This is a genomic window from Janthinobacterium rivuli, from assembly GCF_009208735.1.
Taxonomy (GTDB): domain Bacteria; phylum Pseudomonadota; class Gammaproteobacteria; order Burkholderiales; family Burkholderiaceae_D; genus Janthinobacterium.
This window is the reverse complement of record NZ_WFLJ01000019.1, coordinates 113,748-162,548: the sequence shown is the minus strand read 5'-3', so window position 1 is coordinate 162,548 and position 48,801 is coordinate 113,748. Positions and strand designations below refer to the sequence as shown.

The window sequence follows — 48,801 nt, the reverse complement described above, 5'->3', positions numbered from 1 at the left end:
CGAACAGGACCGTGAAACAACTTTGCGCCGATGATAGTGCTGCAACCAGTGTGAAAGTAGGTTATCGTCAGGCTTGTTATTCGAAAAAACCCCTTCCGGTGATCCGGTTGGGGTTTTTTTACGTCTGATGCTTTTTCCAATAACCGCGTGCGGACATAAAAAAAGCAGCGCTGTGCGCTGCTTTTGTCATGTAACGTCGTTTAACTTCCGCGATAAGTCGAATACGACCACGGTGACACCACCAATGGCACATGGTAGTTTTCATCCGTATGTGCGATGCCGAAGGCCAGGGTCACCAGGTCGATGAAGCGGGGTGTTGGCAATTCCACGCCCTGGGCGGCGAAATAGTCGCCTGCGTTGAACACCAGCTCATATTGGCCCGCCTTCATGCTGTCGCCCTCCAGCAAGGGCGTGCTGCAGCGGCCATCGCTATTGGTCATATCCATCTTTAATAATACTTTGCCTTCCGGCGCGACTGAAAACAGGGCCACCTTGACGCCGGCTCCCGGCCTGCCGTGGGCGATATCGAGTACATGCGTGCTGAGTTTTCCCATTTGCTATCCTGTATATAGGGTGAGTGAATGTGCTTATCGTGCAAATCATATACCGGTGACTGCGCCCGGCTATATGATTGGGCATATAGCCAACATTGTCCTCCTATAGGCGCGCCTCCGCATGAACAATTACGAACATTATCCACGCGACTTGATCGGCTACGGCCGCACGCCACCCCATCCGCAATGGCCGGGCAAGGCCCGCATCGCCCTGCAATTCGTCCTCAATTACGAGGAGGGCGCGGAAAACAGCGTGCTGCATGGCGATCCCGCTTCGGAAACGTTTTTATCGGAAATGATCGGCGCGGCCGCTTTTCCCGCGCGCCACCTGAGCATGGAGTCGATTTATGAATACGGCTCGCGTGCCGGGCTGTGGCGCTTGCTGCGCATGTTTGAGGAGCGGCGCCTGCCGCTGACCGTATTCGGCGTATCGATGGCCTTGAAGCGCAATCCGGATGCGGTAGCCGCATTCCAGGAACTGGGGCATGAAATCGCCTGCCATGGCTTGCGCTGGATTTCCTATCAAAACATGGATGAGGCGACGGAACGCGAACACATGCGTGAAGCCGTGCAGATCATTCGTGAATTGACGGGCTCCGCCCCGCAAGGCTGGTACACGGGGCGCGATTCACCGAATACGCGCAAACTGGTGGTCGAGCATGGCGGTTTCCGCTACGACGCCGATTATTATGGCGACGATCTTCCCTTCTGGGAGAAAGTGGCGTACACGGATGCCGCCGGCATGCCCACCGTGCAGCCGCAGCTGATCGTGCCTTACACCCTGGACACGAACGATATGCGCTTTGCCGCCATGCAAGGCTTTAATTCGGGCACGCAGTTTTTCGATTATCTGAAGGATGCCTTCGACGTGCTGTACGCGGAAGGCGATCCGAACGGCTTGAACCAGCCGAAGATGTTGTCGGTGGGCTTGCATTGCCGCCTGGTGGGACGCCCGGGACGGGCCGCGGCGCTGGCGCGCTTCCTCGACTATGTGCAGGGCCATGAACAGGTATGGATCACGCGCCGCATCGATATCGCCGAACACTGGCATGCGACGCACCCGTTCCAGGGCTAGGTTTATTGATATGGAGTGATAAGTAAAATCAGTCTTTGCATATAGTTGTCTCATATGCCGGTGTTAATCTCCTATACTGGGACTATACCGAGGCCAGCATGTCAGAACCGATCCGCTTTTATTACCGTGGTGCCGTACAGGAAGTACGCAACGCCGCCCCTACGCAGACTGTGTTGCAGCACCTGCGCGAGGATTTGCATTGCACGGGCACCAAGGAGGGCTGCGCCGAGGGGGACTGTGGCGCCTGTACTGTCGTCATCGGCAGCCTGGTCGATGGCCAGGTCGAGATGCAGGCCGTCAACGCCTGCATCCAGCTCACGCCCACCCTCGATGGCAAGGCCCTGTTTTCCGTGGAAGACTTGCAGCAGCCCGACGGTGCCCTGCACCCGGTGCAGCAGGCGATGGTCGAATGCCACGGTTCCCAGTGCGGTTTTTGCACGCCCGGTTTTGTCATGTCCTTGTGGGGCATGTATCTGCAGAAAAACGGCGATGCGCCCACGCGCGGCGAAATCGACGATACCCTGTCGGGCAATCTGTGCCGCTGCACCGGTTACCGGCCCATCATCGATGCGGCCAAACGCATGGGCGAATTGCCGCATGTGACGTTTGACCGCGATGCCCTGGCGCAGCAACTGCAGGCGCTGCAGCGCGCCAGCGCGAGCACCTATGAACATGGCGGCCAGCACTTCCACGCGCCGCGCAGCATCGAAGAACTGGTGGCGCTGCGCGCGGCAAAGCCGCAAGCGTGCCTGCTGGCCGGCTCCACCGACGTGGGTTTGTGGGTGACCAAGCAATTGCGCGATCTGGGCGACATCATTTATCTGGGTAACCTGGCCGCCCTGAAAACGATAGCCATCGTTGACGGCAAGCTGCAGATTGGCGCCGGCGCCAGTCTGAACGATGCCTATGCGGCGCTGTGCCAGCATTATCCCGAAGAATTGTCGGAACTGTGGCAGCGTTTTGCCTCCTTGCCGATTCGTAACGCGGGCACCCTGGGTGGCAATGTGGCCAATGGTTCTCCCATCGGCGACTCGATGCCGTGGCTGATCGCGCTGGGTAGCGACATCGTGCTGCGCGGCCCCGGCGGCCAGCGCGTGATGCCGCTGGAAAATTTCTATCTCGGTTACCAAAAGAAAGATCTGCAGCCGGGAGAATTCGTCGAAGCCGTGCGCGTGCCCTTGCCGCGCGCCGACGTGCAATTCCGCACGTATAAACTGGCGAAGCGCTTCGACCAGGATATCTCCGCCGTCTGCGCCGCATTCACCTTCCAGCTCGATGGCGAGCGCATTGTCGATGCGCGCATCGCCTTCGGCGGCATGGCAGCCACGCCGCAGCGCGCCACGCAAACGGAAGCATTTTTGCGGGGGCAAGCCTGGAATGAAGAAAATCTGACCATCGCCATGCGTTTGCTGGCCGACGACTACGCACCGCTGTCCGACATGCGCGCCTCGAACACCTACCGCATGACGACGGCGCAAAACCTGTTGCGCCGCTTCTGGCTGGAAACACGCCCCGGTGCGCCGCTGCCGCGCACTGCCGTCAACGCCTACGCTTGCCGCGCCTGAAAGGACCAGCATGAACCATCCTGCCACGCCCGAATTGCAAGCGGCCGCCTGGGCCGCCGTGGGCAAGCCCAGCCCCCATGAATCGGCGCAATTGCATGTGCTGGGGCAAGCCACGTACACGGACGATATCGCCGAATTGCAGGGGACCTTGCACGCGGCGTTGGGCCTGTCGCAAAAGCCCCACGCGCGCATCACGGCCATGGATATCTCCGCCGTGCGCAGTGCGAAGGGTGTCGTCGCCGTCTATACGGCGCAGGACATTCCCGGCACCAATGATTGCGGTCCCATCATCCATGACGATCCCATCCTGGCTGCGGAGCTGGTGCAATACGTGGGCCAGCCCATCTTCATCGTGGTGGCCGATACGCATGATCACGCGCGCCGCGCCGCGCGCCTGGCGCAGGTGTCGTACGAGGAATTGCCTGCGATCATGACGCCGCAGGCGGCCAAGGCGGCGCAATCCTACGTGCTGCCGCCGATGCAGCTGACGCGCGGCGATTATCAGGCGGCGTTCGAGCGCGCGCCGCACGTGGTCAAGGGCCAGCTGTATGTGGGCGGCCAGGAACAGTTCTATCTGGAAGGACAGATTTCCTACGCCATTCCGAAGGAAGCGCAGGGCATGCTGGTGCTGTGCTCGACCCAGCACCCGAGCGAGATGCAGCACGTGGTGGCGCATGCGCTGGGCGTGCATTCGCACAACATCACCGTCGAATGCCGGCGCATGGGCGGCGGCTTCGGCGGCAAGGAATCGCAGTCGGCCCTGTGGGCGGCGGCGGCATCGATTGCGGCGGCGAAACTGAAGCGTCCCGTGAAACTGCGGGCCGACCGCGACGACGACATGCTGGTGACGGGCAAGCGCCACTGTTTTTACTACGAATATGAGGTGGGCTACGACGACGAGGGCAAGATCCTTGCCGCCAAGGTCGACATGACCACGCGCGCCGGCTATTCGGCCGACTTGTCCGGCCCCGTCGCCACGCGCGCCGTCTGTCATTTTGACAACACATATTACCTGTCCGACGTGGATATCCGCGCCGCCTGCGGCAAGACGAATACCCAGTCGAACACGGCATTCCGCGGCTTTGGCGGGCCGCAGGGCGCCATTGCCATCGAGTATGTCATTGATGAAATCGCCCGCCATTTGCAACGGGATGCGCTCGACATCCGCCTGCTCAATTTCTATGGCCGCAATGATGTCGAAGGGCGCAACGTCACGCCCTACGGGCAGAAGATCGTCGACAACGTCATCCATGAACTCGTCGCCGAGCTTGAGGAGAGCAGCGATTACCGCGCGCGCCGCCGTGCCATCGATGTGTTCAACGAGGCCAGCCCGATCCTGAAGAAGGGCCTGGCGTTCACGCCCTTGAAATTCGGCATCGCCTTCAACGTCACGCATCTGAACCAGGCCGGCGCGCTCGTGCACGTGTACGTCGATGGCTCCGTGCTGGTCAACCATGGCGGCACGGAAATGGGGCAGGGCATCAATACCAAGGTCATGCAGGTGGTGGCGCACGAACTGGGACTGGACCTGGAGCGCGTGCGGGCCACGGCCACGGACACCAGCAAGGTGGCGAACACGTCGGCTACGGCGGCTTCCACCGGCGCCGACCTGAACGGCAAGGCGGCGCAGGATGCGGCGCGCCAGATCCGTGAACGCCTGGCCGATTACGCGGTCAAACTGTATGGCGGCGACGTCGCTGCTGTGCGCTTCTTCGATAACCACGTTCACGTGAACGGTCATGTCATCGCGTTTGCCGAGCTGGTGCAGAAGGCGTATCTGGCGCGCGTACAACTGTGGTCGGATGGTTTCTATGCCACGCCGGGCTTGTCGTGGGATGCGAAGACGATGACGGGTCATCCGTTTTCGTATTACGCGTATGGCGCGGCCGTGGCCGAAGTGGTGGTCGATACCCTGACGGGCGAATGGAAATTGCTGCGTGCGGACGCCTTGTACGACGCGGGCCAGTCATTGAATCCCGCGATTGATCTGGGTCAAGTGGAAGGCGCGTTTATCCAGGGCATGGGCTGGCTGACGACGGAGCAGCTATGGTGGAATGCGGCGGGCAAACTGATGACGCATGCGCCATCGACGTACAAGATTCCCGGTATTTCGGATTGTCCGGAAGATTTTCGCGTCAAACTGTTCCAGAACCGCAATGTGGAAGACAGCATCCACCGCTCGAAAGCCGTGGGCGAGCCACCGCTGCTGTTGCCGTTTTCCGTCTTCTTTGCCATCCGCGACGCCATTTCCAGCGTGGGCCATCACGCCGTGCAGCCACCGCTCAATGCCCCGGCCACCAGCGAGGAAATCCTCAAGGCGGTCATGGCCGTGCAAGCGGCGCATACCGGCGCCTAGGAGCAGAAGATGAGCGACTGGCTGACAGCAATCGAGAATGACACGCAGGCATCCGTGCTGGTGACGGTGGCCCTGGTGGAAGGCTCGGGACCACGCGAGGCGGGCGCGAAGATGCGCGTTACCCTCGATGGCCAGGTGGACACCATCGGTGGCGGCCACCTGGAATTACGCGCCGTGGAAATCGCCAAGACCATGCTGGCCACGGGCGACACGCAGGCGCGGCTCGAGCGTTTCGCGCTGGGCCCCAGCTTGGGTCAGTGCTGCGGCGGCGTCGTCCACCTGGCGTTTGAGTATGTCGATGCGAGCCTGAATGCGGTGTTGTCCGCCTTGCGCGAACGCCGCCAGCAGGACAGCTGGCGTTTGACGGCGCTCGACGGTGAAGCCGCGACGGCGCTTTTCGATGCTGCCGGTCGCCTGATCGCCGGCGCTGGCGCACTGGCACCCGATACGTTTTCGCGCGAACGCGGTACCCATGTCGCGCAAGATGGCAACGGCCGGCGTTGGCTGGTCGATCCCTGCCTGGCGCCGCGCGCCCATTTGACCTTGTTTGGCGCCGGCCACGTGGGCGCCGCCATCGTGCGCGCGCTGGGCCACTTGCCTTGCAATATCACCTGGGTCGATGAACGCGAAGACATGTTTCCCGCGCAACTGCCAGGTAACGTCTGCATCGCCGCCACCGACACGCCCGAGGAATTTGTCGCCATGGCGCCGCCGGGCGGCAGTTTTCTCGTCATGACGCATAGCCATGCGCTCGATCAGCGCTTGACGCAAGCCATCATGGAGCGCGAGGATGGGGGCTGGTTCGGCTTGATCGGTTCGCACACGAAGCGCAAGCAGTTCGAGCACCGGCTGCGCGCGCGCGGCGTGCCGGACGAGCGCATCGCCGCCATGGTCTGTCCTATCGGCATGCCCGGCATCCGCAACAAGGCGCCGGCCGTGATCGCCGCGTCCGTTGCCTGTCAACTACTCATGGTGTGGGAGGAAACGGCCGCTGCCGCCCTGGCCGCACCGCTGCGGCTGGCCTCTGCCAGCGCGCCACCGCGCCGCGAACCACGCGCCGCCATTCACCCGTTATAGAAAGAAGTCATGCCGATTGTTCCTGCCACATTGCAAGCTTACCGTGCCAGCTTGCTGCACTTCCACGCCGATCCCGCTTTCACCGAGGAGGCGCATGCCTGGCATGCGGACGGCTTGCTGATCGTGGCCGACGGCAAGGTCGTGGCGGCCGGCGATTACGCGCAGTTGCAAGCGACTCTGCCGCCCGACACGCAGATCGTCGATTACCGCGGCAAGCTGATCGTGCCCGGTTTCATCGATACGCATCTGCATTTTCCGCAGACGGAAATGATCGCCTCGCCCGCCCCCGGTTTGCTGCCGTGGCTGGAAACGTATACCTTTCCCACCGAGCGCGCGTTTGAAAATCCAGAGCATGCGCGCGATGTCGCCGAGTTTTTCCTCGATGAACTGCTGCGTTGCGGCACCACGACGGCCATGGTGTATGGCAGCGTGCATCCGCAATCGGTCGATGCCTTCTTCGGCGCCAGCGAGGCGCGCGGCTTGCGCATGGTGGCGGGCAAGGTCATGATGGACCGCAACTGTCCCGAATTCCTGCGCGATACGGCCGAGTCGGGCGCGCGCGAAAGTGAAGAGCTGATCCGGCGCTGGCACAAGCATGGCCGCTCGCTGTACGCGATCACGCCCCGTTTCGTGCCGACCTCCACCAATGAACAGATGCACCTGGCGGGCGAGCTGGCGCGCGCCTATCCGGATACGTATTTGCAGACGCACGTGTCGGAAAACGCGGATGAATGCCGCTGGGTGCGCGAACTGCACCCGCAGGCGCGCAGCTATCTCGATGTGTACGACCAGTACGGCATGCTGCGTCCGCGCGCCATGTTCGGGCATTGCATCTGGCTCGACGAGCGCGACCGCGCGCGCATGGCGGAGACGTCGTCGGCGGCCGCCATTTGTCCCACCTCTAACTTGTTCCTCGGTAGCGGCCTGTTCGATTTCGAGCGGGCCGATGCGGCGAATGTGCTGCTGTCGCTGGCCACTGACGTGGGCGGCGGCACCTCGTTCTCGATGTTGCAAACCATGAACGAAGCCTATAAAGTAGCACGCTTGAAAGGCAGCTATCTGCCCGCCTTGCGCATGTTTTACCTGGCGACCCTGGGCGCCGCGCGCGCCATGCAGCTGGAAGGCACCTTGGGCAATTTCACGGCGGGCGCGGAAGCGGACTTCATCGTGCTGGACAAGCAATCGACGCCGCTGCTCGAGCGTCGGACGGCCGGCTGTCAAAGCCTGGAGGAATTGCTGTTTGCCTTTGCGCTGCTGGGCGACGACCGCGCCGTGGCCGCCACCTATTCTGGCGGACAGTGCGTGCATGTGCGGGGGCAGGGCTGACCTACCCGTTGTTCAACACGAATTATCCTGAGCGAGAACGCGAATGCACAAGAAACTCACTGGCCTGGCGCTTGGCGCCGCGCTGGCATTGACCGGGCCGGCGCAGGCCGCACCGTCTTCCAACGAAGCGGCCACCGCGCGCCATTTTGCCGCCCTGCTTGCGGGTGCGCAACCGAAGACAGCCGAGTTGAGCCTGTTCTTTTCCATGATGCCCAAGGGCGGCGATCTGCATCACCATTACTCGGGCGCCATTTACGCCGAGCAATTCCTCGAATGGGTCGACAAGGAAAACTATTGCGTCAACAGGACAACCTACCGCATCGAAAGCAACAAGGACGTCGTGGCGGCCGAGCGCGCCAAGCCGGCCGCGCAGCGCGCCTGCCTGTCGTCCACGGAAGTGTTTGCCGACCCGGGCCTGTATGCGGAATTGCTGCAGCGCTGGTCGACCAAGGATTTCTATAACCACGGCGCCGTCCAGACGCCGCCGGACCGCACTTTTTTTGACACCTTCGGCTATTTCGGCCCCGTGGCATCCACGAACACGGCCGATGGCCTGAAAACCCTGAAGCAGCGCGCCATCGCGGAAAACCTCAGCTACATCGAGACGATTTTCGAACTGTCGCCATTCGTGCAAAACACGCAGTTCGACCAGCAGGTGCTGACGCCGGGCTTGCCGCCGGCAGCGTTGCAAGCCGTGCTGGCCAACTGGACGCAGAGCCTCGAGCAGGATGCCAGCTTTCAGAAAAGCATCACCGCCTACAACGACAACGTCAACGCCAGCAGCGCCGGCATCGACGATGCGAACTTCACCATGCGCTACCAGGCGTACGTGCTGCGATTCCTGTCGCCATCGCAAGTGTTCTCGTCCATGGTGGCCGCGTTCAAGGCGGCCAGCCTGAATCCGCTGCTGGTGGGCGTGAACATCGTGGGCCAGGAAAGCGTGAATGTGTCGATGCGCGATTACAGCCTGCACATGGAAATGTTCAAGTTCCTCAAGGCAAAATACCCGAACGTCAAGATCGCCCTGCACGCCGGCGAGCTGGCGCTGGGCATGGTGCCGCCGGAAGGCATGGCGTTCCATATCGCCGAAGCCGTCGATGTGGCGGGCGCCGACCGTATCGGCCACGGCATGGACATTGCGTACGAGCACAATGCGCTGGCGACCATGCAAAAGATGCGCGAGCGGGGCATACCCGTGGAAGTGAACCTGACCAGCAATGATTACATTCTCGGCATCAAGGGCCAGGCCCATCCGATTACCCTGTACCGCAAGTATGGCGTGCCGTTCGTGATTTCCACCGATGACGCGGGCGTCTCGCGCAATACGCTGTCGAATGAATACGTGCTGTTTGCCAGCCAGTACAAGACCGATTATGCGGAAATCAAAAAACTGTCGTACAACAGCCTGCGGTATTCTTTCCTGGCGGAAGCGGACAAGCAACGTCTGCTGAAGGCGCTCGATGCCCGTTTCACCCGTTTTGAAGCGCAAATTGCCGCCGCCGACAAGGCAGGCAAGCGTATGAAACCGTAAGTTGCACGACGTTAGCAACTGATACTCGTGGAACGGCCGGATCTTCCGGCCGTTTTTCATTTGGCCCTTCAACTCCCATTCATGTTCTTTTGTTAATTTTGTGGCGGCCATGCGACACAAATGACGGCAGATGCACGACTTTATCTAATTTCCTAGATGAATCAATTTCAACTACATATTGCTCATTTATAATCTCGCGCCATAAGCCCGGACGCTGTCAGCACGATATCAATCCAGCTAGTTACCCCATGCTATTTATACTTAAAATATATAAATATGTAAAAAAAAACGTATTTGTCATCCATTTTTTGATGATGCATAGTGGGATGAATGTGATATTAAAAAGTCACAATTCGTATGGTTGATAGCGTATGAAGATGGGTATTTGCGGTAAATACAGGTGAGATGCAGAGTGAAACAAACAGTCGCGCAATTAAATGACGACATTCCTCTGCATTTTGCCGCCGTGTCACAGTCTTGAAATATTTAACAATTACACTCGCGGCTTGCCATGTTAGCCGGGTAAGCATGTCGGGTGAATGACACAGGTGCTAGCGCCCTGGGTCGTACGGATCGGTCGCCGTTTTTTCCGCCGTTATTGTCTGAATATGAATGGTTGTGATGTGTGGAGCGGCGTTTTGTGACGGTCTTGTCAGGACCGCAGCCAGTCCCGCCGGCGTAACAGTTGCAGCATCGTAAAGAGGAGATCTTGTGTTTGTGTTGCTGTGCGGCGCAGCCGGACGGTGGGGCAAACCAGGATTTTCAAAAATAATAGTCTTTTCTGGGGTTAAAGATGATCAATCACAAACGACTTCGGCTAACGCAAATCGCGTTCAGCCTGTCTATTGCACTGGCGACGATACCATCGATCGCACAGAACACTACCTCCTCCATTGGCGGACGCATTTCCTCTACCGACGGCCAGCCGGCAGCCGGCGCCACCGTCACCATCGTGCATACCGAATCGGGTTCCGTCAGCAATGTGACGACCGATGCGGAAGGCCGCTACGTTGCACGCGGCTTGCGCGCAGGCGGTCCCTACACCATCACCGTAACCAAGAACGGTCAAGTTGAAAAACGCGAGGGCGTGTATGTGCAACTGGCTGAAACGGCCAGCGTGGACGCCACTTTGGGCGCGCCTATGCAAACCGTGAGCGTGACCGGCAGCGCCGGCCGTTCGGATAAATTCAGTAAATCCAACATGGGCGCCGGCACCAGCATCGGGCCAACGGAACTGGCTATGCAAGCGTCGATCCAGCGCAATCTGCAAGATTACGCCCGTTCCGATCCGCGTGTTTCGCAAACGGATAAAGAGCGCGGCGAATTGTCCGTTGCTGGTCAGAACTCCCGCTATAACTCGATGACCATCGATGGTGTGGCAGTGAACGACACCTTCGGTCTGGAATCGAACGGCAGCCCGACAGCCAAACAACCGATTTCGATCGAGGCAATCCAGTCCGTGCAAGTGAACGTCGCCAACTACGACGTGACCCAAAAAGGCTACACCGGCGCTAATATCAATGCCGTAACCAAGTCCGGTACCAACGAGTTCAAAGGCAGCGCCTATTTCGTCTTCCGTAATGACAAGATGGCTGGTGACCGCTATGACAATACCAAGGACACCTACAGCTCGCCAGAGCCGTTCAGGGAAACGACCAAGGGCGTGACCGTTGGCGGGCCGCTGATCAAGGACAAGCTGTTCTTCTTCGCCAACAAAGAGCGCCTGGAAAGCACGCGTACTGCGCCATCGTTTGGCCCACTGGGTAGCAACAAGACCAACGTCGGTATTTCCGATGCCGCGATTGCTGCTGCGCAAGCGATCGCCAAGAATAATTACAATGGCCTCGATATCGGCACCAACGCAATACCAGCGGGTACCCAACTGCTGGTAAATGATACCCTGTTGAAACTGGACTGGAATATCAACGATAACCATCGTGCCATGGTTCGCTATTCGAAAACCGACCAGTCCGAACCGATGTTCCCAGGCGTGTCGGCTACCGGTTTGTCGCTCAATTCTTACTGGTACACCCAGAACAAGAAGATCGAAACCGTTGTTGGCCAATGGTTTGCTGACTGGACGCCGACTTTCTCGACCGAATTCAAGGTGTCGTCGCGCGATTATGAAAGCACGCCAACGAACAACTCGCGCTTGCCTGCGATTGGCTTGCAGTTTAGCGGCGCCAATCCTGCCGGCTCGCCAGCGGGCGTTCCTACCGATAACCGTTTCCTGAACTTCGGTACGGAAATGAGCCGTCAGCTGAATGTGCTGACCACCAAGACCAAGGACGCCTACCTGGGTGCGAACTGGGCTTTGGGTGACCACGAAGTCAAATTCGGCGGTGATTACAGCAAGAACGACGTGTATAACCTGTTTGCGCAAAACATCAACGGCAACTACACGTTCAATTGCACGAATAGCTCGGCAACCTATAAGTATTCGTTCGGTAGCGTGACCTGTGGCGGTGCGACTGCTTCGTCGCCTGAGACTATCCAGCAAGCGATCCTGGAGAATTTCCGCATTGGCCGTCCTAGCTCGTACCAAGTGCAAATTCCCGTCGCAGGTGGCACGCTTGACGGTGCCGCTGCCGATTTCAGCCTGAAAAATTATGGCTTGTTCCTGCAAGATGTGTGGTCTGTCAACAAACGCCTGACCGTTCAGTACGGTGTGCGTGTGGATAAAGCCGCCATTGGCGAGCGTCCTACGCGCAATGTGGCCGCGTCGGCGCCGATGGTGGCCGGTGTTGCCACGGGCGGCCGCACGGGGCTGGGCGGTACGGCGCAGACCGGCGGTTTCGGTCTGGACAATACCCAGACCATCGATGGTCAGACCCTGGTGCAGCCGCGCGTCGGCTTCAACTATACGTTTGACAGTGCCCGTCCGACGCAAATTCGTGGCGGTGCCGGCCTGTTCCAAGGTGCGGCAGCGACCGTCTGGATGTCGAACCCATTTGCAAACTCCGGCATGGCAACTCGCGTCGTCGGTTGCGGTGGCAGCTTCAAGCCGTGCCCGATCGTCGGAGGTCTGTTTAGCACCGACCCTGACAAGCAGCCAACCAATCTGGGCGATGCCGCCGCCAACGTCGACTTCCTGTCGCCGAACCTGCGCCAGCCATCGATCTGGAAAGCCAACCTGGCATTTGAGCATGAATTGCCATGGATGGGTCTGGTTTTTGGCGCAGAATACCTGCGCACCAAGAACAAGGATGCGATTTACTATGAGCACCTGAACTTGGGTACGCCGACGGCAACTGGTTCGGATGGACGTAATTTGTACTATTCGGCCAATGCCTACAATACGGCTTGCTGGACCGCCACGGGTTCGCTGAGCTCATCGGCCAATCCTGTTTGCTCGGGTGCTGTATCGCGGGCCCTCAAAAATACGTCCTATAACAACGTACTCGTTGCCAAGAAAACGGACAAGGGCGAGGGCAATCTGGTGACGCTGTCGCTGAGCCAGCCAATGACCAAAGGCTTCGGCTGGTCGGTTGCCTACACCTACACGGATGCAACGGAAGTGTCGCCACTGACGTCGTCGGTGTCGAACTCGAACTTCAACGCCCGCAGTATCTTCAATCCGAATGAAGAAGTGGCTGCGAACTCGGGCTACCTGGTAAAAGACCGTTTCAATGCCATGATCAACTGGCAAAAACGTTTCTTCGGTACCTATAAAACAAGCTTCGGCCTGTTCTATGAAGGCCGCAAGGGCAAGCCTTACAGCTGGACTGTCAACAATGACTTGAACGGCGACGGCGTGCAGGGTAACGACCTGATGTACATTCCATCGAAACCAGGTTCGGGTGAAGTGGTGTTCCGTAACGACACCGCGACCAACCATGCCAACGAAGACCGTTTCTGGGCTTTCGTCAACAGCAATCCGGATCTGAAAAAATCCGCCGGTGGTGTTGCTTCCCGTAATGGCAGCTTCGCACCATGGACCAACAGCTTCGACATGCGTATCAGCCAGGAAGTACCAGGCTTCTTCAAAGGCAATAAAGGCGTGTTCACGATGGACTTCTTCAACGTGGGCAACATGATCAACCGCAAGTGGGGCCGTATCAATGAAATCGGCTTCCAATCCGGTGGCGGTCAGGCACGCAGCTTTGTTGACTTCGCAGGTCTCGATGCTCAAGGCCGTTACATCTATCAAGTCCGCGACAAAGTGGAAAACTATGATGTGCGTCAAAACAAGGGTGAGTCCCAATGGGCGATCCAGGCTACGGTCAAGTACGAGTTCTAATCTCGGCGCTTGATTGAAGTTGCAAACGGCTGGTGGCGACACCGGCCGTTTTTTCGTTTATGTTCTGCTTTCTTGTAATGCTCGGATGGGCTTGCGGCGCGAGGCGTCCCCCCGGATGAGATAGCTTTTTTGAATACTGATAACCATGTGGGGACCATGAAACATTATCTGACACCACTGGCCGCAGCGGCGGCCCTGACATTGCTGCTGGCCGCCTGCGCCACGCCTCCCACGCCTTCCGCGGCGCCCGTCGATATCAACCTGGTCGCCCTGAACGATTTTCACGGCAACCTCGACCGCAGTAAATTCACTTACACGAGCGCCGCCGATGCCGAGCGCAGGACGGTGCAGGCTGGCGGCATCGATACCTTGTCCGGCGCATTGAAGGCGTGGCGCCGCGAAGATGCGCAACTGATCTTTGTCGGCAATGGCGACCTGGTCGGTGCCAGCCCCGCCATGTCGGCGCTGTGGGCGGACGAGCCGAGCATCGTCGCCATGAACATGCTGGGGATGAAAGCCAGCTCCGTCGGCAACCATGAATTTGACCAGGGCAAGGCGGAGTTGCTGCGCCAGCAGCGCGGCGGCTGCGACTCCTCGCGCGCCGACAAGGCGTGCAAGTTCACGCCCGACTTCAAGGGCGCCAGCTACACCTATATGGCGGCCAATGTCATCGATACGCAGACGGGCAAGTCCCTGCTGCCCGCCTACCGCATCGAAGAGGCGCATGGCGTCAAGGTGGGCTTGATCGGCGCCGTGCTGAAAGATACGCCGTCCGTGGTGACGGCCGCCGGCATTGCCGGCCTGCAGTTCGGCGATGAAGCGGACGCCATCAACGCCACCTTGCCGCAGTTGCGCGCGCAAGGCGTGGGCGTGTTTGTCGTACTGCTGCACCAGGGCGGCGAGACGAAGGAAGCCGTCGATCAGCCCGATTGCAGTCACCTGAAGGGCGAAGTGGTCGACGTGGTGAAACGCCTCGATCCGGCGATCCAGCTGGTCGTCAGCGGCCATTCGCACCAGGGTTATCTGTGCCGTGTCGATGGCCGCCTGGTGACGCAGGCACAGATGGGCGGACACATGTTGACGCGCATCAAGCTCAAGGTCGATCCCGTCAAGAATGCGCTGATCGATGCCAGCGCGCAAAACGTCGTCATGCTGCCAGGCATGTATGAGCCGGACCCGGCCGTGGCAGCCTACCTGGAATCGGTCAAGCAGCGCAGTGCGCAAGAATTGTCGCGTCCCGTGGCCGCCATTGCCGTGCCGAACGTGGGCCGCAGCACCAAGGGCGGCGGCTCTTCCCCGCTGGGCGACCTGGTGGCCGAGAGCACCTTGTTCGGCGCGCGCGCTGCTGGCGCGCAAATCGGCCTGATGAACAATGGCGGCATCCGCAAGGACCTGGAAGCGGGCGCCGATCTGATGACGGACGTGGGGCAGAACCAGGCAGTTGTACCGTTCGGCAATACCCTGATCGTCGTGAGTCTTTCCGGCGCGCAAATCCGCACCTTGCTCGAGCAGCAGTGGCCGGGCGAAGAGGCAGGCGAGAGCAACTTGCTGCAAGTGTCCGAAGGTTTCAGCTATCGCTGGGACAGCACGCAGCCGCAGGGCCGGCGCGTGGTGGCGGGCAGCATCATGCTCAATGGCCGTCCTCTTGAAGACAATCAACAATACCGTGTCGCCGCCAACAGTTTCCTGGCCGGCGGCGGCGACCGCTTCACCGTGCTGGCGGCCGGCACGCGCCGCCTGGACACGGGCGTGCGTGACATCGACGCCTTCAGCAATTACCTGATCGCCCGCGCGCGCGCCGGCAAGCCGGCTGGCAGCGCCACGGCGGCCGGCCGCATCGTGCGCGTCAAATAACTTTACAAGGATTAACCATGCGTCGTTTATTTGTTTCTGTCGTTCTCTCCAGTCTGTTCGCGGGCACGGCCCACGCCGACTTCACCATTCCCGGCTTTGAGCTGGTGCACACGTCGCCCGTGGAAACGAGCTTGACGAATCCCGATCTGCGCGAACCCGTCGCCGTGTGGCGCGAGTTGTTCGATTCGGCAAAAAAAGAGATCGTCATCGCCCAGTTCTATGCCGTCAGCAAGCCGGGCACGGCTTTTGAAAAAGTGCTGGCCAGTTTGACGGCCGCCGGCCAGCGCGGCGTGAAGATCCGCTTCCTGCTGGACCAGAAGGGCGTGGGCCTGTCGGAAGCGGCCACCATCGCCCAGCTCAAAGCGATTCCGAACCTGGACTTGCGCCTCATTGATTTCAATAAAATCACGGGCAATGGCATCGTGCATGCGAAATACCTGGCCGTCGATGGTCAGGTGGCATATATCGGCAGCCAGAATTTCGACTGGCGCTCGTTCGAGCACATCCATGAAACGGGCTTGAGAATCACGGAGCCGGCCATGGTGAGTCAGGTGCAAGCCATCTTCGAACAGGATTGGCAGGCCCAGGCATTGACGTCGCAAGGCAGCCGCGCCACGGTGCTCAACAGCAAGATCGTGCCTGCCAACTACACGCAAAACGCTTTCCTGCTGGCCAGCCCGAACGCCTACAACCCGGCTGGCGTGGGCGACTCGGAAACGGGCTTGCCCGCCTTGCTGGCGGAAGCGAAAAGCGAAGTGCGCATCCAGCTGCTCGACTATGCGCCCCTGTCCTACGGCCCGAACCGCACACGGCCGTATTACGCCGTGATCGACAACGCCGTGCGCGCAGCTGCCCAGCGCGGCGTGAAAATCAAGCTGATGGTGTCCGCCTGGAACACGGAAGCACCTGCCATCGCCTACCTGAAAAGCCTGGCCCTGGTGCCGAACGTGGAAATCCGCATCGTGACGATACCCACGGCGTCGACTGGTTTCATTCCGTTTGCACGCGTGATCCACAGCAAGACCATGAGCATCGACGGCAAGCTGGCCTGGGTCGGCACGAGCAACTGGGCGGGCGGCTATTTTGATTTGTCGCGCAACCTGGAAGTGGTGCTGCGCAACGATATCATGGCGCAGCGTATTGCCGCGCTGCATGAGCAGACGTGGAGTTCGGCGTATGCGCAGCCCATCGACATCAACAGGCAATATCCAAAGCCGGCCAAGGCCACGCCGCAAGGCAAGGAGTAATGGTGAACATGAAAAAACTGCTGACCGTGCTGGCGCTGGGCGCCGCTTTCGCTTCCGGTAATGTGCTGGCGTGGGGCAACGACGGCCACCGCGCCGTGGGCGCCATCGCCGATCAATTGCTCAAGGGCAGCGCGGCGCAGGCGCAGATAGCCAAGTTGCTGTTGCCCGGCGAAAGCCTGGAAAAGATCGCCAACTGGCCCGATTGCGTGAAGGGCACGTATTGCGGCCCGCAATCGCCGGAAATGCTGACCTATGTGGCCGCCAACCCCAGGCATGGCGAATACCATTACACGAATGTGCCGTTCCAGAACGCGCACTACCATGACCATGGCGTGGGCACGGCCGATGTCGATATCGTGCAGACGCTCAAGCAGGCGATCCTCGTGTTGCAAGGCAAGGCAGATGCGGCCAGCAATCCGCATGGCTTCAGCCAGCGCGAAGCCTTGATTTTGATCACGCATCTGGTGGGCGATATCCACCAGCCGCTGCATGTGGGCAATGCGTTTCTCGGCAAGGATGGCCAGTTTTTCGTGCCCGCCACGCAGGCCCAGATCGATGACGTCGCCATTTTCAATGCGCGCGGCGGCAACGACTTGCTGCTCGACGATGCGAAGATGACGGCGCTGTCGGATGCCGTGATTCCTGCGCCGCTGCCGACCGAGGATGGCGTAGCCAAGCCCGCCAGCGCGTATCCGAAGTCGCCCACCAAGCCCCTGCATGCGTATTGGGACACGACCGTCGTCGATTACGCCATGCGCCGCCTGAGCACGCGCACGCCGCAACAGTTCGCGCGTACCGTGATCGCCGGCGCACCTGTGGTGAGCGGCAATAGCGGCGAGCCCGCCACCTGGCCGTATCAGTGGGCCGATGCCTCGCTGGCCGCGTCCAAGATTGCCTTCACGGACGTGGTGGCCGGCCCCGCCACGCAGCAGACCAGCCGCAAGGGCGAGGTCTACAACGTGTGGAACTTGAACGTGCCGGACAATTATCCGGTACCCAGCTCGGCGCTGGCGAAGCAGCAGCTGATCGAGGCGGGCTATCACCTGGCCGCCGTGTTGCAGGCGATCTGGCCGCAGTAAAGTGTCATGCGAAAGCGGCCTGCGGGCCGCTTTTTTCATGCCAGGGTGATGCTGATCCCCATCTCGCGGTAGGGCGCGACCATGGCGTCTTCCACGTCGCGATGCACGATGATGTCGTTGACCTGGCTCAACGGCGCGATCTGGAACGGCGAGGCCGTGTTGAACTTCTCCGGCGAGGCCAGCACGATGGTGCGGCTTGACGCCTCGCTCAGGGCGCGTTTCACGCACGCTTCTTCATGGTCTCCGGTGGTGATGCCCGCTTGCGGATGCAGGCTGGACACGCCCATGAAATACAGGTCGGCGCGGATGCGGCCGATCGCTTCCACGGTCGCCGCACCGACACCCACGATCGAGTGCTTGTACAGGCGCCCGCCCAGCATCAGCACTTCGATCGATGGGTGATTCACCAGTTCGACGGCAATCGAGGGGCTGTGCGTGACGACGGTGGCGCGCAATTCGCGCGGCAGCTGGCGCGCCAGTTGCACGGCCGTCGTGCCGCCATCGATGAACACCACTTGTCCCGTCTGTATCATGGCCGCCGCCGCGCGGCCGATGGCGGGCTTGGCTTCCGGCGCAATCTGTTCGCGCCCGGCAAACGGCGCCAGCGCGGGCGAACGCGGCAGCAAGGGCAGGGCGCCGCCATGCACGCGCTCCAATAAACCCTCTTTCGCCAGCTCGCGCAGGTCGCGCCGTATCGTGTCTTCCGACAGGCCCAGGCTATCGCTGACGGCCCTGGCGACGATCTGGCCTTCGCGCTGGAGCAGGTCCAGCAGGTATTGTTTGCGTTGATGTGTGAGCATAGTTTTTTCTTGAGGCTTCTTGTATTTTCTTGATATTGCACGAGTTTGCATGATAAAGTCGATCCACGCAAGCACAAGGAGACACGATGCGCGAAGAAAATATCAAACAGGAACGTGTGCGCATCCAGCACGTGCAGACCCTGTCGCACGACTGGTATTTGCTGCAAAAGACCACGTTCGATTACCTGCGCCGCGATGGCCAGTGGCAGACGCAGACGCGGGAAACCTATGACCGCGGCGATGGCGCCACCATCCTGCTCTACAACAAACTCAAGCGCACGGTGATCCTGATCCGCCAGTTCCGCTTTCCCACCTACCGCGAAGGCCACGATGGTTTCCTGATCGAAGCGGCGGCCGGTTTGCTGGAAGAGGCCAGCGCGGAACAGCGCATCCGCGCCGAAGTGGAAGAGGAAACCGGTTACCGGGTGGGACAGGTACAAAAGATATTCCAGGCTTTCATGAGCCCCGGTTCCGTGACGGAACGCCTGCATTTCTTTGTCGCCGAATACGATCCGGCCAGCCGCGTCGGAGACGGTGGCGGCCTGGCGCACGAGGGCGAGGATATCGACGTGCTGGAACTACCCCTGGCGCAAGCGCTGCAGATGGTGGCCGATGGCCGCATCTGCGACGGCAAGACCATCATGCTGCTGCAGCATGCGCAACTGCACTTGATGCCGCGCAAAAGAGGACTGCAGATTTTAGTAGCTGGCCCGTATCGTTCCGGCACGGGCGACGATCCCGCAAAGATGGCGGCGAATGTGGCGGCCATGCAAGCCGTCTGCCCGCCGCTGTACGCCAAGGGCCACATGCCCGTGCTCGGTGAATGGCTGGCTCTGCCCATGCTGGCGCTGGCCGGTTCCACGCAGGTGGGCGACGCCGTGTATGAGCAACTGTTCCACGCGCATGCAGTGCGCTTACTCAGCCATTGCGATGCCGTGCTGCGGATCGGCGGCGCGTCGCAGGGCGCCGACCAGATGGTGGCCGTGGCGCAAGAGCTTGGTTTGCCCGTGTATTGTTCGCTGGACGAGATTGCTCAGGCGTAAAAAAAGCGAAGCCCGCGGGCTTCGCTTTTTGTCATTTTAGGGAGCGCCTGAAAAATGCCCAGGGCTAGGCGTCTTGCCGAAGGCAGTACGAATGTACGACGAGGCAAGGCAACGACGCCATGGGTATTTTCTCAGGTGCTCTTAACGGGACTTGACGAACGGGATACCAATAGCTTTCGGCGCGATGGATTTCGCCATCAAGCCCGCCAGCACGATCACGGTGACGACGTACGGCACCATCTGGATCAGCGAGCCGGGGATGCGGCCCACGACCGGCAAGTCCACGCCTTCAATCTGAATCTGGATGGCGGCGAAGAAGCCAAACATCAGGCAGCCGAGGAAGGTGTAGACGGGGCGCCAGTTGCCGAACACCATGGCCGTCAGCGCCAGGTAGCCGGCGCCGGCCGACATGTCGCGCAGGAAGAAGCCGCTTTGCACGATGGCCAGATAGGCGCCCGAGAACGAGCACAGGATGCCGGCCACCAGCATGGCCAGGTAGCGCGTCGCTTCCACGCTCACGCCAGCCGAGTCGGCCGCGTGCGGGTTTTCGCCGCAGGCGCGCAGGCGCAGGCCGAAGCGCGTGTGGTACAGCAGCCAGTGCACGAGCGGGATCAGCAGGAAGGCCACATACACGAGGATGGAATGGCCGCCGATCAGGTGGGCATATACCCAGCCGATGAAGGGGATGTGTTCCACGTACTGCGTGCCCGGCAAGACCACGTCGAACAGCCGCGCCGAACCGAGGTCGGGCGTGCGGCCGCCTTGCTGGAAGAAAAATTGCGCCAGCACGAACGTCAGTCCGCTCATGGCGATGTTGATCGCCATGCCGGCCACCAGCTGGTTGCCCTTTTGCGTGATGCTGACGTACGCCTGCAGCAGGGCCAGGGCGACGCAGACGAGCATGCCGGCCGCCATGCCGTAATACGGGTTTTGCGTCGTGTAGGCCACGGCGGCGGAAGCGAAGGCGCTGGCCAGGATCTTGCCTTCCAGGCCGATGTCGATCATGCCGCTGCGTTCGGCAAACAGGCCGGCCATGGCGGCAAAGATCAGGACGGGCGCATTGCGCACGGTCGATACCAGGATGCTGGCGAATTGAAAGTCGTCGAGTGTCATGGTGTTAGCCTTTGGTGCGCTTGAGCAGGGCGGAAATGGCCGGTGCGTAGAAGTTTTCCATGGCGCCGCAGAACAGGATGATCAAGCCCTGGATGAAAATGAACGTTTCGGTCGGGATATTCGGTTTTTCCAGCGACAAATCAAAACCGCCCTGTATCAGCGCGCCGAACAGCACGGCTGACAAAAAGATGCCGACCGGATGCTGGCGGCCCATCAGCGCGATGGCGATGCCGATGAAGCCGGCGCCGCCGACGAAGTTGAGCGACAGGTAGTGCGTCGAGCCCATGATGGAATTGACGGAACCCAAGCCCGCCAGCGCGCCCGAGATCAGCATGACGACGATGATCATCTTGCTGATCGACACGCCCGCATAGTGGGCCGCATGCTTGTTGAGGCCCGTGGCGCGCAGCTTGAAGCCCCACGACGAGCGCCACACCATCACGCCATAGATGACCAGCGCGGCAATCGCCAGGATAAAGCTGATGTTCAGCGGCGTGTCGCCCAGCGACGGGAACCAGGTGGACAGGCGCGGCATTTCGCCGCTTTCCGCGAACACGCGGCTGGCCGTGTTCTGCTCGCCCGGCGGGATCAGGTACTTCACGATGATGAAGTTCATCAGGCTGGCGGCGATGAAGTTGAACATGATGGTGGTGACGACGATGTGGCTGCCGCGCTTGGCTTGCAGATAGCCGGGCAGGAAACCCCACAGGGCGCCGAACAGGGCCGCGCCGATCATGGCGGCGGGAATCAAGAGCCAGGCGGGCAGGGTCTGGTCGAAGGCCAGCATGGCCACCGTCAAGCCCAGGCCGCCGATATACATCTGGCCTTCGGAACCGATATTGAACAGGCCGGCCTGCATCGCTACGGAGACCGACAGGCCCGTGAAGATGAAGGTGCTGGCGTAGAACAAGGTATAGCTCAAGCCTTCCGGATTGAGGATGGCGCTGTGGACGAGGATCGACAGCGATTCGGCCGGGTCTTCGCCCAGCATATAAATCACCAGGGCCGCGACCAGCAAGGCCGACAGCAGATTTAACATGGGCATGACAAAGGCTGTCGCCCAGCGTGGCAAGTCGTTATTCATGATTTATGCATTCCCCCCATCAACAGACCGATGCGGGTGGTATCGAATTCTTCAATTTTCAGTTCGCCGGTGATGCGCCCGCCGCACATGACGAGAATGCGGTCGGCCAGCGCCCGCACTTCTTCCAGTTCGACGGACACCAGCAGGATCGCCACGCCCGCGTCGCGCAGGGCCAGCAATTGCGTATGGATGCTTTCGATGGTGCCGATGTCGACGCCACGCGTGGGTTGTCCCACCAGCATCAGTTTCGGCTTGGCCAGCACTTCGCGCGCGATCACCACCTTTTGCTGGTTACCGCCGGACAACAGGCCGATGCGCAAGTCCGGATTGGCCGGGCGCACGTCGAAGGCTTTCAGCAGTTCCGCGCAGCGGGCGCCGATGGCCTTGAAGTTGAACAAGCCCCAGCGGTTCTTCAGGTGATCCTGGTAACCGAGGATGGTGTTTTGCATGACGGAGAAATTTTTCACCACGCCGTCGCGCAAGCGGTCTTCCGGAATGTGGGCGATGCCCAGGTCGCGGAAGGCCAGCGGCAAGCCGTCCGCATCGTGGCGCTTGGCAAACGGCAAGTCCTTGCCCTGGAAGCGCAAGGTGCCCGAAGTGGGCAAGCGCATGCCCGACAGGATTTCCAGCAGCTCGCTCTGGCCATTGCCCGAGACACCCGCGATGGCGACGATTTCGCCGGCGCGCAAGTTGAAACCGATGTCGGCCAGCAGCTTGACTTGCTGCTCGTCGGCCAGTTGCAAACCGTCCACTTCGAGTACCGTGGCGCCCGGATTGTAGGGCGCGCGCGGCAGATGGCTCTGGATGGGGCGGCCGACCATCATGTTGGCCAGTTCCTCTTTCGAGGTGGTCGCCGTGGCGACGGCGCCCACCACCGTGCCGCCGCGCATGACGGTGACGTTGTCGGTGATTTCCAGGATCTCTTGCAGCTTGTGCGTGATCAGGATGATGGTCTTGCCTTGCTCCTTGAACAGGCGCAGGATTTCAAACAGCGACGCCGTTTCCTGGGCCGTCAGCACGGCCGTCGGCTCGTCGAGGATCAGGATATTGGCGCTGCGGTAAATCTGCTTGAGGATTTCCACGCGCTGCTGCGCGCCCACGGAGAGGTCTTCGATCTTCGCCAGCGGGTCGACGTCGAGGCGGTAGCGCGCGCAAATCTCGCGCAATTTGGCCTCCGCTTCCGTGCGGTGACTGGCCAGGCGAAAACCGCCTTCCGTGCCCAGCATGATATTGTCGAGGACGGTGAAGTTCTCGACCAGCATGAAATGCTGGTGCACCATGCCGATGCCGAGATTGATCGCTTCCTGGCTGTTGCGGATAGGCTGTACTTTTCCGTCGAGCAAGATTTCTCCGCCGTCGGCACGGTAATACCCGTACAGGATGCTCATCAAGGTCGATTTGCCGGCGCCATTCTCTCCCACCAGGCCATGGATACTGCCCTTGGCGATGGAGAAACTGACGTCGGCGTTCGCCTTCACATGTCCAAACTGCTTGGAAATGCTGCGAAATTCTACTGCTGGCTGCATAGGTTCATAACTGGATAGTTTCATGGAAACGCGCCGCGCGGAGACAGGCCCCGGCGGCGCGCTAAAAGATACGGAGAAAAATTAAACCGGGCAGCTGCTGCCGACGCGGTAATCGATCACTTTGATCTTGCCATCGATAATGTCCTTACGCGCACCCAACACGCGTTTTTCGATTTCCGGCGTGATCAGCTTGCGGTTGTTCGCATCGAGCGCCCAATCCACGCCGCCTTCTTTCAAGCCTTTATAGCTGACGCCGCCCTTCCAGGTGCCGTTCTTGACTTGCATGAAGCTGTCATAGACGGTGTTGTCGACGCGCTTGACCATCGAGGTCAGGATGCTGCCTGGATACAGATGATTCTGGTTCGAATCGACGCCGATGGCCAGCTTGCCTTTTTCCTTGGCCATTTGCAGCGTACCCATGCCGCTGCCGCCGGCAACGGCGAAGACGACATCGACGCCGCGCTCGAATTGCGAGCGGGCCAGTTCGCCACCCTTGGCCGGGTCATTCCAGGCGCCGGACGTGGTGCCGACCATGTTTTGCGTGATTTCCGTCTTCGGATTGACGGCCTTGACGCCTTGCGCGTAGCCGCAGGCGAAGTTGCGGATCAGGGGAATATCGATGCCGCCGATGAAGCCGACCTTCTTGCTCTTGCTGGCCATGGCCGCAGCCACGCCCACCAGGTAGGAGCCTTCTTCTTCCTTGAAGACGACGGAATTGACGTTGCTGCCGGCGGCCTGGCCGTCGATCAGCACGAATTTGACGTTTGGAAATTCCTTGGCGACCTTTTGCACGGCTTGCGTTTGCGCAAAGCCGATGGCGGCGATCATGTCGAGTTTCTTGCGGGCCAGGCCACGCATGACTTGTTCAGCCTGCGTATCGCTCGAGGCTTGCACTTCGATGAAGGAAATGCCCGTGTCTTTTTTGAAGCGCGAGGCGCCTTCGAAAGCGGATTGGTTGAACGACTTGTCGAACTTGCCGCCCGCGTCATACACGACACCCAGTTTTGGGGTAGCCGCGGACGCTTGAGCAGTCAGAAATACGGCTGCGATCGTCAAACTAAATTGTGTAAGTTTCATGAATTGGCTCCTGGAAGATCGATATTGTATATTTTTTATAGGTGAAACATATAATTTGGGGCCGATTTAGCCTGTTTTTGATGCACGAGGTGATAATTCCTTATCAACATTGCACTGTATTGCACAAGATCATTGCTGGCCTTGTATGTATTTCTGTCTACAGTGTGAGGCTCATGCAACAGTCGCGCCCCGTCTCTTTTATAAGTACAACATCGAAGGGGCTGCCGGAGCGGGCTGGGATGCGCCGTCAATGGACGGGCAGGGCAAGCACGGGACCGGCGCCGCGATGGGCGTCCGAATCACTATGCATCATGCCAGATATGTATGACAAATACGTTTTTGTTTATGTATTTATATGCAGTGCATATAAATAGGCGGTGCCGCAGCTCAGCTAGCCGGGGGATTGATGATATTCAGGAAGGCCCGCACGACGGGAGCGTCGTCGAGCGTGGTGTAGCTGATGTACAGGTTGGCCGACGGCGGATTGGTCTTGATCGGCAGAAACACCACGCCGGGCCAGCCGATGCGGCTGGTCGTTTCCGGCACCAGGGTCACGCCCAGGCCCGCACCCACCATGGCCAGCAGGGTTTGCGGCTCGCTCGCTTCCTGGAAAATCACGGGTTCGAAGCCGGCGTTGATGCAGCACTGCACCAGGTAGCGGGGAAACGCGGATTTGTCGAGGTTCAGGGTCAGCATCGGCTCGTGGGCGATGTCGATCAGTTCGATCGCCGTGTTCTTGGCCAATGGATGGTGTTCGTTGACGGCCACGCACACGTTTTCGCGAAAGCACAGTTCCTGGCGTAGATTATCGTGGCGCAAGTCGTCATCGTTGAGCTTGGGTTCGCGCCAGAAACCGACATCGATCTGCTTGGCGCGCAAGGCTTCGTATTGCACCGTGGGACCGAATTCATGGATGGTCCAGGTGACTCTGGGAAATTTGGTCTGGAATTCTTCCAGCAGGCTGGGGATGGGGCCCCACATGGCCGAGCCGACGATGCCCACGCGCAAGCGGCCCACTTCGCCGCGGTCGATCTGGCGGATGGTGTCGATGGTCATGCGCATCTTGGCCAGCAACTCGGCCGCCTCGTTCATCAGCGCCTTGCCCGCCACGGTCAGCTCGAACGTGCGCGTGGTGCGGGCAAACAGGCGCACGCCCAGTTCGCTTTCCAGTTTCATGATCTGCTGGCTCAACGGCGGCTGCGAGATATGCAGGCGCTCGGCGGCGCGGCTGAAGCTTTTCTCCTCGGCGACGGCAAGAAAATACTTTAACTGTTTCAGATCGATGGACATGCTTTCCTTGCATTACCTGATGCTAAGCGGGAACCTCAGCGCGGGAACGGCGCGCAAGCCATGACAGGCCGCGCGCTTCTTTACAGCAGTCGTATTATCGTGCCACGACCGCCTGCATGGCAATGGCCAGCGCGGTGCCGACTTGCGCATTGTGCTTGACCAGGGCGATATTCGTCGCCAGGCTGCGGCCATCCGTCAGCTGCTTGATGCGCGACAAGAGGAATGGTGTGACTTGCTTGCCCTTCACACCGCCCGCATCGGCTTCCTGCAGCGCCTGCGTAGTGATGGCATCGATCTCTTCCTTGGGCATCGCTTGCGCGGCCGGCACGGGGTTGCTGACGATCACGCCGCCTTTCAAGCCCAGCTGCCACTTGGTGCCGATGAAGGCGGCCTGTTCCTCGGCCGTGTCGAGGCGGAAATCGGCCTTGAAGCCGCTTTCGCGCGTGAAGAAGGCGGGAAAACCTTCCTGGCCCACGCTGATGACGGGCACGCCGTGGGTTTCCAGGTATTCCAGGGTGAGGCCGATGTCGAGGATGGATTTGACGCCCGCGCAGACGACGGCCACGGACGTTTGCGCCAGTTCCTGTAAGTCGGCGGAAATGTCGAAGCTCGTTTCCGCACCACGGTGCACGCCGCCGATGCCGCCCGTGACGAACACGGAAATACCGGCCAGTTCCGCGCAGATCATGGTGGCGGCCACGGTGGTGGCGCCCAATTTGCCCTGCGACAGCACGAACGGCAGGTCGCGGCGGCTGACCTTCATGGCGTCGGGCGAGGTGCCCAGCAGTTCCAGCTGCTCGGGCGATAGGCCCACGCAGATCTTGCCGCCGATGATGGCGATGGTGGCCGGCACGGCGCCGCCGTCACGGATGATCTGTTCCACTTCGCGCGCCATTTCCACGTTTTGCGGATACGGCATGCCGTGCGAAATGATGGTCGATTCCAGCGCCACGATGGCCTTGCCGGCCGCGCGCGCGGCTAGCACTTCTTGCGAGAACAAGAGGAAATTCTGTAATTGGGTCATGTCAGTCCTGTTGAAAGAGGGTAGGGGGTGGGGGCGCCAGATCGGCGTCGTCGATGTTGTCGAGCGCGCCGGCGGAAATCAGGGGGGAGACGGTGGCAGCCGATTCCAGGGTCATGGCGGCCAGCTTCAGGCCGCGCCGGCATGCCAGTTTCAGATCGCTGCTGTCGTGGTACAGCGACCAGCAGACGGCGGCGGAAAACGCGTCGCCGGCGCCCGTCACGTCAACGGCGTCCACTTCGCGCGCGGCCAGGTGGACGACAGGCGCGTCCGGACTGTCGCCATCCGTGAAGTACACGCCCTCGCCGCCACAGGTGACGATCACCTGGCGCGCGCCCTGGCGCTGCACTTCGCGGCAGGCGGCGCGCACCTCGAATGCCGTGGGCAAGGCGCGCGCCACGCGCGTTTCCAGCTCGCCCCGGTTCAGGATCAGCAGATGCAAACCCGTCAAGTCTTGTGGCAGGTGCGCCATCTTCGGCTGCGAGACGGCGACGATGACCAGCGGCGTCGCGTGGGCGGCGTCCTGGCGCGCGTCGGCCAGCAGCGCCTGCACGCTGTCGTGGCCCAGGTTCAGGTCGCAGACGGTGAGGGCTGCGGCGGCGCGCTGCGGCTGGCGGCTGTGCAGAAAGGCCGGGGTCAGCTGTTCGTAGAGTTGCATGTTGGCCATCGCCAGCAGCATTTCGCCATGTTCGTCGAGCACGGCCGTGTAAGTGCCGCTGCTGGTGTTGCTCAGATGCAGGCTGCCGCGCATGTCGATGCCCGCGTCTTCCGCGTGCGTCTGCAAGGCGTGGCCGGCCGCGTCGTCGCCCAGCGCCGTCAGCAGGGCGACGGGAATCGACAATCGGGCCAGGTTTTCCGCGATGTTGCGGCCCACGCCGCCAAACACTTCCTCCGAGCGCACGGGATTCGAGGTGCCCATCTGCAGGGTGGCCAGGGTGCGCATCTTGCGGTCGAGGTTGGCGGCGCCGATGCACAGCACGGGGCGGCTGTCGGGCAGCACGTAGGCGCGCCCCAGCAGGCGGCGCTCGCGGATCAATCCGGCGATGTGGCCGGCGACGGCCGAGCGCGACAAGCCCAGTTCGCTCGCCAGGTCTTGCTGCGAGATGAAAGGGTTGTTGCGGATCAGCGTGTACAGCTGGTCTTTTTTATTGGTATCGGTCACAGGGTTTCGCTGAAGGATTAAACATTTGTTCGGAACTGTAAACATTTGTCTTATCGGTGTCAAGCCTGTGTCAAGCTCGTACGGAGCGTGTGCAAAACGTGTTCGTATGGAGCTTGTATGCATGCATTTCCCGGGCATCGCCGGGGCGTGGCCTCCGCTGGCGGGCGAGTGCTTGCCTGGACTATAATATCGGCCATTTATATTTGAATTGTATAAATGGGCAAGAAAAATGGTATTTGCCATACATATTCCGTTTGATGCATAGTGGCGGCAAATAGTGGCAATACGCATTTCGATATACCTGTAACACCATACTTACCCGATACCTGGGCCGCAGCATCTTGCCTTGTACTGCCGCGCAGGCAGCAAACCATCATCATTAGTCAATCAGAGGATAACCATGTCGAACAACACCCCTTTCCACGCCGCCGAAATCATCCGTGCCCGCGCTCCTGAAAATTTCAAGCCGCGCGTGGCGATGATCCTCGGCTCCGGCCTGGGTGTGTTGGCCGAGCAGATGACGGACGCCGTCAGCATCAGCTTTGACGAATTGCCCGGCTTCCCGATCAGCACCGTGCATGGCCATGCCGGCGAACTGGTGGTCGGTACCCTGTCGGGCGTCGCCGTCGTCTGCATGAAGGGCCGTGGCCACTTCTACGAAGGCTATGGCATGGGCGTGATGACGAGCGCCATCCGCACCTTGAAACTGCTGGGCTGCGAAATGCTGTTCGTCACCAACGCCGCCGGTTCCCTGCGCCCTGAAGTGGACGCCGGCAGCCTGGTGGCCATCAGCGACCATATCAACCTGCTGCCAGGCACGCCGATGGTCGGCCCGAACGACGACCGCTTCGGCCCGCGCTTCTTCAGCATGGCCAACGCCTACGATGCGGACCTGCGCAAACTGGTCAAGGACACGGCTGCCTCGAACGGCATCACCCTGCACGAAGGCGTGTTCGTCGCCTACCCGGGCCCGAACTTCGAGACGGCCGCGGAAATCCGCATGATGGCCCGCCTGGGCGCCGACACGGTCGGCATGTCGGTGGTGCCGGAAGTGGTCTCGGCCCGTCATTGCGACCTGAAAGTGGTGGGCGTGTCCGTCATCACCAACCTGGCTGAAGGCATGTCGCCATTCGCCCTGTCGCACGAACAAACCCTGAAATACGCGGCCATCGGCGCGAAAGACCTGGTCAAGCTGATCCTCGCTTTCCTGGCCAAAGTCGCTGAACAACCGCAAGCCTAAGCACTTTTTTACGCAGTAGCGGCGCGCCGGCCACCGGCGCTGCCGCGCGGCAGGCCGGCAAAATCCGGCCTACACTGTCCGCATCACCCCGCATCATTCCCTAAAGCGAGCCTTATCATGTCACGCGCATTTATCCTCCTGCTTGATTCCTTCGGCCTTGGCGCGACGCCAGACGCCGCCAAGTATGGCGACGCAGGTGCCAATACCTTTGGCCACATTGCCAGCACTGTCGCCAAAAGCGGCAAGACCTTGAAACTCCCGAACATGGAACGCCTGGGCCTGGGCGCCGCCGCGCACCTGGCCAGCGGCGAATGGGCCACGGGCTTCGACCAGCGCGACGGTTTTACCGGCGCCTACGGCGCGGCGCGCGAGCGCTCCACCGGCAAGGACACGCAGAGCGGCCACTGGGAAATCGCCGGCGTGCCCGTCGAATTCGACTGGGGATATTTTCCCCGCACCACGCCATCGTTCCCCGCCGACCTGACCGACAAACTGAAAGCCATGGCCGGCGTGCCGGGCTTTCTCGGCGACTGCCATGCCTCGGGCACGGACATCATCAACAAGCATGGCGATGAACACGTCGCCACCGGCAAGCTGATTATCTATACCTCGGGCGACTCGGTGATGCAGATCGCCGCGCACGAAGAATCGTTCGGCCTCGAACGCCTGTATGAAGTGTGCGAAATGGCCTTCAAGCTGGTCGAACCGTACAACATCGGCCGCGTCATCGCCCGCCCGTTCACCGGCAGCAACGGCAACTACACGCGCACGTCCAATCGCCACGACTACGCCGTCGCGCCGCCAAGCAAGACCCTGCTCGACCACGTCAAGGATGCGGGCGGCGAAGTCGTCGGCCTGGGCAAGATCAGCGACATTTTCGCCACCCAGGGTATCTCGCGCGTCGTCAAAGGCGTCGACAACATGGCGCTGTTCGAAGCGCTGTTGAAGACGGCAGATGAAGTGCAGGACAAGTCGCTCACGTTCGTGAACTTCGTCGATTTCGACCAGGCGTTTGGCCACCGCCGCAACGTCGAAGGCTATGCCGACGCGCTGCGCGAAATGGATGCGCGCCTGCCGGAATTCATGGACAAGCTCAAGGAAGGCGACCTGGTCGTGATCACCGCCGACCATGGCTGCGACCCGACCTGGCACGGCTCCGACCACACCCGCGAACACATTCCGATGATCTTCTTCGGCCCCGGCGTCGCCCCGCGCGCACTGGGTATTTCCGAGACGTTCTCCGATATTGGCCAAACCCTCGCCAAGCACCTTGGCGTACCACCACTTGCTAATGGAACCAGCTTGTTATGACACTCATGCACCCCGAATTCAAGCGTAACGAGGCCGTTGGCCTCGACCTGGGCTGGATCAACCAGATCCGCGTCAACCGCGCCGCGACGGACCGCCGCGCGGCCAGCCTGGCGAACCGCCGTACGGTGAAAAAGGAATACCAGGCCGCCTGGCTGGTCAAAGCCATCCAGATGATCGACCTGACCACCCTGGGCGGCGACGATACGCCGGGCCGCGTGGAACGCCTGTGCATGAAGGCCATGCGCCCGCTGCGCGCCGACCTGATGGACGCGCTGGGCTTGACGCAGTTGAGCACCGGCGCCGTGTGCGTGTACCACGAGATGATCGCCCCAGCCGTGAAAGTCATCCAGGGCCGCCTGCCCATCGCCGCTGTGTCGACAGGTTTCCCGGCCGGTCTGACGAGCATGGAAACGAAGCTGCGCGAGATCGAACTGTCGGTCGCCGCCGGCGCTTCCGAGATCGATATCGTCATCACGCGCCAGCACGTCCTGAACGGCAACTGGCAGGTGCTGTACGACGAAATGCTGGCTTACCGCAAGGCGTGCGGCGAAGCGCACGTGAAGGCGATTCTCGCCACGGGCGACTTGCTGACCATGGAAAACGTGGCCAAGGCGTCGTGGGTCTGCATGATGGCCGGCGCCGATTTCATCAAGACCTCCACCGGCAAGGAAGGCGTCAACGCCACCATCCCCGTGGCCTTGACGATGGTGCGCACGATTCGCGAATACCACGAGCAGACGGGCTTCCAGGTGGGCTTCAAGCCGGCCGGCGGCGTCAGCTCGGCCAAGAGCGCGCTGCAATACCTGACCCTGATGAAGGAAGAACTGGGCAACGAATGGCTGCAGCCGCACCTGTTCCGCATCGGCGCTTCCAGCCTGCTGACCGACATCGAGCGCCAGCTCGAGCACTACGTCACCGGCAGCTACTCGGCCAATCATCGTCACGCACAACCTTAAAGAACAATCGTCATGCCAACAATTAACGAGATTCTCAATACTATGGACTACGGCCCTGCTCCCGAAAGTCAAAAAGAAGCGCAGGCGTGGCTCGACGGCCACCAGCGCACCTTCGGTTTGTTCATCGACAATGCCTGGAGCGAGCCGGCCGAACTGTTCGCCTCGACCAACCCCGCCGATGGCAGCCAGCTGGCCGAACTGACGCAAGCGAGCGATGCTGACGTCGAACGCGCCGTGGCAGCGGCGCGCCGCGCGCTGCCCGTCTGGCAAGGCATGGGTGGCCATGGCCGCGCGAAAGTCATGTACGCGCTGGCCCGTTTGCTGCAAAAGCATTCGCGCCTGTTCGCCGTGCTCGAAACCCTGGACAACGGCAAGACCATCCGCGAAACGCGCGACATCGACCTGCCGCTGGCCGCGCGCCATTTCTACCATCACGCCGGCTGGGCGCAGCTGCAGTCGGAAGAATTCGCCGACTACCGCGCCGTGGGCGTGGTGGGCCAGATCGTGCCGTGGAATTTCCCCCTGCTGATGTTGTCGTGGAAAATCGCCCCGGCCCTGGCGGCCGGTAACACGGTGGTCTTCAAACCGGCCGAATTCACGTCGCTGACCGCCATGCTGTTCGCCGAACTGTGCGTGCAGGCGGGCGTGCCGGCCGGCGTGGTCAACATCGTCACCGGCGATGGCCGCGTTGGCTCGGCCATCGTCAACCATCCTGGCGTCGACAAGATCGCGTTCACGGGTTCGACGGAAGTCGGCCGGTTGATTCGCGAGGCGACGGCCGGCAGCGGCAAGAAGCTGTCGCTGGAATTGGGCGGCAAGTCGCCGTTCATCGTCTTTGAAGACGCGGACCTCGATGGCGCCGTGGAAGGCCTGGTCGATTCGATCTGGTTCAACCAGGGCCAAGTATGCTGCGCCGGTTCGCGCCTGCTGGTGCAGGAATCGATCCAGGAACGCTTCCTGAACAAGGTACGCGCGCGCATGGAGAACCTGCGTCTCGGCTCGCCGCTGGACAAATCGATGGACGTGGGCGCGCTGGTCGACCCCGTACAGCGCCAGCGCATCGCCGCGCTGGTCGATTCGGCCCGTGCCGAAGGCTGCGACGTATGGCAGCCGGCGTGCGAATTGCCGGCCGACGGTTCGTGGTTCCCGCCTACCCTGATTACGGGCGCGTCGACGTCGGCCGCCGTGGCACAGGCTGAAATATTCGGCCCCGTGCTGGTGGCCATGAGCTTCCGCACGCCGCCTGAAGCGGTGCAGCTGGCGAACAACACGGTGTACGGCCTGGCCGCCAGCGTGTGGACCGAGTCGATCAGCCTGGCCCTCGATATCGCACCGGCCATCAAGGCTGGCGTGGTATGGATCAATAGCGCGAATCAGTTCGACGCGGCCTGCGGCTTCGGCGGCTACCGCGAGTCGGGCTTCGGCCGTGAAGGCGGCCGCGAAGGCATGCTGGAATACATGACGGCCCTGGCCGAAGATGCGCGTCCGGCATTGCCGGTGCTGGAAGCGAAAGCCAAGGGCAATGCGAAGCCGGCGGCAGCCGATCCGTTCGCCATCGACCGCACGGCCAAGATGTACATCGGCGGCAAGCAGGCACGCCCCGACAGCGCCTACAGCGCGCCCGTCTTTGGCGTGAACGGCGCCCTGCTGGCCGAGGTGGGCGTGGGCAGCCGCAAGGATATCCGCCACGCCGTCGAAGCGGCCCACAAGGCGTCCGGCTGGACCAGTGCCACGGCGCACAACCGCGCGCAAGTGCTGTACTACATCGCGGAAAACCTGGCCGCACGCGCCGACGAATTCGCTGCCCGCATCGCCGCCATGACGGGCAGTAAAAATCCCGAGAAGGAAGTGCAGGCCTCGATCGAACGCCTGTTCTACTATGCCGCCTGGGCCGACAAGTACGACGGCCTGGCACACCAGCCGCCCACCAAGGGCATCACCGTGGCGCTCAATGAAGCGGTCGGCGTGATCGGCATCGTTTGCCCGAACGAAGCGCCTTTGCTGGGCTTTATTTCGCTGGTGGCGCCGGCCATCGCGCTGGGCAACCGCGTGGTGGTGGTGCCGTCGGAAGCGCATCCGCTCTCCGCGCTGGACCTGTACCAGGTATTCGACACGTCCGACCTGCCGGGCGGCGTCGTCAACATCATCAGCGGCAACGCCGATGAACTGGCGCGCACGCTGGCCACGCACGCCGACATCGACGCCGTCTGGCGCCATGACGGCTCGCTTGACGGTTGCGCGGAAGTCGAGCGCCTGTCGGCCGGCACCCTGAAGCGCACCTGGGTCGGTGGCGCCAAGGGCCGCGACTGGTATAGCGCCGCGCAAAGCGGTGGCCGTGCCGTGCTGGCGCATGCGTCGCAAGTGAAAAACGTGTGGATACCTTACGGCGTCTGATAAGTCACTAGCGTTACAAAGCTGGGGTCAGATCCGCAGGGACTGGCCCCAGATCTCATGATTGGAGTTATTCCATGTTGTTAACCCAGGAAATCATTCGCAAGAAGCGCGACAAGGGCGTGCTGAGCGCCGAGGAAATCCAGTTTTTCGTGCGCGGCATCACGGACGGCAGCGTCAGCGAAGGCCAGATCGCGGCGCTGGGCATGGCCGTCTATTTCAATGACATGAACATGGACGAGCGCGTGGCGTTCACCCTGGCCATGCGCGATTCCGGCCAGGTGCTGGACTGGCGTGCGCTGAACTTGCCGGGCCCTGTCGTCGACAAGCATTCGACGGGTGGCGTGGGCGACGTCGTCTCCCTGCTGCTGGGCCCCATGGTCGCCGCGTGCGGCGGCTACGTGCCGATGATCTCGGGCCGCGGCCTGGGCCACACGGGCGGCACGCTGGACAAGTTCGACGCCATTCCAGGCTATTGCACGGTGCCGGACAATGTATTGTTCCGCAAGGTGGTCAAGGAAGTTGGCGTGGCCATCATCGGCCAGACGGCGCAGCTGGCGCCGGCCGACAAGCGTTTCTACAGCATCCGCGACGTCACCGCCACGGTGGAATCGGTGGCCATGATCACCGGTTCCATCCTGTCGAAGAAACTGTCGGCCGGCCTGGACGCGCTGGTGATGGACGTCAAAGTGGGCACGGGCGCCTTCATGCCGACCTACGATAAATCGGTGGAGCTGGCCGAGAGCATCGTCGCCGTCGGCAATGGCGCGGGCATGCAGACGTCGGCCATTTTGACGGACATGAACGAATCGCTGGCGCCGTACGCGGGCAATGCGCTGGAAGTGCGCGGCGCCATTGATTACCTGACGGGCCGTTCGCGTCCCGCGCGCCTGCACGAAGTGACCCTGGCGCTGTGCGCCGAGATGCTGGTGCTGGGCGGCCTGGCTGTCTCCGAGGAGGAGGCGCGTGTGACATTGACGGCGGCCCTCGATTCGGGCGCGGCGGCCGAACGCTTCGCGCGCATGGTGTCCGCCCTGGGCGGCCCGGCCGACCTGCTCGAACATCCGGACAAGCACCTGGAGCAGGCGCCGTTCATCGTGCCGGCGCCGGCGCTGTCGTCCGGTTACGCCAACGTGCGCGATTGCCGCGCCATCGGCCTGGCCGTCGTCGCCTTGGGCGGTGGCCGCCGCCGTCCGACGGACAGCATCGATTTCGCCGTCGGCCTGACGGACCTCGTGGGCCTGGGCGAGCAAGTGACTGTCGGCCAGCCGCTGGCCATGGTGCACGCGCGCACGGAAGCGGCGGCGCAGCAAGCCGTCAGGGAAATCCAGGAAGCGTATGCCATCGGCGCGGTGGCGCTGGCGGCCAATCCGGTGATTTACCGTACGATTCGTCCGTAACTATTTTTAGCCCCAAAGCAGGGTCTGGGGTCGTACCCTGAGGGTACGACCCCGGCCTTTGCGGGTTTTACAGGTAAATAATCAAATGAATAACCAAGAACTGATCGCCGAAGCCAACGCCGGCCGTGAACTGGCCTACGCGCCATACTCGCGTTTTAAAGTAGGCGCGGCGTTGCTGTGCAAGGATGGCCGCGTCTTCCGTGGCTGTAACGTGGAAAACGCCGCCTATGGCCTGTGCAACTGCGCCGAGCGCACGGCGTTTTTCAGCGCCATCGCGCATGGCTGCAAACCAGGCGACTTCGCCAAGCTGGCCGTCACGGGCGACACGGCGGAACCGATCTCGCCATGTGGCGCCTGCCGCCAGGTGATGTTCGAGATGGGCGGCGCCGACCTGCCGGTGATCCTGACGAACCTGAAGAACGATGTCATGGAAGTGACGGCGGGCTGGCTGCTGCCGCACGGCTTCGGCAATTCCGACCTGGACATGAAGTAACAGGATCCGCTTGAACAAGACGATCGACATCCAGGCGGCCGTGGCGATTGCCGCGGCCGAAGCCATGGCGGCCAAGACGCAGGGCACCTTCGGCGTGGGCGGCGTGCTGCTCGATGGCGCCGGCAACGTGCTGCAATCGATGCACAACAACGTCGTGCGCCAGGGCCTGGTGTTCGACCCCACCGCGCATGGCGAGCGCCAGCTGGTGGACTGGTATTTCGCCGAGCGGGCCAAGGGCACGCCCTTGCCGTCGCCGGGCGAACTGACCATCGTCACCTCGCTCGACCCCTGCTGCATGTGCACGGGGGCGATTCTTGCCGCCGGTTTCAACGTGGTGGTGGCCGCCCCCGACGTCAAGGCGGGCATCAATTACGATGGCGCCGCCACCTTCACGGCCTTGCCGGCGCTGTTGCAGGCACAGGCCGGCCGCAGCTTTTGCTATCCGGCCGTGCGCGGCGCCACCGAGTATGCGCGCCTGCCGTCCGGCGCCGCGCCCAAATCTTTTTTCATCGGCAAGAGCATCCACGAGGCGACGCAGGCACTGTGCTCGCTCGTGTTCGAGTCGACATCGGCGCAGGTGATGCAGCTGCTGAACGCCGGCGACGACGTGCAGCTGCGCGATCCGGCCACCTTGCCGTCCGAGCATGCCGTGGTGCGCGCCCTGCGCCGCCGCTATCCCGACGCCCTGACTTACCGCTGCGACCCGCATGCGCCCGATGCGGGCCTGGCGCCGTTCCTGCAGGCGGCGATGGAGCAGGATGTGCGCGATGGCGGCCAGGGCGACGCGGCCGCCTTGCTCGATTCCTTCGGCAACCTGCTGCTGTGCATGCCGGGAAAAATGGCGCAATCGGCCATCCGCACGCCGTTCATGGAATGCACGCGCCAGTACGCGCAGCTGCGTTTTGAATTGATGGCGAATGCGGCGCCGGCGCTGCAGGAAGAGATCAAAAGCTACCTGGGCCACCCCAAGCACGGCACCTTCGTGCTGGCCATCGGTCCGGACGATGGCGCCGCCAGTTTCATGACCCTGGGTGCCTACGGCTCCACCATGGAAGGGGCGCTGCCGGAGAATAATCCGGCGCAATTTCAGTACGTGCGCCCGGCCATGGCGCAAGACGCGCTGCTGGCGCTGTGCGAGACGATGCCGCCGCTGTATCGCAAGCTGATCCGCATCCGGCCGCGCCAGGTGGCGAACCCGGCCCTGGTCCAGGCGCTAGGCTAGCCTAGGCGTCGTCGTCGGGCAGGTTTTTCAGTAAAAAGTCGCGCACGTTTTCGCCCGCCACGCGGCGGATCTGCGCCTCCGACAAGCCCGCGTCGAGCAGGGCCTGCGTCAATCGCGGCAAGCCGGTGGCGTCGATGGCCGTCGTGACGGCGCCGTCGAAGTCCGAGCCATAGGCCACGTGTTCGGCGCCGATCAGTTTTACCGTGTAGCCGATGGCGCGCGCGATGGACGCCACGTCCTTGCCGCAGACGGCCGTATTCCAGAAACCGATGCCCACCAGGCCGCCCTGGGCGGCGATGCGTTTCAATTGCGCGTCGCTGAGGTTGCGCCCATTGGCGCAGGTGCCGCGCACACCCGTGTGCGACACCATCACGGGGCGTTTCGCCAACGTCAATACGTCGTCGATGGTGGCCGGCGAGGCGTGTGCCAGGTCGACGATCACCTTGCGCTGTTCCATGGCGCGCAGCCATTGCTTGCCCAGCGGCGTCAATCCGCCTTTCTTCAAGCCGTGCTGGGAGCCGGACAGTTCCGTGTCGAAGAAATGCGTGGGCGCGGCCATGCGGAAACCTGCCCGGTACAAGGTATCGAGGTTGTCCAATTTTCCTTCGAGCGCATGCGCGCCTTCCAGGGTCAGCCAGGCGGCCAGCAGGGCGGGGTCTTTTTCGCGCGCCGCGATGAAGCTGCGCAGCTGGGCGCGGCTGCCGATGACCCGCACCTTGCCATGGCTTTTCGCCGCTTGCTGGCGCAGCTCGTCGGCCTGGTAAGTGGCGCGCGCCAGCAGGCTGTGCCAGGTGGCGGGCGGCAAGCCTTGCGCCACCACCAGCGCCGTGATGTTGTCGGTGTCGCTGCCATTGCGCTCGATATTCATCTTGCGCGGGGTCTTGGTGACGACGGAAAAGGCTTGCAGCGCCACGTTGGCCCGCTGCAGGCGGGGAAAGTCGACATGTCCGCGCTGGCTGTCGCGGTTCAGATTGCGTTGCCACAGAAGGCTGTCCGCGTGCAGGTCGGCGATCCACAGGCTCTGGTGCAGGGCCAGAGCAGCTGTCGATGGGGCCTTGCCGGATGGGGGATGGACACGGTTGAGGTGCTCGTCGACGAGGACGGGAGCGGACAGGAAACCGCCGATCAGCGCAAGGCTGGCGGCGGTGAGGGTGCTGATAATCATTGTTCTCCGTTTTACCATGGATCGTAGGTGCCCAGGCTCCAGACATGGCCTTCCGGGTCGCGGCAAGTGAAGCCCCGTCCGCCGTAATCTTCATCCTTGATGTCGAGGACGATTTCGGCGCCGGCTTCGCGCGCGCTGCGGTAGACGGCATCGGCGTCGCTGACGACCAGGTAGCAATTTTGCGTGTTGGCGCCGCCGACGTCGCCGGGCAGTTTCATCAGGCGGCCATAGTCGCTGTCGATGGCCGGCGCCACCATGACCATGCCATTGCCGAAGCTGAGCTGGGCGTGCGCGATGCCGCCATCGCCGTCGGGCACGATCAATTGTTTTTCAAAGCCGAGCGCCTTGCACAGCCATTCAATGGCGGCGGGCGCGTCGCGGTAGCGCAGGCAGGGGATGGTCGTCGCGGTTGTCGCTTTTGCAGTCGTGGTCATCAGAAAACTCCTATGGCTGAGGGGGAGTAACTTCGATTGTCAATCTTGCGTAGCGTTCCGTCTCAATACCATCCGTCGGGAGGGGTTTGATGCCCGTCAGTGCCGCGCCCCTGCATAGTGCCATAGAACAATCATTGCACTCTTGCCACGACGCAAATTTTTATTGCGGCGACTGCTGTGAGCTCGGTGTTTTTGCATCCGCGTCGGCATCGTCGCTGTTGCTGGCCCATTTCAGCAGCATGACGAGGGCAAACAGCATGATGGCCAGCGGCAAGATGGTGATCAGGAACGCCAGGCCCAGGCAGCACGCCAGCAGCATGGGCCAGGACATGGCGCGCAGGGCGGCCATGCCCTGGCGCGTGTAAGCGCACAGCTCGTTCCAGAAAGTGCTGAAGGAAGTGCTGCCCGGTGCCGAATTGATGTCTTTCATGCCGTTCTCCTGTCGTGTGGATGCCGCTGCCGTATGCAGGCTGGCGATGAATCCACTATAGGCAAAACCCCGTTGCCGGGCATCGCGTATGCGACGAATGGCCGGAATGGCGGACCGAACGGCGACAGGCAGGGACAAACGGTTATTCAAACACCTTGAGTTTCAGCTGGAAGCTGAGGGCGCCATACAGGCGGTCCTTGTAGGATGGCACGATGGCGATATTCACGCCCACGCGCTGGTATTCATAGCTGATGGTGGGCACCAGGGCCGGGAACCAGCCGCCATCGCGCATCTTCGGATAGCCGCTGAAGCCGCCAACGACGGCGCCGACGCGCAGCGGGCCCACCTTGATCGGCTGGTAGTACACGCCCAGGTAGTTCGAATAGGCACGGTCGCTATTGTAGAAGCGCCCGGCCGTGACCGACGCGACGGTGGAAAAGCGGTATTCGGCGCCCAGGCCGGGATTGCTGTCGTTCAGGTTCTTGTCGCGCTGAAAGTGATACGAATAAAAGCCCGCGTTGAGCCAGGTTTCGCTGAGCGGCTGCTTATCGATCATGCTAACAACATCGGCGTGCGCGCCGCAGGCATATGCCAGCATCAGTGCGCCTAGGGACAATCGTTTCATGCGTGCTTCATCCTTATGATTTCGTATTCTGTGGGCTGGCCTGGTCTGGCGCTGCCGCGATCGTATCACCAAGTTGGCTGCGCTTCGAAGCAATATTGAAAGGGCAGAACAGACGGCTGTTCTCCCGTCTGTTCACAGCGCCATCCGGACGGCTTGGGCGTTCTCCGGACGGCGCCAGGAGAATGATTCTCATTTTGCAACTATGTTTGCATTATTGTTATAAAAGTTGTTGGTTTGCGACATCTCAAATCAGATAGATATGATATTCTGGCGTCAAGTTAATTTTCTTTTTGGAAATAGAATGTCAATCATGCCTAAATCATCATTCGTTCTCGTTCTGTCGACCGTGTTTGCCGCCGGCGCCGCGCAAGCCGGTGTTGTCGATTTGGGCATCGGTGGCGCGAATTTGTATTCCCTGAGCAACTTCAGCGCGTCCGGCAGCGATGTCGAAGGCGGCGTGCTGGTTGCCGGTAACCTGTCGGCGTCGAGCTATTCGATCAATGACAAGAACAAGGACGCCTACGTCACGCACGGTAATACCGGCTATGCGCTGGTCGTTGGCGGCAACCTGAACTATAGCTCCGGCTCGATCAAGAACGGCAACTACTTTGTGGGCGGCAGCACGACGACGAGCAGCGTGGGCCTGAACACAGCCACGAAGACGAGCACCTCTCCCGTCTCGTTCGCATCCACCTCGGCCCAGCTGAAAAACACCTCGACCTCGCTGGCGAAAGTGGCGTCCACGGGCAGCAGCTCCGTGGCCTACGGCGGCATGACACTGAAGGGCGGCACGGGCAGCGTGCAAGTGTTCGATCTGACTTCCGCGACGTTGGGTTCGGTGAATAACTTCAAGTTCAGCAACCTGCACACGAACGACACCCTGATCCTCAATATCAGCGGCACGAACGTGAACCTGTCCGGCGGTTACGGCGATTTCAGCAAATACAATGTGCTGTACAACTTCTATGAGGCGCAAAGCATCACCTTGAACGGCGTGGGCCTGTATGGCAGCATTCTGGCGCCGCTGGCGACCCTGGCCGGCGGCAATGGCCAGATCAACGGCAGCGTGGTGGTGGGTAACTGGGCTTCGAACATCCAGGTCAACGCCAACCATTATTTCAACGCCACCAACGTGGGCGGTTATGTCTCGGCCGTGCCGGAACCGGAAACCTATGCGATGCTGTTGGCAGGCTTGGGCCTGGTTGGCTTCATGGCGCGCCGCCGCAAGGGCAAGACGGCAGCATAAGCGTTCGCGCTGTTCAGGAAACCGCCTTGCAAGGCGGTTTTTTTTGGTTATGTCACCGTCAAATGTGGGAACGCTCCCATCGTTGCTTTCAATAACGTTTCGGGTGAACGGATGCGCCTGGCGTCGAGTATCCATCGCCAGCCCAGATAATTCTGCAGATAGCGCGTCGCCACGCCGTGAAACGGCCTTAACCATTCGCGCAGGCGGCTGTGATACGCATTGACGTTCTGCACGTGGGCGGCGCCGCCCACGCGGATGCCGGCGCGCAAGTTGACGGCCTCATGGCTGATGCCCGCCTCCCTGGCAAACGCCCGGTAGGCGGCATGACCATCTGTGACCAGCAAAACATCCTTGTCGATGACGGGCAACAAGCAGCGGTGCAGCTGCGCCTTCGTCAACGCGCCTCTGCCCGTGACGAAATCGAGGGTCTGGCCCGTGCGGTCGCGCGCCACCAGGATGCAGACTTGCTCGTTGGATATGCCGCGCTGGCGTGCATGGCCGCCGCGGCGGCGGGCCGGACGCGTCATCTGTCGCGCGCCTTTTTCCGATTCCAGCATATATAACTCGTCAGCCTCGGCGATGCCATGCAGGCCATGCGGCCGGTCCGTTTTTGCCAACGATAAAAATCGGTGGCGCCAGCGAAACGTGGTGTTGCGGTGCACGCCCAATTGGCTGGCCGCCTGGCGTACCGACCGGGAATCGAGCAGGCAATCGGCATAATCGAGCCACAGCGATTTATGGCGCAGGCGTGCCAGCGGCGTCCCCGTCAAGGCATTGAAGGTGCGCCCGCAAGGCACGCAGCGGTAGCGCTGCAGACCATGCGCATGGCCATGCCGATGCAGGTGGGACGAGTGGCAGGCTGGGCAGGCCAAGCGCGACTGCGCCACGCCCTCCAGCAGCGCGACGGTCGCGTTGTGTGGCGTGTTGCCACGCAGCAGGGTCATGCCTGCCTGCCGCTGGCGCCGGTTCAACTGCGCAAACTGCGCGATAAAGCTGATCCATTCGGCTGGCTGCATGATCTGCTCCCTGTGTGGTGGGTATGCAGAGTCAGACAGCACCGCCAAGCGAAGATTCCGGCATTTCCCCTATTTTACGAGGACAGCGCCTTTTTTTTCGCCTGCTGGCGGCATGGACACGGCCGCCAGCACCATGTGCGCGATCAGGGTTTCCGCATCCTCGTAATCCTTGCGCGTGAGCTGCTTGCGTTCCAGCACCAGGGCCATCTGCGGCGAAAAATCCGCATACGATTGCGTCATGGCCCAGATGGCGAACATCAGGTGCGTGGCGTTGACGGGCGCGATCTTGCCGGCCGCGATCCAGGCTTCGAAGACGGCGATATCCTTGCGCAGCAGGGGCACGACCCTGTCGCGTATCTGTGCGCCGTACAGGGGCGCGCCATTGATCACTTCCAGCGCATACACGCGCGAAGCCCACGGCTGTTCGCGCGAAAAACGCAGCTTGGCGCCGATATACGCGCGCAGCACGTCGCGCGGTTCGTCGTGTTCATTAGCCAGCGATTCCATGCGCGCCAGCCAGTCGTCGAGCACGTCGTCGAGCACGCGCTGGTATAGCAACTGCTTGGACGGGAAGTAATACATCAGGTTTTGCTTCGACAGGCCGGCCCGCTCGGCAATGGTGGCGATCGACGCGCCCTCATAGCCGCTTTCCGCGAACACGCGCACGGCTTGCTCGAGGATGTCCGCCTCCAGGCGATCGCGGTTTTGCAGGCGCCGGCCGCCGGCATTTTTCACGGAGAGGGCAGGGGATTTGTCGCTGGCCATGGCGGGTTCTTTAGCGTGGACGGATCGATTGCAGGAAGGCCTGCAGCACGGGGGTATCGGTGTAGGCCACGTTGAAGCGAAACCACACCGTCTCGGGCGCGCGCAGCATGAAAAATTCGTTCGGCGACAGCAGGATGCCGGCCTTCAAGGCCATGTCGGCGATGATCTTGCCGTTCCACTCCGGCGTTTGCACATCGGGCCAGCCGGCGCTGACGAACATGCCGCCGCGCGGACGCGCCACTGGCGCCATGCCCGCCTGCGCCAGGCAATCGATGCTGCGCTCACGGGCCGCCTCGAGCTGCGCCACCAGGCGTTCCACCATGCGCTTGTAGGGCCTTGCGGAGACGGCGTGGTAGACGGCGCGCTCGTTGATTTCCGACGTCGTCAGTCCCGCCAGCATTTTCACGCGCACCAGTTCCGCCACCAGCGGTGGCGAGGCGCAAATCGACCCCACGCGCAGCACGGGCGACAGGGTCTTGGAAAAACTGCCCACGCGGATCACGCGACGCAAGCCGTCCATGGCCGCCAGCGACGCGTCGCCGCGCGCCGCCAGTTCGCGGTAGATATCGTCTTCCACCAGCCAGAAATCGAATTGCTCGGCCAGCGCCAGCAGCCGGTGCGTCTGCGCCTGACTGAGCGAGGTGCCCAGCGGATTTTGCAGCACCGTGTTGACGAACATCAGCTTGGGCTGTGTGCGCGCGGCTTCAAAGGCCAGCGCATCCAGATCAAGTCCCGCCTCGCCACGCGCTATACCGACGGGGATGCAGCCGTGGTGGCGGATCAGCGACTGCAGATTGCTGTAGCCGGGGTCTTCCACCAGCACCGTGTCGCCCGGCTTGGTCAGGCTGCGCAGGATCAAGTCGAAGGCGTGCGTGGCGCCATGCGTCAGCAAGACCTGGTCCGGCTCCACCTGGAACAGCTCTTCCGACAGGCTGGCGGCCAGGTGCTGGCGCAGCGAGGGAAAGCCGAGAGGGTGGCCATAGCCGCGCAGGCGGCTGGCGGGAATGCGCATGGCCTGGCGCACGGCATCGAGCACGGTCGCCTCGCCATACATCTCGGGCGGCAGCCAGCCGGCACCCACGGGCAGGGCGTCGGACACGCCCGAATACAGGTCCGGCGTGAGGGCGTCGATGGCGGTGGGGCTGGCAAGGGTGTTGGCAATGAGGGCCGCCTGCGGCGAGGCGGCGACATCGTGGCGCGCGACGAAGTAGCCGGAACCGCGCCGCGACGACAACAAGCCCAGGTTGACCAGGCGGTCATACGATTCGACGACGGTGAAGGTCGACACGCCATTGCAGCGGGCGAACTGGCGCACGGACGGCATGCGCGTGCCGATGCGCAGGGCGCGGCTGCCCACCATGACGCTGATGGCGATGACGATCTGCTCGACGAGGCCGCCTTTCTTCTGGCGGTCGATGTCCAGCACGGGCCAGCCACTGGCGTTACCTTCGCCCTCGTCCTGTTTCACGTCGTGCGTCACCGGTGGCTCCTTATGCTGCTCAAGTAACCCCCAATAAATTCTTGTGCTTTCTGACTTCCATAACCGGCGCTCTGCAGCGTTGCCTGCTGCTAGCAGTGCTCGCACTGCGTCGCAACAGGCGCCTTGCATAGCATCCGGTTCTGTTCGTCATAAATTCACAATAATTTCCCGAGGATTACTTAACACAAAAAACTGTATTGGTTTTTCGACCTGTACGGTTGGGATACTTTGCCGTTTGTGTATCTGTGCCATTGGGGATGGCCTGTCTATTATTACATCAGCTTTTTGCCAACTGGTAAATTATTTTACGCTTCGTCAAAAACGATCCTGGCTCCGCGCCAGCCCATCCCAAGGAGAAGGTCATGAACGAAACAAGGCCGGAATCGATGTCGGCATTCTGGATGCCGTTTACGAATAACCGCGATTTCAAGGCCAACCCGCGCCTGCTGGTGTCGGCCGAAGGCATGTACTACAAGGACGTCGATGGTAACGCCATCCTCGATGGCACGGCCGGCCTGTGGTGCGTGCCGTGCGGCCATGCACAGCCGAAGATCGTCGGCGCCATCCGCGAGATGGTGGGCCAGCTGGACTTCGCGCCCACCTTCCAGATGGGCCATCCGGCCGCCTTCGACCTGGCGGAAAAACTGATGGACTACACGGGGCATAAATTTGGCCACGTTTTCTATACCAACTCCGGTTCCGAAGCCGTCGACACGGCGTTGAAGATCGCGCTGGCCTATCACCGGGCACGCGGCGAGGGCGCGCGCACGCGCCTGATCGGCCGCGAACGCGGCTACCACGGCGTGGGCTTCGGCGGCATTTCTGTGGGCGGCATCGGCGGCAACCGCAAGACCTTCGGCCCCTTGCTGCCCGGCGTGGACCACCTGCCGCACACGCATAATCTGGACAAGAACGCCTATACGGTGGGTGAGCCCGAATACGGCACCCACCTGGCCGATGAACTGGAACGCATCGTCGCGCTGCACGACGCCTCGACGATTGCGGCCGTCATCGTCGAACCGGTGGCCGGTTCCACGGGCGTGCTGATCCCGCCGAAAGGCTATCTGAAACGCTTGCGCGAGCTGTGCACCAAGCACGGCATCCTCTTGATCTTCGATGAAGTGATCACGGGTTTCGGCCGCATGACGACGCCGTTCGCGGCCGATTATTTCGACGTCGAGCCGGACCTGATGACGACGGCCAAGGGCCTGACCAACGGCATGGTGCCGATGGGCGCCGTGTTCAGCAAAAAATACATCCACGACGCCTTCATGGATGCGCCGCCAGGCATTGAACTGTTCCACGGCTATACCTATTCCGGCCACCCGCTGGCCTGCGCCGCGTCGCTGGCCACCCTGCAAGTGTTTGAGGAACAGGACATCCTGGGCCACGCGAAAGCGATGCAGGCGTATTGGAGCGACGCCGTGCATTCCCTGAAAGGCTTGCCGCACGTGATCGATCTGCGCAGCATCGGCCTGATCGCCGGCATCGAACTCGCCCCCATCGCCGGCAAGCCCGGTGCGCGCGCCTTCAACGCCTTCAAGCAAGCCTTCGCCGACGGCGTGCTGATACGCACAACGGGCGACATCATCGCGCTGTCGCCGCCGCTGGTGCTGGAAAAACAGCATATCGACGAGCTGTTTGGCAAGCTGGCCAAGGTACTAAAGAATCTCGACTAAGGAACACCATGAACACGCTCGACACCATCACCCACTACATCAACGGCGCCAAGGTCGACACCCGAAGCGGCCGCTATGGCGACGTCTACAACCCTGCCCTGGGCGTACCCGTCGCCAGAGTGGCGCTGGGCACCCGCGAAGACGTCGACGCGGCCGTGCAGGCGGCAGCCGCCGCCTTTCCCTCGTGGTCGGCCACGCCGCCGCTGACGCGCGCCCGTGTGCTGTTCCGCTACCTTCAGCTGTGCCAGCAGCACACGGACGACTTTGCCGCCATGCTCACGCGCGAGCATGGCAAGACCTTTGCCGATGCGCAGGGCGAGGTGGCGCGCGGCATCGAGATGGTGGAATTTGCCGTCGGCATCCCGCAATTGCTGAAAGGCGAATTCACGGACCAGATTTCGCGCGGCATCGACGCCTGGTCCATGCGCCAGGCGCTGGGCGTGGTGGCTGGCATCACGCCATTCAATTTCCCCGTGATGGTGCCGATGTGGATGTTCCCCGTCGCCATCGCCTGCGGCAATACCTTCGTCTTGAAACCGTCCGAGCGTGATCCGTCCGCCTCTTTGCTGCACGCGAAACTGCTGAAGGACGCCGGCCTGCCCGACGGCGTCTTCAACGTGGTCCAGGGAGACAAGGTGACGGTCGACGCATTGCTCGACCACCCGGTCGTGCAGGCGATCAGCTTTGTCGGCTCGACGCCGATCGCCGAATACATCTATGCGCGCGGCAGTGCCAGCGGCAAGCGCGTGCAAGCGCTGGGCGGCGCGAAGAATCACATGGTGGTGATGCCCGACGCGGACATGGACATGACGGTCGATGCGCTGATCGGCGCGGCCTACGGTTCGGCGGGTGAACGCTGCATGGCCATCTCCGTCGTCGTGGCCGTGGGCGATGCGGGCGACAAATTGATCGACGCACTGGCAACGCGCACGGCCGCACTGAAAGTGCGCGACGGCATGGCCGATGGTGCGGAAATGGGACCGGTCGTGTCGCTGGCCGCCAAGCAGCGCATCGAAAAACTCATCGCCTCGGGCGTGGAGCAGGGCGCGACGCTGGTGGTCGATGGCCGCAACCATGTGGTGCCGGGCCGCGAGAACGGCTTCTTTGTCGGCGGCACCCTGTTCGACCACGTCACGCGCGACATGAGCATCTACAAGGAAGAGATTTTTGGTCCCGTGCTGTGCGTGCTGCGCTGTCCTGACGTGGTGCATGCGGTGGAGCTGATCAACGCCAACGAGTATGGCAACGGCGTGGCCATCTACACGCGCGACGGCGGCGTGGCGCGCGAATTCGTGCGCCAGATCCAGGTCGGCATGGTGGGCGTCAACATCCCCCTTCCGGTGCCGATGGCCTTCAACAGCTTTGGCGGCTGGAAGCGCAGCATGTTCGGCGACCACCACGCGTATGGCCCCGAAGGCGTGCGCTTCTACACGCGCCACAAGGCCGTGATGCAGCGCTGGCCGAACACGGTAAGCGCTGGCGTGGAATTTGCTTTTCCCCAGATGAAGTGACGGTTTCATACTAACAGTCCACCGCAGGCTCAAAGAAGGAAAACGCGATGATCGAGTCCCTCAACTATTTGCCGCATCCCGCCCTGCCCAACGCCGAATTGGCGGGGCATTTCACGGATCTGGCGCCGCCCCTGACGGCGCGCCAGGCCGCCATCGAAAGCGCCCGCTGCCTGTACTGCTACGACGCGCCGTGCAGCCGTATCTGTCCGTCGGAAATCGACGTGGCCAGCTTCATCCGTAACATCCACGACAAGAACATCAACGGCGCCGCAGCCGGCATCCTGAAGCAGAACATCCTGGGCGGCAGCTGCGCCCGCGTCTGTCCCACGGAAATCCTGTGTGAAGACGTCTGCGTGCGCAACCACGATGCGGAAGGCCAGCCCGTGAAAATAGGCCTGTTGCAGCGCTACGCCGTCGACCACATGCACTTTGCCAGCCACCCGTTCAATCGGGCGGCAAGCACGGGCAAGACGATCGCCATCGTCGGTGCGGGCCCTGGCGGCCTGTCGTGCGCGCACCGCCTGGCGATGCTGGGCCACGACGTGGTGATCTTCGAAAAGGAAGGCAAGCCGGGCGGCCTGAATGAATACGGCATCGCCAAGTACAAGCTGACGGACGACTTCGCGCAAAAGGAAATCGACTTTCTGCTGGACATAGGCGGCATCGAGATCCGATGTCGCCAGGTGCTGGGCGAGAACCTGCAGCTGCGCGACCTGCACGCGCAGTACGACGCCGTCTTCCTGGGCCTCGGCCTGGGCGCCAGCCGCAAGCTGGGCTTGACGGGCGAGGAGGCGCCAGGTCTTTTGGCCGCCGTCGACTACATCAGCGCGCTGCGCCAGGCGGACGACCTGACCGCGCTGCCCGTGCCGAAACGCGCCATCGTCATCGGCGCCGGCAATACGGCCATCGACATGGCCGTGCAGATCCAGCGCCTGGGTGCCGAGGAAGTCACTCTGGTCTACCGGCGCGGCTTCGACGCCATGACGGCCACGCATCACGAACAGGAGATCGCCAAGGCCAATCAGGTGCGCATGCTGACGTGGGCCCAGCCGCAGCAGGTGTTGCTCGATGGCGAAGGCAAGGTGGCCGGCATGCGCTTCGAGAAGACCCGCATGCAGGGCACGCGCCTGGCGGGCACCGGCGAAACCTTCGACGTGGCGGCCGACGCCATCTTCAAGGCCATCGGCCAGAGCCTCGACACGGACGTGCTGCATGACCCGATGGCGTCGCTCTTGCAACGCGAAGGCGACAAGATCGCCGTCGATGCGGGTTTTCGCACGGTGCTGCCCGGGATCTACGCGGGCGGCGACTGCGTGGCGCCGGGGCAGGACTTGACGGTGCAAGCCGTCCAGCATGGCAAGCTGGCCGCACTGGCCATCCATGCCGATTTACTCACCAAAGTGGAGGCTGCATAATG

General features: G+C 61.8%; 38 protein-coding genes and 1 pseudogene (1 of these 39 cut by a window edge). 23 read left to right on the top strand and 16 right to left on the bottom strand.

The features are described 5' to 3' along the window. Positions 1-200 precede the first annotated feature (200 nt). Positions 201-554: a hydroxyisourate hydrolase gene (uraH, locus tag GCN78_RS23450; RefSeq protein WP_152253842.1), complete on the bottom strand. Its 354-nt coding sequence runs from the start codon at positions 552-554 to the stop codon at positions 201-203. 121 nt (positions 555-675) lie between these two features. Between uraH and puuE the strand changes: the two genes are divergently transcribed. The 10 genes from puuE (at position 676) to GCN78_RS23400 (ending at position 17,904) form a co-directional block, all read left to right on the top strand. After that, entirely contained in the window at positions 676-1,629 is a 954-nt protein-coding gene (puuE, locus tag GCN78_RS23445) for an allantoinase PuuE (protein WP_152253841.1), read from the top strand. A 98-nt stretch (positions 1,630-1,727) separates the two neighbouring features. Beyond that, positions 1,728-3,194, top strand: a complete 1,467-nt coding sequence (xdhA, locus tag GCN78_RS23440) for a xanthine dehydrogenase small subunit (RefSeq protein ID WP_152253840.1) — start codon at positions 1,728-1,730, stop codon at positions 3,192-3,194. Between the two features lie 10 nt (positions 3,195-3,204). Further along, complete coding sequence (xdhB, locus tag GCN78_RS23435; RefSeq protein WP_152253839.1) at positions 3,205-5,550, top strand: xanthine dehydrogenase molybdopterin binding subunit; 2,346 nt, start codon at positions 3,205-3,207, stop codon at positions 5,548-5,550. A 9-nt stretch (positions 5,551-5,559) separates the two neighbouring features. Beyond that, a complete protein-coding gene (xdhC, locus tag GCN78_RS23430; protein ID WP_152253838.1) occupies positions 5,560-6,627 on the top strand; it encodes a xanthine dehydrogenase accessory protein XdhC in 1,068 nt (355 codons plus the stop codon). A gap of 9 nt (positions 6,628-6,636) precedes the next feature. Next, entirely contained in the window at positions 6,637-7,953 is a 1,317-nt protein-coding gene (gene guaD, locus GCN78_RS23425; protein ID WP_152253837.1) for a guanine deaminase, read from the top strand. A gap of 43 nt (positions 7,954-7,996) precedes the next feature. Further along, a complete protein-coding gene (locus tag GCN78_RS23420) occupies positions 7,997-9,484 on the top strand; it encodes an adenosine deaminase family protein (RefSeq protein ID WP_152253836.1) in 1,488 nt (495 codons plus the stop codon). Between the two features lie 793 nt (positions 9,485-10,277). After that, on the top strand, positions 10,278-13,724 hold the full coding sequence (locus tag GCN78_RS23415) for a TonB-dependent receptor (RefSeq protein WP_152253835.1): 3,447 nt from the start codon (positions 10,278-10,280) through the stop codon (positions 13,722-13,724). Positions 13,725-13,880: 156 nt separating this feature from the next. Next, positions 13,881-15,578, top strand: a complete 1,698-nt coding sequence (locus GCN78_RS23410) for a bifunctional metallophosphatase/5'-nucleotidase (protein WP_226939790.1) — start codon at positions 13,881-13,883, stop codon at positions 15,576-15,578. Positions 15,579-15,595: 17 nt separating this feature from the next. Continuing rightward, on the top strand, positions 15,596-16,825 hold the full coding sequence (locus GCN78_RS23405; protein ID WP_152253834.1) for a phospholipase D-like domain-containing protein: 1,230 nt from the start codon (positions 15,596-15,598) through the stop codon (positions 16,823-16,825). Between the two features lie 8 nt (positions 16,826-16,833). Then, positions 16,834-17,904 (top strand): S1/P1 nuclease, encoded by a 1,071-nt coding sequence (locus tag GCN78_RS23400; protein ID WP_152253833.1) that lies wholly within the window; start codon positions 16,834-16,836, stop codon positions 17,902-17,904. Positions 17,905-17,939: 35 nt separating this feature from the next. Here the strand turns inward: GCN78_RS23400 and GCN78_RS23395 are convergent, their stop codons facing one another. Next, positions 17,940-18,704 (bottom strand): DeoR/GlpR family DNA-binding transcription regulator, encoded by a 765-nt coding sequence (locus GCN78_RS23395; RefSeq protein WP_152253832.1) that lies wholly within the window; start codon positions 18,702-18,704, stop codon positions 17,940-17,942. A gap of 86 nt (positions 18,705-18,790) precedes the next feature. Here GCN78_RS23395 and GCN78_RS29785 point away from each other — a divergent pair. Then, a pseudogene (locus GCN78_RS29785) lies at positions 18,791-19,375 on the top strand (NUDIX domain-containing protein); the annotation flags it as partial. A 513-nt stretch (positions 19,376-19,888) separates the two neighbouring features. Here the strand turns inward: GCN78_RS29785 and GCN78_RS23385 are convergent. The 7 genes from GCN78_RS23385 to GCN78_RS23355 all read right to left on the bottom strand — a co-directional run bounded on the left by GCN78_RS23385 (position 19,889) and on the right by GCN78_RS23355 (position 28,020). After that, positions 19,889-20,860 (bottom strand): ABC transporter permease, encoded by a 972-nt coding sequence (locus tag GCN78_RS23385; RefSeq protein ID WP_034754516.1) that lies wholly within the window; start codon positions 20,858-20,860, stop codon positions 19,889-19,891. Between the two features lie 4 nt (positions 20,861-20,864). Continuing rightward, positions 20,865-21,944: an ABC transporter permease gene (locus GCN78_RS23380; RefSeq protein WP_070219324.1), complete on the bottom strand. Its 1,080-nt coding sequence runs from the start codon at positions 21,942-21,944 to the stop codon at positions 20,865-20,867. Then, positions 21,941-23,470 (bottom strand): ABC transporter ATP-binding protein, encoded by a 1,530-nt coding sequence (locus tag GCN78_RS23375; RefSeq protein WP_152253830.1) that lies wholly within the window; start codon positions 23,468-23,470, stop codon positions 21,941-21,943. Before GCN78_RS23375 ends, GCN78_RS23380 begins: the two co-directional genes overlap by 4 nt. Positions 23,471-23,551: 81 nt before the next feature. Further along, positions 23,552-24,547 (bottom strand): BMP family lipoprotein, encoded by a 996-nt coding sequence (locus tag GCN78_RS23370; protein ID WP_152253829.1) that lies wholly within the window; start codon positions 24,545-24,547, stop codon positions 23,552-23,554. 387 nt (positions 24,548-24,934) lie between these two features. Further along, entirely contained in the window at positions 24,935-25,837 is a 903-nt protein-coding gene (locus GCN78_RS23365; RefSeq protein WP_152253828.1) for a LysR family transcriptional regulator, read from the bottom strand. 94 nt (positions 25,838-25,931) lie between these two features. Further along, positions 25,932-26,861: a pseudouridine-5'-phosphate glycosidase gene (locus GCN78_RS23360; protein ID WP_152253827.1), complete on the bottom strand. Its 930-nt coding sequence runs from the start codon at positions 26,859-26,861 to the stop codon at positions 25,932-25,934. A gap of 1 nt (position 26,862) precedes the next feature. Beyond that, positions 26,863-28,020 carry a carbohydrate kinase gene (locus GCN78_RS23355; protein ID WP_152253826.1) on the bottom strand — a complete coding sequence of 386 codons (1,158 nt, stop codon included), beginning with the start codon at positions 28,018-28,020 and terminating at the stop codon, positions 26,863-26,865. 400 nt (positions 28,021-28,420) lie between these two features. On the opposite strand from GCN78_RS23355, the gene xapA reads away from it, so the two are divergent. The 7 genes from xapA to GCN78_RS23320 all read left to right on the top strand — a co-directional run bounded on the left by xapA (position 28,421) and on the right by GCN78_RS23320 (position 37,033). Further along, positions 28,421-29,260, top strand: coding sequence for a xanthosine phosphorylase (gene xapA, locus GCN78_RS23350; protein WP_152253825.1), 840 nt, complete (start codon positions 28,421-28,423; stop codon positions 29,258-29,260). Positions 29,261-29,377: 117 nt separating this feature from the next. Then, a complete protein-coding gene (locus tag GCN78_RS23345) occupies positions 29,378-30,571 on the top strand; it encodes a phosphopentomutase (protein ID WP_152253824.1) in 1,194 nt (397 codons plus the stop codon). Beyond that, on the top strand, positions 30,568-31,527 hold the full coding sequence (gene deoC / locus GCN78_RS23340) for a deoxyribose-phosphate aldolase (protein WP_071079274.1): 960 nt from the start codon (positions 30,568-30,570) through the stop codon (positions 31,525-31,527). The genes GCN78_RS23345 and deoC overlap by 4 nt, the downstream gene beginning before the upstream one ends. A gap of 12 nt (positions 31,528-31,539) precedes the next feature. After that, positions 31,540-33,921 (top strand): aldehyde dehydrogenase family protein, encoded by a 2,382-nt coding sequence (locus GCN78_RS23335; RefSeq protein ID WP_413465232.1) that lies wholly within the window; start codon positions 31,540-31,542, stop codon positions 33,919-33,921. 74 nt (positions 33,922-33,995) lie between these two features. Beyond that, the gene (deoA, locus tag GCN78_RS23330) at positions 33,996-35,318 is read left to right on the top strand and encodes a thymidine phosphorylase (RefSeq protein WP_152253823.1); all 1,323 of its coding nucleotides are present in this window, start codon (positions 33,996-33,998) and stop codon (positions 35,316-35,318) included. Positions 35,319-35,403: 85 nt separating this feature from the next. Continuing rightward, complete coding sequence (locus GCN78_RS23325; protein ID WP_101483994.1) at positions 35,404-35,811, top strand: cytidine deaminase; 408 nt, start codon at positions 35,404-35,406, stop codon at positions 35,809-35,811. 4 nt (positions 35,812-35,815) lie between these two features. Beyond that, positions 35,816-37,033, top strand: a complete 1,218-nt coding sequence (locus GCN78_RS23320) for a nucleoside deaminase (protein WP_193316837.1) — start codon at positions 35,816-35,818, stop codon at positions 37,031-37,033. A gap of 1 nt (position 37,034) precedes the next feature. Here the strand turns inward: GCN78_RS23320 and GCN78_RS23315 are convergent, their stop codons facing one another. The 4 genes from GCN78_RS23315 to GCN78_RS23300 form a co-directional block, all read right to left on the bottom strand. Further along, a complete protein-coding gene (locus tag GCN78_RS23315; RefSeq protein WP_152253821.1) occupies positions 37,035-38,198 on the bottom strand; it encodes a dipeptidase in 1,164 nt (387 codons plus the stop codon). An 11-nt stretch (positions 38,199-38,209) separates the two neighbouring features. Further along, positions 38,210-38,632 (bottom strand): VOC family protein, encoded by a 423-nt coding sequence (locus tag GCN78_RS23310; RefSeq protein WP_152253820.1) that lies wholly within the window; start codon positions 38,630-38,632, stop codon positions 38,210-38,212. Between the two features lie 160 nt (positions 38,633-38,792). Further along, complete coding sequence (locus GCN78_RS23305) at positions 38,793-39,062, bottom strand: hypothetical protein (protein ID WP_152253819.1); 270 nt, start codon at positions 39,060-39,062, stop codon at positions 38,793-38,795. Between the two features lie 142 nt (positions 39,063-39,204). Then, positions 39,205-39,687, bottom strand: a complete 483-nt coding sequence (locus GCN78_RS23300) for a hypothetical protein (RefSeq protein WP_226939789.1) — start codon at positions 39,685-39,687, stop codon at positions 39,205-39,207. 310 nt (positions 39,688-39,997) lie between these two features. Here GCN78_RS23300 and GCN78_RS23295 point away from each other — a divergent pair, with 310 nt between their 5' ends. Beyond that, positions 39,998-40,933 (top strand): choice-of-anchor A family protein, encoded by a 936-nt coding sequence (locus GCN78_RS23295; protein WP_226939788.1) that lies wholly within the window; start codon positions 39,998-40,000, stop codon positions 40,931-40,933. A 47-nt stretch (positions 40,934-40,980) separates the two neighbouring features. Here GCN78_RS23295 and GCN78_RS23290 read toward each other — a convergent pair whose 3' ends face one another. The 3 genes from GCN78_RS23290 to GCN78_RS23280 all read right to left on the bottom strand — a co-directional run bounded on the left by GCN78_RS23290 (position 40,981) and on the right by GCN78_RS23280 (position 44,194). Further along, positions 40,981-41,949, bottom strand: a complete 969-nt coding sequence (locus GCN78_RS23290) for an IS1595 family transposase (protein WP_152253817.1) — start codon at positions 41,947-41,949, stop codon at positions 40,981-40,983. Positions 41,950-42,018: 69 nt separating this feature from the next. Beyond that, a complete protein-coding gene (locus GCN78_RS23285) occupies positions 42,019-42,714 on the bottom strand; it encodes a TetR/AcrR family transcriptional regulator (RefSeq protein ID WP_152253816.1) in 696 nt (231 codons plus the stop codon). A gap of 10 nt (positions 42,715-42,724) precedes the next feature. After that, positions 42,725-44,194 carry an aminotransferase-like domain-containing protein gene (locus GCN78_RS23280; RefSeq protein ID WP_152253815.1) on the bottom strand — a complete coding sequence of 490 codons (1,470 nt, stop codon included), beginning with the start codon at positions 44,192-44,194 and terminating at the stop codon, positions 42,725-42,727. A 362-nt stretch (positions 44,195-44,556) separates the two neighbouring features. On the opposite strand from GCN78_RS23280, the gene aptA reads away from it, so the two are divergent. The 4 genes in view from aptA to preA are tightly spaced (at most 47 nt apart) and all read left to right on the top strand, a layout consistent with a single transcriptional unit that may run on beyond the window. Next, the gene (aptA, locus tag GCN78_RS23275; RefSeq protein WP_152253814.1) at positions 44,557-45,873 is read left to right on the top strand and encodes an omega-aminotransferase AptA; all 1,317 of its coding nucleotides are present in this window, start codon (positions 44,557-44,559) and stop codon (positions 45,871-45,873) included. Positions 45,874-45,881: 8 nt separating this feature from the next. After that, entirely contained in the window at positions 45,882-47,384 is a 1,503-nt protein-coding gene (locus tag GCN78_RS23270; protein ID WP_152253813.1) for a CoA-acylating methylmalonate-semialdehyde dehydrogenase, read from the top strand. A 47-nt stretch (positions 47,385-47,431) separates the two neighbouring features. Continuing rightward, the gene (locus tag GCN78_RS23265; protein ID WP_152253812.1) at positions 47,432-48,799 is read left to right on the top strand and encodes an NAD(P)-dependent oxidoreductase; all 1,368 of its coding nucleotides are present in this window, start codon (positions 47,432-47,434) and stop codon (positions 48,797-48,799) included. Next, on the top strand, positions 48,799-48,801 hold the 5' portion of the coding sequence (gene preA, locus GCN78_RS23260; protein ID WP_226939787.1) for an NAD-dependent dihydropyrimidine dehydrogenase subunit PreA. 1,278 nt of this gene lie beyond the right edge of the window; only the first 3 of its 1,281 coding nucleotides appear in the window; its start codon is at positions 48,799-48,801; the stop codon falls past the right edge of the window. Before GCN78_RS23265 ends, preA begins: the two co-directional genes overlap by 1 nt.

What these genes read in the sequence shown, in the direction of transcription:
- GCN78_RS23325 (WP_101483994.1), top strand. Translation starts at nt 35,404, where the DNA reads ATGAATAACCAAGAACTGATCGCCGAAGCCAACGCCGGCCGTGAACTG.
- GCN78_RS23315 (WP_152253821.1), bottom strand. Translation starts at nt 38,198, where the DNA reads ATGATTATCAGCACCCTCACCGCCGCCAGCCTTGCGCTGATCGGCGGT.
- deoC (WP_071079274.1), top strand. Translation starts at nt 30,568, where the DNA reads ATGACACTCATGCACCCCGAATTCAAGCGTAACGAGGCCGTTGGCCTC.
- GCN78_RS23285 (WP_152253816.1), bottom strand. Translation starts at nt 42,714, where the DNA reads ATGGCCAGCGACAAATCCCCTGCCCTCTCCGTGAAAAATGCCGGCGGC.
- GCN78_RS23265 (WP_152253812.1), top strand. Translation starts at nt 47,432, where the DNA reads ATGATCGAGTCCCTCAACTATTTGCCGCATCCCGCCCTGCCCAACGCC.
- GCN78_RS23360 (WP_152253827.1), bottom strand. Translation starts at nt 26,861, where the DNA reads ATGACCCAATTACAGAATTTCCTCTTGTTCTCGCAAGAAGTGCTAGCC.
- GCN78_RS23420 (WP_152253836.1), top strand. Translation starts at nt 7,997, where the DNA reads ATGCACAAGAAACTCACTGGCCTGGCGCTTGGCGCCGCGCTGGCATTG.
- puuE (WP_152253841.1), top strand. Translation starts at nt 676, where the DNA reads ATGAACAATTACGAACATTATCCACGCGACTTGATCGGCTACGGCCGC.
- xdhB (WP_152253839.1), top strand. Translation starts at nt 3,205, where the DNA reads ATGAACCATCCTGCCACGCCCGAATTGCAAGCGGCCGCCTGGGCCGCC.
- GCN78_RS23345 (WP_152253824.1), top strand. Translation starts at nt 29,378, where the DNA reads ATGTCACGCGCATTTATCCTCCTGCTTGATTCCTTCGGCCTTGGCGCG.
- GCN78_RS23380 (WP_070219324.1), bottom strand. Translation starts at nt 21,944, where the DNA reads ATGAATAACGACTTGCCACGCTGGGCGACAGCCTTTGTCATGCCCATG.
- GCN78_RS23310 (WP_152253820.1), bottom strand. Translation starts at nt 38,632, where the DNA reads ATGACCACGACTGCAAAAGCGACAACCGCGACGACCATCCCCTGCCTG.
- GCN78_RS23415 (WP_152253835.1), top strand. Translation starts at nt 10,278, where the DNA reads ATGATCAATCACAAACGACTTCGGCTAACGCAAATCGCGTTCAGCCTG.
- xdhA (WP_152253840.1), top strand. Translation starts at nt 1,728, where the DNA reads ATGTCAGAACCGATCCGCTTTTATTACCGTGGTGCCGTACAGGAAGTA.
- deoA (WP_152253823.1), top strand. Translation starts at nt 33,996, where the DNA reads ATGTTGTTAACCCAGGAAATCATTCGCAAGAAGCGCGACAAGGGCGTG.
- GCN78_RS23270 (WP_152253813.1), top strand. Translation starts at nt 45,882, where the DNA reads ATGAACACGCTCGACACCATCACCCACTACATCAACGGCGCCAAGGTC.
- GCN78_RS23400 (WP_152253833.1), top strand. Translation starts at nt 16,834, where the DNA reads ATGAAAAAACTGCTGACCGTGCTGGCGCTGGGCGCCGCTTTCGCTTCC.
- GCN78_RS23405 (WP_152253834.1), top strand. Translation starts at nt 15,596, where the DNA reads ATGCGTCGTTTATTTGTTTCTGTCGTTCTCTCCAGTCTGTTCGCGGGC.
- GCN78_RS23290 (WP_152253817.1), bottom strand. Translation starts at nt 41,949, where the DNA reads ATGCAGCCAGCCGAATGGATCAGCTTTATCGCGCAGTTTGCGCAGTTG.
- xapA (WP_152253825.1), top strand. Translation starts at nt 28,421, where the DNA reads ATGTCGAACAACACCCCTTTCCACGCCGCCGAAATCATCCGTGCCCGC.
- GCN78_RS23370 (WP_152253829.1), bottom strand. Translation starts at nt 24,547, where the DNA reads ATGAAACTTACACAATTTAGTTTGACGATCGCAGCCGTATTTCTGACT.
- GCN78_RS23335 (WP_413465232.1), top strand. Translation starts at nt 31,540, where the DNA reads ATGCCAACAATTAACGAGATTCTCAATACTATGGACTACGGCCCTGCT.
- GCN78_RS23300 (WP_226939789.1), bottom strand. Translation starts at nt 39,687, where the DNA reads ATGAAACGATTGTCCCTAGGCGCACTGATGCTGGCATATGCCTGCGGC.
- uraH (WP_152253842.1), bottom strand. Translation starts at nt 554, where the DNA reads ATGGGAAAACTCAGCACGCATGTACTCGATATCGCCCACGGCAGGCCG.
- GCN78_RS23385 (WP_034754516.1), bottom strand. Translation starts at nt 20,860, where the DNA reads ATGACACTCGACGACTTTCAATTCGCCAGCATCCTGGTATCGACCGTG.
- GCN78_RS23410 (WP_226939790.1), top strand. Translation starts at nt 13,881, where the DNA reads ATGAAACATTATCTGACACCACTGGCCGCAGCGGCGGCCCTGACATTG.
- GCN78_RS23305 (WP_152253819.1), bottom strand. Translation starts at nt 39,062, where the DNA reads ATGAAAGACATCAATTCGGCACCGGGCAGCACTTCCTTCAGCACTTTC.
- GCN78_RS23395 (WP_152253832.1), bottom strand. Translation starts at nt 18,704, where the DNA reads ATGCTCACACATCAACGCAAACAATACCTGCTGGACCTGCTCCAGCGC.
- GCN78_RS23295 (WP_226939788.1), top strand. Translation starts at nt 39,998, where the DNA reads ATGCCTAAATCATCATTCGTTCTCGTTCTGTCGACCGTGTTTGCCGCC.
- GCN78_RS23365 (WP_152253828.1), bottom strand. Translation starts at nt 25,837, where the DNA reads ATGTCCATCGATCTGAAACAGTTAAAGTATTTTCTTGCCGTCGCCGAG.
- aptA (WP_152253814.1), top strand. Translation starts at nt 44,557, where the DNA reads ATGAACGAAACAAGGCCGGAATCGATGTCGGCATTCTGGATGCCGTTT.
- guaD (WP_152253837.1), top strand. Translation starts at nt 6,637, where the DNA reads ATGCCGATTGTTCCTGCCACATTGCAAGCTTACCGTGCCAGCTTGCTG.
- GCN78_RS23375 (WP_152253830.1), bottom strand. Translation starts at nt 23,470, where the DNA reads ATGCAGCCAGCAGTAGAATTTCGCAGCATTTCCAAGCAGTTTGGACAT.
- xdhC (WP_152253838.1), top strand. Translation starts at nt 5,560, where the DNA reads ATGAGCGACTGGCTGACAGCAATCGAGAATGACACGCAGGCATCCGTG.